The organism is Advenella sp. S44 (assembly GCF_002810445.1).
Lineage (GTDB): Bacteria > Pseudomonadota > Gammaproteobacteria > Burkholderiales > Burkholderiaceae_B > Advenella.
In genome coordinates, this window is the sequence record NZ_NEXS01000003.1 from 1,380,628 (window position 1) to 1,438,298 (window position 57,671).

Consider the following 57,671-nt stretch of genomic DNA (forward strand, 5'->3'; position numbering starts at 1 on the left):
GAAGTGGAAAAGTCTTTTTTGAAATGTTGCCAGGCGTTCATAACCACACCGAAAAGGAATCAGTGCAAATTATGCGGCCTGATGAGGCCGACGGCAATCCCTTCGATGGCAAAATCATTTTCATCGGAAACCACAATGGGGGCGAAATCGTCGTTTTCCGGCAGCAATTCGACAACACGGCCCCTGCGGTTAAAGCGTTTGACCGTGACTTCGTCATCGATACGGGCAACGACAACCTGGCCGTTACGCGCATCGGGCGTGCGTTTCACCGCCAGTAAGTCGCCATCCATGATGCCGATGTTCTGCATACTTTGTCCCTTGACCGTGAGCAGATAGTCGGGTTGTTGCGCAAACAGGGAAGGATCTACGGACAGTTCGCGATGAATATGTTCTGTGGCAAGAATTGGACTGCCGGCTGCCACTTTACCGACCACCGGCAGTATGAGCTGCCGCAGGCTGTCTGCCAGAGATACGCCTGCGCTGGCAGGTGAACTACCGGCCCCCGGCGCTGGAGATTCTGCGTCTTCAACCAACCGGATGCCACGCGAAGCGCCCGCGGTAAGCGTGATGGCACCTTTGCGGGCCAGCGCGCGCAAATGATCTTCCGCTGCGTTCGGTGACTTGAATCCCAACGCCGCCGCAATTTCTGCGCGGGTCGGTGGAAAACCGGTACGGTCTACGGCGGCCTTGATCAGATTCAGAATTTCCTGCTGACGCGCGGTAAGTTTCAGGCTCATGATTCTCCGAATGGCAAGTGACACATCATAAAAAACGGACTGTATGTATATACAGTCCGTATTCTGACGTATTCACCGGCGGTTGGCAAGCGTTTTCAGTAACAAATCGCCTGAGGGCCGCGGATTCTATCGTTGTGGCTTACAGTACGTTTGCGATTGCCTTGACCACGCTATCGATATTGCGGTTATTGAGCGCGGCCACGCATATGCGGCCACTGTTCACAGCATAGATGCCGTGCTCAACGCGCAGGCGTTCCACCTGCTCTTTGGTCAGACCTGAATACGAGAACATACCGCGCTGGGACATAATAAAACTGAAATCCTGCTTGACGCCAGCGGCATTCAACTTGTCTGTGAGCTGCTTACGCATATCACGGATACGTTCACGCATTTGCGCCAATTCGGTTTCCCACAGGTCGAACAGTTCGGGCGTATTGAGAATCTGCGCTACTACCATGCCGCCGTGCGTGGGCGGATTCGAATAGTTGGTGCGGATAACGCGTTTGATCTGGCTGAGCACCCGCGTGGCCTCGTCCGGGCTGGTGGTGACAACAGTCAGGGCGCCAACACGTTCGCCATACAGTGAAAAAGATTTGGAGAACGACGAACTGATGAACATGGACATGCCAAGATCTGCGAACAGGCGCACTACTGCGGCGTCTTCCTGCAAGCCATCGCCAAAGCCCTGGTAGGCGATGTCCAGGAACGGAACCAGATTGCGTTCTTTGACCAGTGCCGCGATCTTTTGCCATTGTTCCGTGGTGGGATCGACACCGGTAGGGTTGTGGCAGCAGGCATGCAGCACAATGATGGAGCCGGCCGGCATGGCCTTGACCGCTGCGGCAAAGCCGTCAAAATCCAGGCCATGGCTGGCAGCATCGTAATAGCTATAGGTTTGTACGTTGAACCCGGCGCGCTCGAACAGCGCGCGGTGATTTTCCCAGCTTGGATCGCTGATATAAACCGTTGCATCCGGTTGCAGCGTCTTGAGAAAATCGGCGCCGATTTTCAGCGCGCCTGTGCCGCCCAATGCCTGGAAGGTGAGGGCGCGTCCTTCGGTCAGCACGGCTGAGTCTTTGCCAAATAGCAGCTCCTGCGCTCCTTTATTGTAATTGCCGATGCCTTCAATGGGCAGGTAGCCTCGGGCCGCATGCGCCTGAACGCGCTGTTTCTCGGCTTCCTGAACTGCCTTGAGCAGAGGAATTTTGCCATTATCATCGTAATACACCCCTACACCCAGGTTTACCTTGGTATCGCGGGTATCAGCGTTGTATTGTTCGTTCAGACCCAGGATCGGATCACGGGGGGCGAGCTCGACGGCATTGAAAAGAGTGGTCATCGTTTATTAAGGAAGGTAAGGTTGCAGGAAAGGTCAATTAAAGTGGATAATGAATGATTGTACGCCTAAATCAGTGCCAATTTAACCCTGGATGCACAATCTATGAGCAAAGCCGGATTTCTCGAATTTGCCGACAGCCCCTTTCAGTTATATCAGCCGTATCCGCCGGCCGGCGATCAGCCAGCCGCCATCGAAGCCCTGACGCAGGGGGTCGATGATGGCCTCATGTACCAGACACTGCTCGGCGTTACCGGCTCAGGCAAAACCTTCACCATGGCCAATGTCATAGCCCGTCTCGGGCGACCAGCGCTGGTGCTGGCCCCGAACAAGACCCTGGCGGCCCAGCTGTATTCGGAGTTCAGGGAGTTTTTCCCGCGCAATGCGGTTGAGTATTTTGTGTCTTACTACGACTACTATCAGCCCGAAGCGTATGTGCCCACGCGCGATCTGTTCATTGAAAAGGATTCATCCATCAACGAACACATCGAACAGATGCGTCTGTCGGCAACCAAGAGTCTGCTGGAGCGGCGCGACACGATTATCGTGGGCACGGTGTCCTGCATTTACGGTATTGGTAACCCGGGCGATTATCATGCCATGGTGCTGGTTTTGCGCACGGGCGATCGCACACCACGCCAGGAAATCCTGGCGCGTCTGGTCTCCATGCAATACGAACGCAATGATATTGACTTTACCCGGGGCACCTTCCGCGTACGCGGCGAGGTCATCGACATCTTCCCGGCCGAAAGCGCCGAGCTGGCGGTACGGCTGAGTCTGTTTGATGACGAGCTCGAAAGCATCGACCTGTTTGATCCCCTGACCGGCAAAATTCGCCAGCGCGTTCCCAGGTTTACGGTTTACCCAAGTTCGCATTATGTGACCCCGCGCGACACCGTATTGCGTGCGATTGAGACTATCAAGGAAGAGCTGCGCGATCGCACCAAATTCTTTGTGGACAATAACCAGTTGGTCGAGGCGCAGCGGATCGAACAGCGCACAAGGTTCGACATCGAGATGCTGCAGGAGCTGGGTTTTTGCAAGGGGATTGAAAACTACTCCCGCCATTTGTCCGGCGCCGCGCCCGGCGATCCACCGCCCACGCTGATCGATTATCTGCCACAGGACGCGCTCATGTTCTTTGACGAGAGTCACTGGATGATGGGGCAGTTACGCGCCATGTATCGCGGGGATCGTTCGCGCAAGGAGACTCTGGTGCAGTTTGGTTTTCGCCTGCCTTCGGCAATGGATAACCGGCCGCTGAAGATGGAAGAGTTCGAGCAACGCGTGCGGCAGAGCGTCTTTGTATCGGCCACGCCCTCTGATTATGAGAACGAGCATTCCGACAACGTGGTGCGGCAAGTGGTGCGTCCGACAGGCCTGGTCGATCCCATGGTCGAGGTGCGCCCTGCGCTCACGCAGGTGGACGATCTGCTGGGTGAGGCCAAATTGCGTATTGCGGTGGGCGAGCGGGTGCTTGTGACTACGCTGACCAAGCGCATGGCAGAGGATCTGACTGATTATCTGACCGAAAGCGGCATGAAGGTGCGTTACCTGCATTCGGACATCGATACGGTAGAACGGGTCGAGATCATTCGTGATCTGCGCCTGGGGCATTTCGATATTCTGGTCGGTATCAACCTGTTACGAGAGGGATTGGATATTCCCGAGGTGTCGCTGGTGGCCATTCTGGACGCAGATAAAGAAGGCTTTTTGCGTTCCGAGCGCAGCCTGATCCAGACCATTGGCCGTGCGGCAAGGAACCTTAACGGCAGAGCCATCCTGTACGCCGATCGCATTACCGATTCCATGCGGCGCGCCATGGAAGAAACGGAAAAACGCAGAAACTTGCAGATTGCATTCAATACCGAACACGGCATTGTCCCGCAAGGCGTGCACAAGTCGGTGCGCGAAATGATTGATGGGGTAATTCAGGATGCGCCGGAAGCGCAGACTGCAGAAGATATCCGCCTTGAGTCATTGCTGGTTGATGAAAAGGCGCTGGCCAAAGAGATCCGTCGGCTGGAAAAACAGATGCAGGATCACGCTCGCAATTTGGAGTTCGAGCAGGCTGCAGCTGCCAGGGATCAGCTAACCCGTCTTAAGGAAATGGTCCTGCTGCGCTAGTACGGGCAAATGAAAGCATGTCGGTGCCCATATTTCACACAAGTATTGAATAATTTATTCAGGTGAGTCTGACGGCTTAAGCTGTCTATAAATCAGGTTATGATACAGTCCGTTTTTCAACAAGTTCGATATGACAAAAAATGCGTGTGAACTCTTTCAGTAAACAATTCATTGCGCTCATTGCCATTGTGACGGTGCTGAGTGTCATTATTGTCGGATATATCGAGCAGCAGGTCGTGGAAACCGTTGAGCAGCCGGTTCCCGCCAAGCAGGCTGCAGAAGAAAAACACAACGAAGCGCTGATCAATTCGCTGACCAATATGACGCAGAGCGTTCGCTTTCCATTGAACGAGAATGCAATCATGTACACCGGATATATTTTGGGTGCCGGGTATTCGTCTTATCAGTTTCGGGCGTTCAAAGACCAGAAACTGAAAGTCAATTTGAAAGGGGATGCGTCCATCGATCTGGCGCTATTTGGCCAGGAAGCTTATTCGCTGCAGCGAGATGTTGAATATATTATTCCCTCGGAAGGACTGTACGAGTTAAGGGTTCTGTTCAAGACTGATATGGAAACGCGCCAGGAACAGGCCGCGATCGCCCATAAGGCAACACCCGTTCCTTATACCATTACGATTAATCTGCATTGATCCGTTCAAACGGCCGCTGTAGTAACCGCGCTCGTACCAGCGCAGTGGCGCTTTGGGGAAAGGGTAGTACGATGGCAGTGGACGGCGCAAGCTGATATCGCGATTGTCGCCATCTAAATGCAAAAACAGGGGCTCTTGCCCCTTTTCTTATGTCTGTTTGCTGCGAATACTACTTGGCAGTCTCTTTCTCGCCACCCAATGCCTCGACCAGTGCACCCAGCAATCCCGCCAGCTCGGCCGTCATCAGGGTCATGTCCGCATCGAAGCGTTCTTCGTCATCCATGGCGGACAAGTCCTGGTTCTCTTTAAGGATATCCAGTGGCGCGATACGTTTGATGATTAAGTTGTCGCTCAATACAAATGAAATGCGGTCCGACCAGGTAAGCGCCAGCTTCGTGCATTGCTTGCCCGATTGGATATGCTTTTGTACGTCTTCCTTTTCGGGACTCTGGCGAACGTAACGAATGGTCGCCTTGTTCTCGGATGACGACTGCAGCTCGGTATCCTGATCGATTGAAAACATCGCCGGCGCCTCGTCGGCCAGCAACCATTCAGTCATGGCTGCAGAAGGCGATTGTTCGGTATACAGGCTTTTAAGCGGCAACGGGTCTATGACTTTGGCCAGTGCGCCGATCACTTCGTCTGCCTTGGTGGCAGAAGCGGCATCAATCACCAGCCAATGGTTCACCGGATCAATCCACACCCGCGTATCGCGAAATATACTGAATGCCTTGGGCAGCAGCGTATCGGTAACCTGCTCCTTGATTTCACGCATTTGCTTGCGGCCAGGCTTGTATCCTTGCTGCTCTTCAATTTCCTGTGCGCGGGCACGAGTAAATTGGTTAATAACAGTGGCGGGCAGCAGTTTTTTTTCAGTGCGCAGAGACAGCAGGTACTGGCCGCCAAGGGCGTGAGCAAGGAAACCGTTTTCCCGGGCAGGCACCCAGCCCATGCTATTCATATCCGATTTGTTGCCAGGAACGAAAGCGGCTTTTGCCAGCTTGTCTTCAAGCTCGTCCTGCGTGGGTTTCCAGTCGGCAGACAGCCGGTAAACGCTCAGATTCTTAAACCACATACTTTTACGCCAAAAGCATTAATTGTACCGGCTATCGTTAAGGCAAGTGGTCCGGTAGGCTGCTGGTTACCGTAAAACTTTGCGTCTTCGAGCCATGTCGCAAGCCGGCAGCCGGTCGTGGTCGGGCAGCGGGCACCTGGCCAGGCTGGTCGCGCCCGGCCGATCGTTTGGGCCACGGGGCGGGCAAAAGGAATCTATACATCCGCCTGGGTCTTTATGCCAGTCATTCAATATGTGAACGCGTTGGTAAAAACCAAAAAAAACCTGCCCGGAGGCAGGTCAATACGGGTTTCAGCGCTGCAAAAAACTTTCGGGGTGCAGCACTGACAATGCTGACGAAACATCAAAAGGGGATTGAAGCTTGTCGATTCGTCACCATTAGTATTGGAATATAGAGCCTGGGCTCTGACAATGTCCTGAATCGTGTTGGTAAAGAACACACAACAGGATAAAAAAAGCAGAAAATGTGAATTTACTGGCTAAATATACAGTATAATTTAATGCGATAATACTTGTTTATCACAATGTATAGGATAACTATGAATAGGCCACTATGAATACGATATCCGGACAAATCGCTGTAACGCCGTGTTTTGCATTGTAGCGGCTCGCTGTTGCCTGGTGCCAGCGCCTGCGACCATCAGGTGGAACGCAAACCCTGAGCGTTGTGTGCCTGGCGCAGTTTATTGATGTGACCGGTAGCGGGGCGATTTTACGTCAGGCCAGGCCTGCGTAAAATTGCAGTTACGGTATTCACGTCTTTCTTCGAAAGCAGTTTGTCTATATATTGCGATATCAGGTTTCTCTATTCAGTCACAAGGACCCTCCATGGACGACAAGCAATCCAAAGCAGCCCGCGCCGACCGCGCCAAGGCACTCACCGCAGCACTCTCTCAAATTGAAAAGCAGTTCGGCAAAGGCTCCGTTATGCGCTACGGCGATAACGAAATCTCCCACGATATCCAGGTCGTATCCACCGGCTCACTTGGGCTGGACATCGCGCTGGGCGTGGGCGGACTGCCTCGCGGTCGCGTCGTTGAGATCTACGGTCCGGAATCGTCCGGTAAAACAACGTTAACGCTGCAGGTCATTGCCGAAATGCAGAAAATCGGTGGCACCTGCGCGTTTATTGATGCCGAGCACGCGCTGGACGTGCAATATGCCTCCAAGCTGGGGGTTAGTCTGGAAGACCTGCTTATTTCCCAGCCGGATACCGGCGAACAGGCGTTGGAAATTACCGATGCGCTGGTGCGCTCCGGATCCGTCGACCTGATTGTTATTGACTCGGTTGCTGCTCTGGTGCCGCGCGCGGAAATCGAAGGGGACATGGGCGACAGCCTGCCGGGCTTGCAGGCCCGGCTCATGAGCCAGGCCCTGCGTAAACTTACGGCTTCCATCAAGCGTACTAACTGCATGGTCATTTTCATCAACCAGATTCGCATGAAAATCGGCGTCATGTTCGGTAGTCCCGAAACCACGACTGGCGGCAACGCCCTCAAGTTCTATGCTTCTGTCCGTCTGGATATCCGACGTATCGGTTCCATCAAAAAAGGCGATGAAGTGGTCGGTAACGAAACCCGTGTCAAGGTGGTCAAGAACAAAGTATCGCCACCGTTCAAGCAGGCGGAGTTCGACATCATGTATGGTGCAGGTATCTCCCGCGAGGGCGAGATCATCGATCTGGGTGTGCAGGCAGGTGTCGTAGATAAGGCGGGTGCCTGGTATAGCTACAGCGGAACCCGCATTGGTCAGGGTAAGGACAATGTCCGTGAATACCTGAAAGAACACAGGGAAATGGCTGTGGAAATTGAAAACCGGGTACGTGAGAATATGGGCATTATTGCGCGCGCCCAGGAATTTAAGGCCGATCCTGAGGATGCTGCTCAGGCTACGGAAGCCGATGAGTGATTTTTCCCAAGAGCAGGGCAGGCGTGGCCCAGGCCGCAGTCTGCTTGCTCGTGGCATTTCGTATCTATCCAGGCGCGAGCATTCGGAATACGAACTTAGAAAAAAGCTTGCCCCCTACGCGGAAAGTTCCGATGAGCTTGACGCAGTCATGTTTCGCCTGAAAAAGGAAAACTGGCAGTCGGACAGTCGTTTTCTGCAGGCCACCGCAAACGTCACCGCGCAAAAATGGGGGACGGCTCGTATCGCCGCCAAATTGCGGCAACATCAGCTTTGCGATGAACAAGTCAATGCCACGCTTCAAAGTCTGCAAGGCTCAGAACAGGAGCGTGCCAAAGCCGTGTGGGAAAAAAAATTCAAGGGGCAGGGATATACCACGCCCCAGGAATATGCCAAACAAGCCCGTTTTTTGTTAGGCCGGGGGTTTTCGCCCGATATCGTCAGGAAGGTCATTCGGTCTGCATCAGACGGTTTTGCGTCAGATGATTCTGCATCAGACGGTTTTGCATCCGACAATTCCCCATATGACGGTTAAATGACGGTTAACTCAGGCAATTGACCCGCCGAGATTAACGTGGGCAATTTGTGGGGAATTCTTCGGGCTATTTATTCGGATCCTTCACTCGGGCAAGTGACCCGGGCGAGCGACTCAGCCAAGTGACTCGGTCAACTGGCCTAACCAAGCAACTTGCGTAAGTTATTCAAGAAGCCCCGAATATAGCGGCCTGTTAGTGCCTGCATTCATCCGGGGTTGCTTGCTCTCTTTCAATTTTGCTTCGCGCCAATCGGGTCTGGCCCTTTTTTTTATAGTTTGGGCCGTCGATATCCACCGGGAACGCCGTTGGGGGAGAGCACAAACTGCCATAGCTGGTTGTCCCGCGCCCGAAAGGAACCTGCGCAAATCAATAAGTAGTACCGCCACATGCGATAGAAACGTTCAGAGTATTGTGGCGCATGTTTTTCCCAGTGTCGTTCAAAATTGGCGTGCCAGGCCATCAGGGTTTTATCGTAATCAGCGCCGAAGTTATGCAGGTCTTCAATCAGGAACAGGCCTTCTGTATGATCGGCGACCTGACCAATGACCGGGATTTCACCATTCCGGAAAATATACTTGTGTATCCATGGATCTGGATCGTGGTCACGAATCCGTCCGCCAATGGAATGCATCAAAAATAGTCCGTCATCCTTCAGATTCTTGCGCGCCGCTTCAAAATAGGTGCGGTAATTTTTGCGGCCTACGTGTTCAAACATGCCCAGGCTGACAATGCGATCATATTGCCCGGTCAGGTCACGGTAGTCCTGGAGCTCAAACTTGACCGGCAGTCCTTCGCACATTTTCTGTCCATATTCGGCCTGTTCCTTGGAAATAGTTATTCCAGTACATTGAACACCGTATCGCTCTGCGGCAAAGCGCATAAAGCTTCCCCAGCCGCAACCAATATCCAGAACGGTCATTCCTGGTTTAAGTTCCAGTTTCTGGCACACCAGATCCAGCTTGGCTTCCTGTGCCTCGTCCAGGGTACTGGCGGCATCCCAGTAGCCGCAAGTATAGGTCATCCTGGAATCGAGCATGTCTCGGAAAAACTCGTTGCCTAAATCATAGTGCTTTTGACCGACTTCCCAGGCCTTGGACCTTGTCTGGTTGTTCACAAATCGAGCGCGCATGACATGCCAGAATGTAGAAGCGGTTTTGACTTTGTCGTCGATACGGTGTGTTAGCAAGCGCGTGATCATTTCGTCGATCTGGTCGCACTCCCACTGGCCGTCCATGTAACTTTCACCAAGGCCCAGGCTTGCCTGGGCCAGAATGCGGTCTGCTGCTCGGTTATCCGTGAGACGCAGGTCCCACGGTGCATCTCCGTTGATCGTTACCCCTGCCATTGCAGCAAGTTTGCTCAGATGATCCACGGATGCTGAATGTTGACTACCCACGGCCATTTCCCTCTGCTCCTGTCTTTTCGAGAATCACACAGAAATAATTACGACACGCTACAACATAGAAAAAATTGATGTTCTTGCGATTAGCAATATTTTTTCCCTAAAGGAAATATATATCCAGGGCTGCCCGGTTTGCAACCCACAAATCCATTAGCGTATGCATTTAACAACTATAGGCAATCTACCGGCTCATGCCATGCGAATTCCAGCCAAATGTCGGAACGACGTTTCCCTGGCTAGTTCGACAAATGCCTGAATATAGGGTGTCTGACGATCTTCCGTGCGAATGGCTGCATATAGCGTGCGCCAGATTCCCGGGGCTTCGCCCAGATGTACAATCCTCAGCCAGTCCTGTGCCTGATATTCGGTGAGCGCCCAGTTCGGTAGTGCGGCTACACCGCGATTGCTATTGACCAGTTGGATGATCATGGGGGTGAGTTCCGATTTGCGTATAGAAGCCGGTTCCACGCCGGCCGGATCCAGAAACGCCGTGAAGATGTCCAGTCGCTCTTCTTCCACAGGATAAGTAATCAGCACCTGGTTACTCAGGTCGGCCGGCTTGATAAAGCGCTTGCGGGCCAGCAGGTTGTCGGCCGCGACTGCCAGCACCAGTTCATATTTGAACAGCGGGACGTATTCCACCGACTCATCGGGTATGGGGTCTGAGGTAATGACCAGGTCAAGGTCTCCGCGCATCAGCGCAGGAATGGGTGCAAAGGAGAATGCAGCGGACAAGTCAAGCGAGATGTCCTGCCACTGCAACCGAAACGCATCCAGCGTGGGCATCAGCCACTGAAAACACGAATGGCACTCGATAGCCAGGTATAAGCGGCCCGTGCTGCCTGAGGCCAGTTTTTGCATTTCCCTTTCCGCGCTGCGTATACGCGGTAGGACCTCGTCGGCCAGAGTCAGCAGGCGTAAAGCTGCAGTCGTAAAGCGGGCAGGGCGGGTACGGCGATTAAGCAGATTCAGATCCAGCCTGCTTTCCAGTTCGCGAATTTGATGCGAGAGGGCCGATTGTGTTACGGACAGGCGTTCGGCGGCATCTTGCAGGTTACCGGCTTCACGAATGGCGGTCAGCGTTTCAAGATGTTTAATTTCAATCATGGTAATTTTGGCCTGCGTGAGAATTTTTCATTTATTAGGATCATATCAAGAAAGTGCCATGTCGGCGCGGGCGTCGTGGTAATGTCTGGTTATAAACATATTGGCCATTGAAATAACGATAAAAATCAATGGTATAGAAAACAGTATGAATTCTTCTAATATTACCTTTATAAAATTGAGCTGCCTTCATGCTGTTGTGGCGGCACAATGCCTGTACTGAATAAATCAGCTTTCGTACAGCCTTGCACGCCGATCGGCGCAATTGCAGCGGCTATTGACTATTACTGGCAGAGATGACATATGGCATTGACACATAACCTGGGTTTCCCGCGAATCGGCGTGAAACGGGAATTGAAAAAAGCGCTGGAGGCCTATTGGGCTGGCCAGTCGAATGAAGAAGAGCTGGTAGAAACCGGCAAGCAATTGCGCGAGCGTCACTGGGCCATCCAGCATGCCGCCGGCAATGCGTTTGTGACCGTTGGCGATTTTGCCTGGTACGACCACATTCTTGAATGGTCCACCACGCTGGGTGTGGTGCCGTCGCGGTTCAATCATCCGCGTAACGCTCCGGTTGATCTGGATACGCTTTTCAGAATGGCTCGCGGCCGTGCCCCTAGCGGCGATCCTGCTGCGGCTTGTGAGATGACCAAATGGTTCGATACCAATTATCACTACATTGTTCCAGAACTGGCTGCGGACCAGGCGTTCTACCTGGCGCGTACGTGCCTGTTTGATCAGGTTAGCCAGGCGCAGGCTTGTGGCTATCAGGTCAAGCCCGTTATTCCCGGGATCCTGACTTATTTGTGGCTGAGCAAAGGAGAGTCTTTTGCCAACGCAGAAGACGAGCGCAAACTGGCGTTGATTCCGCAACTGCTTGCGGCTTACAAAGACGTGCTTGCCCGTTTTGCGCAACTGGGCGTGCAGTGGGTACAGGTTGACGAATCTGCGCTGGTGCTCGATTTGCCAGCCGCATGGCAGGATGCCTACAGAGAGGTTTATGCGCAGTTGGCTCAAGCGCCGGTCAACATTCTGCTGGCGACTTATTTTGGCGATGTCGCGGACAATACGGAACTGGTATCTTCGCTTCCCGTTGCCGGTGTTCATTTCGACCTCGTTCGTGCTCCGAAGCAACTGGAAAAGGTTCTGCCGTCCTGGCCTGCAGACCGTGTGCTGTCGGCGGGCATCATCAGTGGTCGCGAGATCTGGCGTACTGACCTGGATCATGCGGCAGCCGTACTTGGGCCGGTAGCAGAGCAATTGGGCGAGGGGCTGTGGCTGGCGCCGGCTTCGTCGCTGTTGCATGTACCAGTAGACTTGAGCGAAGAGATTCAGCTGGATGATGAAATCAAAAGCTGGCTGTCTTTTGCCGTGCAAAAACTGGAAGAGCTCAATCTGCTGGCAGCCGTATTGAATGGCGCAGTCACCGATGAACAAAGCGCCGCCCTTGTTCGCCAGCGTGCCGCGCTGGCCGATCGCAAAGTATCACGTCGCATTCACAATCCGGCTGTCACCGAACGCGTCAATGGCGCGTCTTCAGTTTCCCGCGACCGCACGCCATTTGCCGAGCGTATTAGCAAACAGCGTGCCGCGCTGGGTCTGCCGGACTTTCCCACAACGACTATTGGTTCTTTCCCGCAAACGCCGGAAATTCGCAAGCTGCGCCGTGATTGGAAGGCCGGTGCAATCACCGATACGAATTATGAAGAAGCCATTCGCCAGGAAATTCGCGACGTGGTCAAGTTCCAGGAAGAGGCAGGTCTTGATGTGCTGGTTCATGGCGAGCCCGAGCGCAACGACATGGTGGAATACTTTGGCGAGCTGCTGGCCGGTTTTGCATTCACGCAGAACGGCTGGGTGCAAAGTTACGGTTCGCGCTGCGTCAAACCACCCATTATCTACGGCGATGTGGCGCGCTTGATTCCCATGACGGTTGAATGGACGGCCTTTGCCCAATCGCTGACCGACAAACCCATGAAAGGGATGCTGACCGGGCCGGTTACAGTCTTGCAATGGTCCTTCGTACGTGACGATCAGTCGCGCCAGGCAACGTGCCTGCAATTGGCGCTGGCGCTGCGTGACGAAGTGGTGGATTTGGAAAAAGCCGGTATTCGCGTCATCCAGATCGACGAGCCTGCATTCCGTGAGGGCCTGCCGCTGCGCAAGGCGGACTGGCAAGCCTATCTTGACTGGGCAGTCGACTGTTTCAAACTCAGCACATCTGGCGTGCAGGATACAACCCAGATCCACACGCATATGTGTTATTCGGAGTTCAACGACATTATCGAATCTATTGCGGCAATGGATGCCGATGTGATTACCATTGAAACCTCCCGCTCGAATATGGAGTTGCTCGAAGCGTTTGAACGCTTCAACTATCCGAACGATATCGGTCCCGGCGTTTACGATATCCATTCGCCCAACGTACCGGATCGCGAGTGGATGATCCAGCTGATGAACAAGGCGGCCAGTCGTCTGAATCGCAAGCAGCTTTGGGTCAATCCCGATTGCGGCCTGAAAACCCGGCAGTGGCCGGAAACACGCAGCGCACTGATCGAAATGGTCAACGCGGCACAGACACTGCGCTCGGCGGCTTAACCGCATACGACGCCCAGGTTGGGTGCGTTCTGTTTACCAACCTTTCTCACGGGGAATTGGCCTTTGCCACCCCGTGATTTTTTTGCCTGGTCGGCGCCAATTGCCAAAAGCACGGTTCCCTGCGTGCGTGTCGGGTGATTTTGCTTTGCAGCAAAATTTCGTAAAACCGGCCTTTTTGCGGGCGAGCCCGCAAGGGAGTACGCTATACTTTATCGGTTTACTGACCAATTACTCCTCTATCGTTCCAACATGTCTCTGGGTTCTTCGGCGCGAAAGCCAATCCACACCCGCAGTATCACCATGGATGCCTATCTCCGGGAGGATTCACTCTGGGAGCTTGAAGCGCACCTGGTGGACGTAAAAGCCTATGACTTTCCGACCCGGACCGGTGTAACTCACCGAGCCGGCGACCCGGTGCACGATATGACGATCGTTCTGCTGGTTACACCCGAGGGACTCATTTCCGATGTTCGGGCCAAATATCAGGCAGCGCCTTACGATGCGGCTTGCATGGCGATTGAAGAAGGCTATCGCGGTCTGATCGGGCTGCATTTGCTGCGCCAGTTCCGGGCGGCGGTGCGCGAACGCTTTGGTCGTGTCGATGGCTGTACGCATATGTCGGAACTGGTTGTATTGCTGCCAACGGTTTTTGTGCAGAGTTTATCCGCGCAGCGCCGACAGCAGGCGGAGAGGACAGGTAAGAAGCCGTTTCAGCTTGAGGGTTGTCACGCGCTGGCCCTGACCTCCCCCGTTGTGCGCGAGCATTATCCGGAATGGTATGTCAATGCCGATGCAGGCGGTAAACGCAGGATCAGGCAGTCATGATCGTTGTACAGGCTTCAACTAGTCGCATTTCGTGTGCTCGCGCAACGCCGGGCATTTGTTTTTTTTATCCTACGCTAATAGGTAATACATGAAGATCCATGAGTATCAAGGCAAAGAGCTGCTGAAAAAATTCGGCGTGACGGTGCCTCGCGGCATCCCCGCGTTTTCTGTAGACGAGGCGGTTGCAGCCGCAGAAAAACTCGGCGGCCCGGTTTGGGTTGTCAAGGCGCAGATTCATGCTGGAGGCCGTGGCAAGGGCGGCGGCGTCAAGCTGGCAAAATCCATTGATGAAGTGCGCCAGCTGGCTTCTGAAATTCTGGGTATGCAGCTGATTACCCATCAGACAGGAGCAGCAGGTCAGAAAGTCAACCGCTTGCTGATCGAAGAAGGCGCGGATATCAAGAAGGAATATTACGTTGGCATCGTGACCGATCGCGATAGCCAGCGCGTGTGCGTCATGGCTTCCAGCGAAGGCGGTATGGACGTCGAGGAAGTGGCGGAAAAAACACCGGAAAAAATCCTGAAAGTATTTGTCGATCCAGCCAAGGGCTTTACCGATGATGAAGCCAAGGAACTGGCGCGTGGAATTGGCGTACCGGATACATCAGTCGAGAAAGCGGCCGTTGAGTTTCAGAAACTGTACAAGGCTTACTGGGATACCGACTCCTCTTTGGCTGAAATCAACCCGCTGATCCTGACCGGTTCTGGTGATATCGTTGCGCTTGATGCCAAATTCAACTTTGACTCCAATGCATTGTTCCGTCATCCGGATATCGTCGAGTATCGCGATCTGGACGAAGAGGACCCGGCAGAAATCGAAGCCAGCAAGTTTGACCTGGCCTACATTCAGCTCGATGGCAACATCGGCTGCCTCGTAAACGGCGCGGGTCTTGCCATGGCGACCATGGACACCATCAAACTGTTTGGCGGCGAGCCGGCCAACTTCCTGGACGTCGGCGGTGGCGCGACGGCAGAGAAGGTGACTGAAGCGTTCAAGATCATGCTCAAGAACAAGGAAGTCAAGGCGATTCTTGTGAATATTTTTGGCGGCATCATGCGCTGCGATGTGATCGCCGAAGGCGTCATTGCTGCGTGCAAAGCCGTTAACCTCTCAGTCCCGCTGGTTGTACGCATGAAGGGCACCAATGAAGAGACGGGCAAAAAAATGCTCGCCGAGTCCGGACTGCCAATCATCAGCGCCGATACCATGGCTGAAGCCGCGACCAAAGTCGTAGCCGCCGTTAAGTAAGCAAGGAATCATTCATGTCAATTCTGATCAATAAAGACTCTAAAGTCATCACTCAGGGCATCACCGGTAAAACCGGCCAGTTCCACACACGTATGTGCCGCGATTACGCCAATGGTAAAGAGGCCTTCGTGGCTGGCGTCAATCCAAAGCGCGCCGGCGAGGACTTCGAAGGCGTGCCTATTTACGCTTCGGTCAAGGACGCGAAGGCGCAAACCGGCGCCAATGTCTCTGTGATTTACGTTCCACCTGCAGGCGCTGCCGACGCGATCTGGGAAGCCGTAGAGGCGGATCTGGACCTGGTCATCTGCATTACCGAAGGTATTCCGGTTCGCGATATGCTGGCGGTTCGCAATCGCATGCGTGAAGAAAACAAAAAGACAATGCTGCTGGGCCCGAACTGCCCTGGCCTGATTACGCCCGATGAATTGAAAATCGGCATCATGCCCGCGCATATCTGCAAAAAAGGTCGCATTGGCGTTGTCAGTCGCTCGGGTACTCTCACATATGAAGCCGTTGCTCAACTGACCGAACTGGGTCTGGGACAGTCAAGTGCTGTCGGTATTGGCGGCGATCCGATCAACGGCCTGAAGCACATTGATATTCTCAAAATGTTCAATGACGATCCGGAAACCGATGCGGTTGTCATGATCGGCGAGATTGGCGGACCTGACGAAGTCAATGCTGCCGAGTGGGCCAAAGACAACATGAAAAAACCGGTTGTCGGCTTTATCGCCGGGGTGACTGCCCCTCCCGGAAAGCGCATGGGCCATGCGGGTGCACTGATCTCAGGCGGTGCCGATACGGCAGATGCCAAACTGGAAATCATGGAAGCCTGCGGTATCCGTACCACGCGTAATCCTTCAGAAATGGGCAAATTGCTCAAGTCTGTACTGTAAGCTGCCGTTGCTCATGATCGTCCCATACCGGACGATCAATACTGAAACGCCCCTGAATATCACAACTGTCTTGTTGTTCTTCAGGGGCGATTTCTTTTCCGGTGTGGCACCAAGTCAGGGTGGTGTAAGCAAAGATTCATAGAATGATGGCACGAATAAAAGTATGCCTGCTTGTCCAATCCAGCAGGTGATAACACAGACAGCATTTTTTCATTTTAAAGTCTCTTTGGAAGGTTCACTATGGATGTAGGTTCTTCGGCGTTCTGGCTCGCCCTGTTGGAAATCGTATGGGTAAATATTCTGCTGTCGGGTGATAATGCCGTGGTCATTGCGCTCGCAGCCCGCACGTTACCCGAAAACCAGCAGAAAAAAGCAATTGTGATCGGCTCCGGTGCTGCCATTGTGATGCGTATTATTCTGACGCTGGTCGCGGCCAAGCTGCTGATGTTGCCTTACCTGAAAATAGTCGGTGCTGTGCTATTGGTCTATATCGGAGTGTCACTGGTCAATTCCGGTGATGACGATGGCGGGCAAGAGAAGACTCACGCTACGCTAATGAGCGCGATTCGCACCATTCTGGTTGCCGACCTGGTAATGAGCCTGGATAACGTGGTGGCGGTTGCTGCTGCAGCGCATGGGGACACAACGCTGCTGATAATCGGCCTGGCGCTTAGTATCCCGCTTGTGATTTTTGGCAGTACCTTGCTGCTTTCCGTTATTGAAAAGTTTCCGGTCATTGTCTGGCTGGGTGCGGCTTTGCTCGGTTATATTGCGGGTGAAATGTTCGTGGGTGATCCGGTTATCGAGCCGAGCACCCAGAATTGGGCATCGCTGGCACATATGACGCATCACCAATTCGGTATCACCGTGGGTATTGCCGGCGCCGTTCTCGTTATTATATTAGGCAAGTTTTTTGTGAGTCGCTCAAAAAACTGACTTGGAACTGAATACTCTGTTTTATAATTGCTCGCAGTCTGGAGCAGGAAAGGGCGCGTAAGTGCCCTTTTTTTATGCCGCTCGCCAGAGGTGCCGTACCGTAACAGGTCGGCCGGTCGCAGCGGTTGTTTCCATTTTTCCTGCGCCTCCAGGGCGCAGGGCGAGGACGCGGGTGCTGGCATATCAGGGGTAACCGGCAGTCACCAGACCACTTGCTAATCATACAAATCTAACAGAGGTGATCTTTCATTATGCTTGAGTTTTTTCAGACGCTGAGCTGGACCGCGATATTCCAGATTATTCTCATCGACATACTTTTGGGTGGCGACAATGCTGTCATCATCGCCTTGGCTTGCCGCAATCTGGAAAAAGCGCAGCGAATGAAGGGCATTCTTTGGGGGACTTTCGGCGCCATTATCATGCGAGTGATCCTGATCGCTTTCGCACTGAAGCTGCTGGAAATTCCTTATCTGAAAATTGTCGGCGGCGTATTGCTGGTGTGGATTGGTATCAAGCTGTTGATTCCGGAAGGGGATGAGCATGGCAATGTCAATGGCGGGACCTCCGTCTGGACTGCGGTCAAGACCATTCTTATTGCCGACTTTGTCATGAGTTTAGACAATGTGATTGCCATTGCTGCAGCCGCGCAAAAATCCGCGCCCGGGCACGAAGTGGCGTACGTTGCCTTCGGCCTGATTGTGAGTGTGCCCATTATTATCTGGGGTAGCACGCTCGTTCTGAAGCTGATCGACAAGTATCCTCTGGTCGTTACCTTGGGCGCAGCATTGTTGGGCTGGCTGGCTGGTGGCATGCTGGTTTCCGACGTATTTACCGAGAGAACATTCTTCAATGGCGAAGCAGCGCCGCAAACTGTTAAGATTGCAGTTGAAGTCATTGGCATCATCGTGGTTGTCGGTTTGGGTAAATGGCTGGCTTCCCGCAAGGGCAAGGCGCAGGTCACTGAAACGAGCTGAACCCCAGCTTACAAAATCCGATACCACCCGGCAGGCCGTCCGGACCCCGGTGTATCGGAAGGCGGCCCCGCCAGGCTTCGTGCCCCGGCGGGGCTTGTTGTTTTGCATGTTCGCAGACACCGACTAGTTTTAGTATCTTTGCGAACACTGGGGCTTGTTGCCCTGCAAATCCGCGGTGACCGGGTCTTGTTGTTTTGCATGTGGGCAGACACCGCGTCTGTCACTCGTATGAAGGTTGAACTATGGAAGAAAAACCCAAACGCAGCATTTTGCAAGGGCTGTTTATCCTGGCTGTAATCGGTATCGTCATAACGGTAGCCATTAATTATTTGCGCTGATTTGCCGGCCATGTCCGGCCGACTGATATTGTGGGTTGACGGTCAGCGCGGGAGCTGCTTATCGACGCCTTGGGGGCCAGCCTAAGTTGGGGGCCAGCCTAAGTATAGTGTCCCGCACTGGCTCTGGAGCCTGACGCGCGCTTATCTAATGTCGTGTTGGACCCGGCTGGTAATCATCTGTTTGTAAGACCGGTCACGGCCCGAATGCATGAATGGGTTCGATTCTGAACCCAGGTATCACAGGATTGGGTGCCGCTAGCATAGGGAAAACCCCCAGCACCATAGGAACTAGCGCCAGCAAGTACAGGTTCAAGATCCTGCCAGTACCGGATTGAACACCCGGTAACACAGGGTTAAACGCCTGGCAGCAGCCTTATACCCGATTTTATCTTTAACCTGATTTCCTTTTTTCACTCTATTTTTGCAGGAACCTCGCGTGACCGAACTTAAAAAACTCACCATTGCAACCCGCGCCAGCCGTCTGGCCTTGTGGCAGGCGCGCCATGTTCGCGCGCTGCTGCAGACTCATTATCCAGACCTGCAGGTCGAGCTACTGGAGTTGACAACAAAAGGCGACCAGATTCTGGATCGCACATTGTCAAAGATTGGCGGCAAGGGCTTATTCATCAAGGAATTGGAATCCGCACTGGTAGACGGCAGAGCAGACCTGGCCGTGCACTCACTCAAAGACGTGCCGGTTGATCTGCAATCGCCGTTTTCACTGGCTGCCATCCTGGAGCGGGCAGATCCTACTGACGCCTTTGTCTCGCGAACCTATCATCAATTGAGCGACCTTCCTGACGGCGCCGTTGTTGGCACATCCAGTTTGCGTCGCGAATCGCAGATCCGGGCAGCCTATCCGCATTTGGTTGTCAAACCCTTGCGCGGTAATCTGGATACCCGCCTGTCAAAACTGGATAAAGGCGACTACGATGCGATTGTGCTGGCGTCTGCTGGGCTGGAACGCCTCGGCTTGGGGGAGCGTATTGCATCGCGGCTGGATGTCTCCGAAAGCCTGCCGGCCGCCGGCCAGGGGGCACTGGGTATTGAAATTCTCGAGTCGCGCACTGAGTTGCTGGACATTCTGGCAACCCTTGCCAATCCGGCAACGACCGCCTGTGTGACGGCCGAAAGGGCGGTATCACGGGCGCTGGGCGGCTCTTGCCAGGTGCCTATTGCCGCCTACGCGACGCTCACCGATAATGCGGTGACATTGCATGGGTTGGTAGCAACGCCGGATGGCAAGCGTGTTTTGCGCAGTACCCGGACGGCAGGCGCCGAAGCCGCAGAAAAATTGGGCACAGACGTCGCACAAGCGCTCAAGGAGCAAGGGGCCGATGCGATCCTGGCTGCCTTGAATGAGGCATCGCAGAGCGACGCCGACAAGATGTGAGTGCTGGCTGTGGAGCATCCGCGCGCAACGGTCATCCTGACGCGACCGCAAGGGAAAAACCAGGCTTTGCAATTGTGTTTGCAACAGGCGGGGCTGGACGTAATCATTCTGCCGGCCCTGATACTGCAGCCAGAGCCTGTTGCTGACCCGGTTCCCGATCCCGCTGCATTCGATCTGATTTTTTTCGTCAGCGGCTTTGCGGTAGATTGTTTTTTTGATCTGCTGCGCGAACGCGACATGTCCTGGCCGAAATATCGCTACGCCGGCTGTGTCGGTCCCGGCACGCGGCAGGCCTTGGAGCGCCGGGGCGTTGCGCCTGAGCAAATCCTGTCTCCGGCGGGGCACCTACCATACGACTCCAGCGGTTTTCTGGCCAGCCTTCAAACCAGCGGCATGCTGACCGTCTTCAAATCCGTGTTGCTTGTCTGTGGCACGACTGGCAATCCGTGGCTCGCTCAACAGTTACGGGATTTGTCCGTTACCGTGACCCGCTTTGCCCTGTATGCCCGGCATGCCACCCAATGGGATGAGCGGCAACGGCAGCAGATGCGCAGTTTGTTGGCTGATCCATCACAAAAAAAATATGTGGTATTGACCAGCCCGCAAGGCATCGATGCCTTCGTCGGTAATCTGGCTACAGCGAAAATCCACCCGGATTCGATAGCTGCCTCTACCACTTTTATCGTCACGCATGTCGGCCAGCTCGCTCACCTCAAACATATCTGGCAGCACAAGCTGTCTTTGTCGAACGCCGATGCACTGCGTGTTCAACAGGCACTGCCACGGGATGATGCAATTTTCCATGCCGTTACAATCTCGGATTAAAAGCCTGCGGTAATCCACTACAATGTATAAAACTTTCACGAACGTATCGCCAAGCGGTGTATTGGTTTTCTGGATAGTAAGGAATTGAAAAAACATGGAAAAAAAACAGGACGACGCGCGAAATACGGAAACTGAAAAAAAACCGGACGCCGCAGTTCGAGGCAAACCTCCCATGGATGTCGCGCCGGATACGGTGTCGGACGTCGAATTGACAAGCGAAAAAGCGACAGGGCGTGAAACTGAAGCTCACAAGGCGGCTGCAGACAAGCCTGCTGGTGGTTCTCCAGGCGGCCCCGTTCCGCCCACGCAGGCTGGCAAAGGCGAGAGCAGCGCAGGCAAAGACGGTGGCAGCGCAGGCAAAGGTACCAAAGGGCCATTGATCGGAGCCGTGGTTGTGGTTGCGGCCATCGCTGCTGGCGGCTATTACTACGCTCAGCATAACCGGGCCGAGCCGGACAGCAGCAGCTCATCCATTAGCGAACCGGTCACATCTGGCGCCTCGGACCAGTCTGCTGCCGATACGTCGCAAACGGGTCCGTCAACGGGGACCGATTCGGCAACGGCGCCATCTGACAGTGCCTCCGACACAACCCCTACCGATACGAACTCGAATCAGGCCGACACTTCGGCGACAACAAGTGATGAAACCGCAGCGGGCAATAGCGAATCGACCGATAGCGCGACCGATGAAAACGCATCACCCGGCGATACCGGCACTCCGGCTCAGGACGAGGCCAGTGGCAGCACCACAAGTACGCCTTTGGGGCCCACCGCCACCAACAGCGAGCCAGCATCAGAGGCTGCGCAATCTGAAGACGACAGCACAGGGCAGGCGGCAGATGCGGACAACGGTACGCAAACCGGAACGCCGCCGGACAATACTGGCGATGCCGCCAGCGACCAGGACACTGCGAGCCAGAGCCCGGATGCCGCCGAAACCCAGCCAGCTACAGCAACAAACAGTGAATCAGGCGCTACGGCAGCGCCAGCTTCAGGTAGCTTTACCGGCTCATTGCCGGCAGATATTCGCGACCAGCTGGATCGCCAGTCGGCACAAATCATAGCGCTGCGCGACCAGCTCGAATCCTCACAGAAACAGCTTGAGCAATTGCAGACCAGTCGCTTGCAGGCCTCGCGCAATGAGACAAACCTGTTTGTGCTAAATGATGTCAGCCGTCTGGTTACGATGGCGCAGAATGAACTGGCCATTGCCGGCAATCTGGATAACGCTGTCGCGTCGCTGGAAACGGCGATAAAAGCGATCGACCAGGCTGATGCGCCTGTGCTGGCCGGCCTGCGTGCTGCGCTTTCTGCCGATATCGTGACGCTTAAGTCAGCGCCTGCGGCGAGTGTCGATACACATTTTAAGCAGGTAACGCAGCTGTCCGCGAAATTGGACGCGCTGCCCCTGATTTCGCCCGATCAAGCCGGCGCCAAGCCGATGGCAGGGCAGGCGGGCAGCGCCCCGGGCATCGCAGATAGCACAGAGGGCGCCGCGCCTGACGCGGCTGCCGGCCCTTGGTATGAACGGGCCTGGAACGAGGTGAAAACCTGGCCGGGTTCGGCCTGGCAGGGCTTGCGTTCGGATCTGGGCGGTATCGTGCGAGTGGAAAAGCTGGCCGATCCCAACCAGGTACTGCTTACCGTGGACCAGGCTGCCCAGTTGCGTGCGAATCTGAAGCAGCACTTGCATTTTGCCCAGCAGGCATTGCTCAACGGCCAGCAAGGCATTTGGACATCTTCGCTGGAAACCGTAGTCCAGGGTATCAGACAGAGTTTCAATCAGGATTCCGTTCAGACGCAACAGGTGCTGGCCCAGCTTCAGCAGTTGCTCAAAGCCGGTGTCAGACCTGAGTTGCCACCCATTACGCAAAGCGTGAAGGCAGTGCAGGAAACCCGCAAGCAGCTTAAATCCATGAATCCCGGACAGGAGTAATGCATGCGAACCAGTTTGAAATTACTTGTCCTGTTTGCCGTTGCTGTTGCTGCCGCACTGCTGTTGCGTGACTCCAGCGGCTATTTCATGGTCGTGACCGGTGACGAGCGTCGCACTATTTCGCTTGCGGCCGGCCTGGTCTTTATTGTTATTGCATTCTTTCTTTTTTATTTGGTATTTCGTTTTATCGGTTTCCTGATGGACGCGCCTACCCGCGTCCGAAACTGGAACCAGCGCCGGCATACCCGCAAGGACTATGATCTGCTTGAACGCGGTTGGGTGGAGTTGCTTGAAGGCCGAAGCAGCCCGGCGGAAAAAGACCTGACGCGCCTGCTTAATCGCAGTCGTGATAGTGGCAGGCAGGCGCTGGCCAGCCTGGCCGCTGCCAAGGCTGCGCATAACCAGTCGCGCTATGCCGAACGGGATGCCTTGTTGCTGACTGCCCAGTCCAAAGCCCGCGGCAACCCCAGGATGCAGGATGCCGCTACCACCATCCGCGCCGAGATGCTGCTGGAGCAGGGCGAAGCAAAACAGGCGCTGGCGTTGCTCGAGCCGCTGGCAAAAGCCGGTGGGGCTAATCAGGATCATATCCAGAAGCTGCTTCTTCGTGGGTATAAGCAGATCGGCAACCAGGATAAATTGCTGCAGGTTGCCCGTGCATTGAATAAAAAAGGGACGATCGATTCGTTCGAAGGTCAGCGGCTGATTGAACACGCCGGCGCTGCCGTCATGCAGGCGACGACACGCGACAGCTGGACCAACACCTGGAAGTCTTTCAGTAGCGCTGAAAAGACCATGCCGCTAATTGCGCTGGCTGCCGCCGAGAAAGCGCAGTCTGCGGGCCATCCCGATACGGCCGGACAGATCCTGGAAGCCTCGTTGCGCGAGAACATTGATGCGCGCCTGCTCAATGCCTATGTTCAGTGTCCGGCTGAGCAGGTCAATGCCCGTTTGACCAAAGCACAGAAATGGCTGGAGAAAGACGAAAATAATCCCGACCTGCTCAATGCCCTGGGCTTTCTGTGCCTGGCTGCGCAGCTGTGGGGACAGGCTGAACGCTACCTCACACGCAGCCTGAAATTGCGAGAAGATCCGCGCACCCATACTTTGCTTGGCGCATTGTATGATCGTCTGGGCAAGCCGGCCGATGCGGTCAAACACTGGCGCTTTGCGTCGGCTTCGATTTCCATGTTGCCCACGGTTGCCGGAGAAAAGTATCTACCAGCAGCCGATACGCGCCTGGATCCTGATGGGCCTCCAGATCGCAAGCGCGCAGACGAGCCCGCCGAGGCGGCTCAGAGCGAAGGCGCGAGCGGAAAAACCATTTATGCCAAACGGCCGGAAGCCGATGATGAGTACTTTGACAGCGCTCCCATTCCAGGAATCCGGGTGGATGAAGTGAATGAAAAATCGTAACCACAGTAACCAGAAGAGTTGACTATGAGCTTGAAAAATGTACCGGCCGGTTCCAAGACGCCGGAAGAATTCAATGTTGTAATTGAAATTCCGATGAATGCCGATCCGGTTAAATACGAAGTTGATAAAGACACAGGCGCAATCTTTGTCGATCGATTCATGATGACCGCCATGCATTATCCCTGCAATTATGGCTATATTCCCGATACGCTGTCTGACGATGGTGATCCGGTGGATGTGCTGGTCATTACGCCTTTTCCGATAGCCGTCGGCTCTGTGATCAAGTGCCGCGCGCTTGGCGTGCTGCAGATGGACGACGAGGCCGGTGGAGACGCTAAGCTGCTGGCGCGTCCGGTAGACAAGCTCTATCCTCCGTATAGCACCATTAATTCCCACACTGATTTGCCGGAACAGGAATTGCAGCGCATTCAGCATTTCTTTGAGCACTACAAAGACCTGGAAAAGGGCAAATGGGTCAAGGTAAAAGGCTGGGAAGGGATCGATGCCGCACATGCTGAAATCACCAGCAGTATCGAACGATTCCAGAAGGGATAGCCCACTGCCTGGCTTTGTGGCTATTTTTGAATAAGGGCTCGGCAGTACCTGACCGGGCCCTTTTTTTGACGTCAGACACGGGGCCGTCGGCGCCGTTGTCGTGCAATATCAGCGTTATCAATATAAACAAGACTATTCAAAGAGACTGTTATGACATATGTATTTCCTGCTCCCGAGGTTGTTTCCCTGCCTGTCGCCGATAGCGACGCGCGTTTTCCTGTGCGTCGCGTGTACTGTGTAGGTCGCAATTACGCCGAGCATGCAAAGGAAATGGGTTTTACCGGCAGGGAAGATCCGTTTTTTTTCTGCAAGCCGGCCAATGCGTTGTTGCCGATAGCCGATGGCGAGACCGGCCAAATGCCGTATCCATCCAAGACCGCCAATCTGCATTATGAAATGGAGTTGGTGGTAGCAATCGGCAAGGCCGGTAAGGACGTTACCGTTGAGGAAGCCGCACAGATGGTTTACGGCTACGCGCTAGGACTGGATATGACGCGCCGCGACCTGCAGGGCGAGGCAAAAAAGCAAGGAAGACCATGGGAAGTGGGTAAAGCGTTTGATCTGTCCGGCCCGATCGGGCCAGTGCATCCGGCGGCAACAGTCAGCAATATTGACACGGCTGCGATTTCGCTGGATGTCAACGGGCAGACTCGCCAGAGCAGCACGATCGCGTCGCTGATCTGGTCCATCCCGGAATCAATTGCCTACTTGTCCGGACTTTTTGAGCTGCAGCCCGGCGACCTGATCTTTTCGGGCACGCCTGAAGGCGTAGGCGCAGTTAATGTGGGCGACGAGCTGGTCGGCAAAGTCGATGGACTCGGGCAACTCAAAGTGAAGATTGTCTGATATCCGTAATGTCGTTGGTTCCTTAGGCAGGACAGCATGCATGCCGGACGTACTCCGGATGCGCTGTCCTGACAGGCCGCAGACGCCCCCCTTGAAATGCCGTTTTCAGGTGCCGCTGCAACAATTATTCCTTCTGATCCGGTCCAAAACGTTAAATAATAAGACACCGGTAAATCTTCGTATTCAGTCTTTTGCAAGGTAAATCAAACAGATACCTGTCATGCACCAGTATCTGAAAAATTGCAAATGTTACAAATACAAGCACTTTATAGTCGTTCTGTAATGACCTTTAGCCCGAAAGTGCGAATAATGGTTTGTACTGATTTCGCAATTCAAATAAAGAGGTTAAGTCATGAAACTCAATACGACACGATCCATGGTTTTGACAGCGATGTTCGCCGGACTGTTAGGCTTGGCAGGATGTGACCAGGGGGGTGATGAGGCATCGCCGGAAACACCGGGAGCACCGTCCGAGACACCGGGAGCCGCTTCTGAAACACCGGAAACCCCGGCTCCTGCTCCTGAGACCTCACCATCGGAGTCTGATGCTGCGCCTGAAGCTCCATCATCAGAAGCCCCGGCACCGGAAGCCCCTTCATCAGACGCACCTTCGTCTGAAGCACCTGCATCTGGCAGCCAACCACAATAAATAAGGAGTCAATCATGAAACTTCATACCACACGAACGCTTGTGTTGACAGCAGCCATGGCCGCCATGCTCGGCCTGGCAGGTTGCGACAATGGTGATGCGCCTGATCCGGAAACACCGGGAACAACGTCGGACGCGCCGGCGGCCACTCCTGCGCCAGACGCTGATCCAGCGGCACCCGCAGATTCTGGAACAACACCTGCGCCTTCTACCGAAGCGCCGGATTCTGGCGGCAGCCAGCCACAATAACCGTAAGGTATCGCATGAATTTGAACAAGACACGTTCAGCGGTGCTGGCTGCCTTACTGGCCGGCGTGGTTGGTCTGGCCGGCTGCGACAAGGGCGCCGAGGAATCGGCTCCCGAGACACCTGCAGCGACGTCGGAAGCTCCGGCCGCCGAGCCGACAGCGCCTGCACAGTCGGAACCGGCGCCAGCTGATTCCGATACGGCCGAACCTGCTCAGACGACCGAACCGGCTGAGACGGCTGAGCCTGCCGAGGCACCGTCTTCTGCCAGTGAAACCCCGGCGCCGGCTACAGAGTCTTCGGCTGCCGTCACGGACGACAGCAGTCTGCCACAAACTTGCCAGGACTATTTCAAGAAAGCAGAGGAAATGGTGATGAAGGCGGGTGCATCGGCTGACCAGATGAACCAAATGATTGACGAGCAGCGCAAGCAAATGGCTGCAATCGGTGATCAAGCTCAACTGGAGTCTAGCTGCAAGCAGGCGCTGGATATGCTGGAGCAGCAAGAACAAAATACAACGCAATAATGACTGTGTGCAACCTCTCTCGGTTGCTGCAGTAAAGCGACGATGGAGTTTTTGCAAAGTCACTCCATCCTGACTACTCTCTCTGGGCGATTCAACAAGATCCTTGTTGGTCGCTTTTTTTTGTCGGTCCAAATAAGGCAAAGCGGTCGCGACATCATGCCGCGGCCGCCGCTGCGCTGATAACGCCTGGGCGTTATGCGTTTTTCAAGCAGTCGCTCATGAATGTCTTGCGGTCCTGGCCGGACAGTGATTTGGCTTTGGCGCTTCTTGAACAATCGACCATGCGCTGTTGCGACGCAGACAGGGCTTTGCCGTCTTTACTTTTGCTTGTACTCAAGCATGCTTTCATGAAGGACTTGCGAGCATCACCCTGCAAGTTATTGCTTTTGGCATTGGCATTGCAGACGGCCATGCGACTTTGCTGACTGTTTTCCTTTTTTGCTGGCGTTACGGTCTGGGCCTGGGCAATTGCGCCCCATAAACTTGCAGAGAACGCTGCGGCAAAAATCGATTTACTCACGATGTTCATTTTCATTCCTTTCCAACGCGATAAAAAATCATGGGATTTAAAACGGCATGATCGGATATTCATGCTGCGCATAGCATACGCGCAAGCCACCTTTGTTGGCGAGAAAAAAATCGCAAAGTCGACAGGGATTTTTGACGGTCAGAACACGCAATGGTGCGAATGTGCGTACAGATTCGCACGGTGTCGGCGGCAAAAAAATACCTTCCGCCAAGGAAGGTATTTTTGGTGAGCTCGATGCTTATTTTTTCATCATGTCAAAGAATTGATCATTGTTCTTTGTGGATTTTATCTTGTCCAGAATAAATTCCATTGACTCGACCTCGTCCATATCGTGGATGAACTTGCGCAGAACCCAAACGCGTTGCAGTTTCTCGGGTTTCATCAGCAGTTCTTCGCGACGGGTACCCGATTTATTCAGGTTGATCGCCGGGTAGATCCGTTTTTCAGCCAGACGGCGCTCAAGATGAACCTCGCAGTTACCGGTACCCTTGAATTCTTCGTAGATGACTTCATCCATGCGGCTGCCGGTCTCAATCAGGGCAGTGCCGATAATGGTGAGCGAGCCGCCTTCTTCAATGTTACGGGCCGCGCCAAAAAACCGTTTGGGGCGCTGTAAGGCATTGGCGTCAACACCACCGGTCAGCACTTTGCCAGAAGAGGGTACGACCGTATTGTAGGCTCGCGCCAGGCGGGTAATGGAATCGAGCACAATGACCACGTCTTTTTTCAGTTCGACCAGGCGCTTGGCTTTTTCGATCACCATTTCGGCAACCTGTACGTGACGGGTAGCCGGCTCATCAAAGGTGGAGGCGACCACTTCACCGCGTACGGTGCGTGTCATCTCTGTGACCTCTTCTGGGCGTTCGTCAACCAGCAAGACAATCAGCGTGGCATCGGGGTAGTTGGTCGTAATGGAATGGGCAATATGCTGCATCATGACCGTTTTACCCGATTTCGGGCTGGCCACGATCAGGGCGCGCTGGCCTTTGCCGATAGGAGAAAAAATATCCAAGATACGGCCAGTGTTGTTTTCTTCGCTTTTGATTTCGCGTTCAAGAATCAGTGGGTCGTCCGGGTGCAGGGGCGTCAGGTTCTCGAACATGATGCGGTGTTTCATCAATTCAGGCGAGACGCCATTGACGTTTTCTACTTTGACCAGGGCAAAATACCGCTCGCCGTCCTTGGGTACACGCACTTCACCTTCGATCGAATCACCGGTGTGAAGATTGAAGCGGCGGATTTGCGAAGGGGAAATGTAGATGTCGTCGGTGCTGGCAAGGTAGGAAGTTTCCGGGGAGCGAAGAAAGCCAAAGCCATCGGGTAGCACTTCCAGCACGCCGTCCCCAAAGATTTGTTCCCCCATTTTTGCGCGGCGCTTCATGATGGCAAACATCAATTCCTGCTTGCGGAAGCGGTTGGCGTTTTCGATTTCCAGGCCAGCAGCCATTTCGAGCAGCTGCGACACATGCAGTGCCTTTAATTCATTAAGGTGCATTATTTATGAGTAAGGATAGATAAGATTGAAATAAGAGTCATGGCGGCGGGCTGACGAATGAGCCCGCGCGAGAAAAATAACTTAAATGGATTCGTCGATGAACCCGGTAAGCTGGGTTTTGTTGACTGCGCCGACTTTGGTTGCAACTGCTTCGCCATTTTTGAAAACCATCAGCGTCGGAATTCCCCGAATGCCGAATTTGGCGGCAACTTCAGGGTGATCCTGGACGTCAACCTTGACGACCTGAATACGACCTTCATAGTCGCGGGCAGCCTCTTCCAGCAAAGGCGCGATGGCCTTGCAGGGGCCACACCAGGGGGCCCAGTAGTCTACCAGCACCGGCAGCTCCGACTTGAGCACTTCGGCTTCAAATGTTTTTTCGGTTGCGTGTTTGATTAGATCGCTCATAATGTTTCAGGTGACAGTCGTCAAGAATAATCAGAAATGGAATATAACGTATTTGGAAGACCTCATTTTGAGGTCGATCAAAGCGGATAGGTTTGATATGAGCTGCAACGGAATGGATTTTTCAGTTTGAATTCCGAAGCCGGCGTATGGGGCCGGGCCAGTCAAGGAAAGGGTACTCCTGAAAGGCAAACAGCAGCCAAATGCGTCTGTAGTTAAATGTAAGAATACCATTTATCGATAAAGATTGTCGATAAGCGTGATTAATAGGCGACAAAAAACGCTTTGAACACGTAAAATGTCTGTTTTTTTGAACAGTATTGAGAAAAACACGTGGCCGCTAAGCAAAGCTATGACGAAGCATCCATCCGGGTCCTGAAGGGACTGGAGCCCGTGCGCGAACGCCCGGGCATGTACACCCGTACGGAAAATCCCCTACATATCATCCAGGAGGTGATCGACAACGCCGCCGATGAATCCCTGGCCGGTTTCGGCCGGCAAATTATCGTTACCGTAAATACTGACAGTAGTGTGACGGTAGAAGATGACGGTCGAGGCATTCCTGTGGGTATGCATCCCGACGAAAAAGCCCCTGTCGTAGAGATCGTCTTTACCCGCCTGCATGCCGGGGGCAAGTTCGACAAAAAAGCGGGTGGCGCCTACGCGTTCTCAGGCGGTCTGCATGGCGTCGGGGTGTCTGTGACCAATGCCTTGTCGACCCGGATGGAGGTGACGGTCTGGCGCGACAGCAGCGAATACCAACTGGTATTTGCTGATGGCGGGATGGTAGAGACGCCGTTGACGCGGCGGGGCGATGCGGTGCCACGCAAGAAAACCGGCACACGGGTACGGATCTGGCCGGATTCCAAATATTTTGACACGGCCCAGATCCCGATGAGCGAGCTACTGCGTTTGCTGCGAAGCAAAGCCGTGCTGATGCCCGGGGTTACCGTCCTTCTGAATAACGAAAAAACCGGCGAGCAAAAAAAATGGCTTTATGAACGCGGGCTGACCGGTTATCTGACCGAGTCGCTGGCAGGTGATGAACTGCTGGTGCCAGTATTTGCCGACAGTCAGTATGCCGATAAGTCGCATGAATATTTTGCCGACGGTGAGGGCGCCGAATGGGCGGTAGCCTGGACCGCCGAAGGGCAGGTGGTGCGCGAATCGTATGTCAACCTGATCCCGACCTCTGCCGGTGGGACACACGAATCGGGCTTGCGTGAAGGTCTTTATACGGCGCTCAAAAGCTTTATTGAAATGCACAATCTGCTGCCCAAAGGCATCAAGCTGCTGCCCGAAGATGTGTTTTCCCGCGCCAGCTTTGTGCTCTCGGCCAAAGTCCTGGATCCGCAGTTTCAGGGGCAGATCAAAGAGCGTCTGAACAATCGCGATGCCGTGCGGCTGGTTGGCGGTTTTGCTAAAACCTCTTTTGAGCTGCGTCTGAACAGCAATGTGGAAGCCGGCAAGAAACTGGCAGAGCTGGCAATCCGGCAGGCACAGGTTCGCACCCGTTCTGCGCAGAAAGTCGAAAAGCGCAAGAGTTCGGGCGTGGCGGTCTTGCCGGGCAAGCTGACCGATTGCGAATCGTCTGATAGTACCCGCACCGAAGTGTTTCTGGTCGAGGGCGACTCTGCAGGTGGTTCCGCAAAAATGGGTCGCAACAAAGAGTTCCAGGCCATCCTGCCGTTGCGCGGCAAGGTGCTCAATGCCTGGGAAGTGGACAAAGACCGCCTGTTTGCCAACAACGAAATTCACGATATTGCAGTTGCGATTGGCGTGGACCCGCACGGCTCCAACGACAATCCCGATTTGTCGGGGCTGCGCTATCGGCGTATCTGTATTCTTTCCGATGCCGACGTCGACGGCTCGCACATCCAGGTATTGCTGCTGACCTTGTTTTATCGCCATTTTCCCAGGTTGGTCGAAAATGGATTTGTATTTATTGCCAAACCGCCCTTATTCCGGGTAGACGTCCCGGCGCAGGGTAAACGCCCCGCACGTAAGCTGTATTGCCTGGATGAATCAGAGCTGGAAGCGGTCCAGGAAAAACTGGTGAAAAAGGATGGCGTTAAACCTGCCAGTCTGAGTATCAGCCGCTTCAAAGGCCTGGGCGAAATGAGTGCCGAACAGCTGTGGGAAACAACAATGAACCCGGACACCCGGCGTCTGTTGCCCGTGGGATATGGCGAATTGACATCTGAAGAAACCAAAAAGATGTTCAATATGCTGATGGGTAAAGGCGAGTCTGCGCAGCGACGCAGTTGGCTCGAAGACAAAGGTAATTTAGCGGAAGTGGATGTGTAATGAGTGATCAAGACCAGACGGACCTGTTTGAAGCAGAACCTGCCGACGACGAAACCATCACCTTGGGCCTGTATGCCGAGCAAGCGTATCTGGACTACGCAGTCTCGGTCGTGCGCGGCCGCGCGCTGCCCGATGTCGGCGATGGGCAAAAACCCGTGCAGCGACGCATTTTGTATGCGATGAGCGAAATGGGCCTGCGGGCTGGCGCCAAGCCAGTCAAGTCGGCCCGGGTTGTCGGTGATGTACTGGGCAAATTCCATCCGCATGGCGACCAGGCCGCTTACGATGCGCTGGTGAGGATGGCGCAAGACTTCACATTGCGTTATCCGCTTATCGAGGGGCAGGGCAATTTCGGTTCGCGCGATGGCGATGGCGCCGCCGCAATGCGGTATACGGAAGCGCGCCTGACGCCTATTGCCGATGTACTGCTTGGTGAAATTGACGAGGGCACGGTCGACTTCGTACCCAATTATGATGGCAGCCAGCAGGAGCCACAAATGCTGCCTGCGCGTCTGCCTGTCATGTTGCTCAATGGCGCCTCGGGTATCGCTGTGGGAATGGCAACTGAAATTCCTTCGCACAATCTGCAGGAAGTGGCGACCGCAGCTGTGAGTTTGTTGCGCCATCCGCGCATGAGCGATGAGGAACTGTATACGCTGATTCCTGGTCCCGACTTTGCCGGCGGCGCGCAAATCATCACGCCGGCCAGCGATATCGCGGCCATCTATTCCTCTGGTCGAGGCTCGCTCAAGGCAAGGGCGCGCTGGGAGTTTGAAGAGATGGCGCGTGGCCAGTGGCAACTGGTTGTCACGGAGCTGCCACCCAATACCTCGGGCCAGAAAGTGCTGGAGGAAATCGAGGAAATCACCAATCCCAAAGTGCGGGCCGGCAAAAAGGCGCTGACCCCCGATCAGCAGACAAATAAATCTGCCATGCTGGCCATGCTTGATGCCGTGCGTGATGAATCGGGGCGGGAGGCTTCGGTTCGGCTGGTGTTCGAGCCCAAGTCCTCGCGCATCGATCGCAACGAATTTGTCAATTTGCTGCTGGCGCAGACCAGTATGGAAGGCACGGTATCGGTCAACCTGGTTTGCATTGGCATCGATGGTCGTCCGCGGCAACGCAATTTGCGTACCGTACTTGAAGAATGGTTGCAGTTCCGTACTCAGACTGTCACACGCCGTACGCGGCATCGTCTGGACAAGGTCATCGATCGCATCCATGTGCTGGAAGGCCGCATGCTGGTGTATCTGAATGTGGATGAAGTGATCCAGACCATCCGCGAGTCTGATGAGCCCCGCGCTGCCCTGATGGAGCGTTTCTCGCTGAGCGAGAGACAGGCCGAAGACATTCTCGAAATGCGCCTGCGCCAGTTGGCCAGGCTCGAAGGGTTCAAGATTGAACAGGAGCTCAATGACAAGCGTGATGAAGAGAAGAAACTGCAGGAGCTGCTGGACAACCCGTCGGCACTCAAACGTATGATCGGCAAGGAAATTGAAGCTGACGCAAAAAAATATGGCGACCCGCGGCGTACTGTCATTCAGGAGGCAGAACGGGCCGTGCTGGAAACGCGCGTCGTACAGGAACCGGTTACGGTGATTGTGTCGGAAAAAGGCTGGCTGCGCTCACGCCAGGGGCATGGGCATGACCATACCCAGTTTGGCTTTAAAACCGGTGATCGCATGTACGCGGCCTACGAATGTCAGAGCACCGATACACTGATTGCAGTGGGCAGCAACGGACGCGTCTATTCCGTGGCGGTCGCAACGCTTCCTTCTGCACGCGGCGATGGTCAGCCCATTACCACGATGGTCGATCTGGCACGTGGAACCCAGATCACGCATTTCATTGCGGGTGCCGCGGATAGCCGCTGGCTGCTGATGCAAAGCAATGGCCTGGGATTTATCACAAAGCTGTCTGATATGATAAGCCGCCAGAAAGCGGGTAAACAGTTCGTCACGCTCGAGGCTGAACAGCATTTGCTGCGTCCGATTCCGGTTTTTGCCAACAGTACGCATCTTGCCATGTACACCGCCAAAGGAAAAATCCTGATCGTGGGTCTGGGCGACGTCAAGTCGCTTGCCGGCGGTGGCCGCGGTACCCAATTGATGACGCTTGATGCCAGCGATAGCCTGGCGCAAATCATTCCGGTGGGCGAGGGCGGCATTGTGGTGTCCGGAATCTATCGCAACAAGCAAACCGAAGATACCTTGTCGCTGCAGGCGTTGACCGAATACATAGGCAAGCGCGCGCGCAAGGGGCGCCTGTTCGTAGTGCGCATGAAAAACATTACACTGCTGCCTGTCATGGCGGCAAACAAGGAGTAAAGTCGTGGGATATAAAGTGACGGTGCATCCCAGCAACCACCAATTCGAAACACAAGATGGTCAGACCATTCTGGACGCTGCGCTTGCGGCCGGCTATGTCCTGCCCTATAGCTGTCGCAGCGGCTCGTGTTCTACCTGTAAGGGCAAAGTGATGAGCGGCACGTTCGAGGCCGGCCCGGCTCCCGCACAGATCCTGTCGGCAGAGGAAATCAGCGACGGCTATACTTTGTTCTGTCAGGCGCATGCGACCAGCGACATGGATATTGAAGTGCGTGAAGTGCGAATGGCCAGCGACATCCAAATTCGCAAAATGCCGGCGCGCGTGATGGCGCTGGAGAAAAAAACCGACGACGTCATGGTAATTCGTTTGCAATTGCCCGCAACCGAGCCTTTTCGATACTACGCGGGGCAGTATATTGAGTTCATCCTGAAGGATGGCAGGCGTCGCAGTTTTTCCATGGCGACTGCACCCAATGGCACGGAACCTGTAGAATTGCACATCCGCCATCTGCCCGGCGGTGTATTTACCGACCATGTGTTTGGCGCTGGCGCTACGCAAATGAAGGTGCGTGAAATTTTGCGAGTGGAAGGACCATTGGGATCATTCTTCCTGCGTGACGATAGCGACAAGCCCGTCATCTTCCTGGCCAGCGGTACCGGTTTTGCGCCCATCAAGGCGATGATGGAACACATCATTGAAAAAGGCATTACGCGTCCTGTGACGTTCTACTGGGGCGGGCGACGCCCGCAAGATCTCTATATGAATGAGCTGGCGCAGCAGTGGGAGCGTGACCTGCCTTTCTTTACCTATGTGCCGGTCATTTCAGACGCGACGCCGGAAGATGACTGGACGGGCAGAATCGGCTTTGTGCACAAGGCCGTGATGCAGGACTATCCTGATCTGTCCGCGCATCAGGTCTACGCCTGCGGCGCGCCCATCGTGGTCAATAGTGCCCACACCGAATACACCGGTCTTTGCGGATTGCCCGAAGACGAGTTTTTTGCCGATTCGTTTACATCGGAAGCGGACGCCATTCATAACTGACGCAGCATGTGGCAACGATTGATTGAAAGAAGCGCTTCAAGTTGAAGCGCTTCTTTTTAATCCAAATCGTAGATTGAGTACTCAGGCCGAAGGGCATCCGCGGTGATTTCAAATTTTGAGCGTTTTGATGCATTTTTTGCAAATCGAGGGATAGTAAACCGCTCAGCTCATTCTTATGAAAATCTCGCAATAGCGAAAGTCTCGTCGGTGATCGAAACTTGCCGACTCGTGTTCAATGATTGGGAACGGGCGTATTGGGGTCATTAGTGTGTAGCTGCGCGCATTCCTTTACTATTTACGCCGGGGACACACGCAAACTTCAAAAGACCCCTTATAATAACGGGTTACCAAATTTTTCTTCCATTTCTTACAATGAAAGTCGCTGACATCCGCCAGAAATTCCTGCACTTTTTTGAATCGAAGGGCCACGCCATTGTGCCGTCTTCTTCATTGGTGCCGGGAAACGACCCTACCTTGCTGTTCACCAACTCCGGTATGGTGCAGTTCAAGGATGTTTTCACCGGCAAGGAAGAGCGCGCCTATTCGCGGGCGACCACCTCGCAGCGCTGTCTGCGCGCTGGTGGTAAGCACAACGACCTGGAAAACGTCGGCTATACTGCCAGGCACCACACGTTTTTTGAAATGCTGGGCAACTTCAGCTTTGGCGATTATTTCAAGCGTGATGCGATCCGCTATGGCTGGGAATTGCTCACAACCGTCTATGGCCTGCCTGCTGAAAAGCTGTGGGTGACTGTTTATCAGGAGGACGATGAGGCTTATGATATCTGGCTCAAGGAAATAGGCGTTCCCGCCGAGCGTATCATCCGTATCGGCGACAATAAGGGCGCACGCTATGCGTCCGACAATTTCTGGCAAATGGCAGATACCGGCCCTTGTGGCCCGTGTTCGGAGATTTTTTATGATCACGGACCCGATGTCTGGGGCGGCCCGCCCGGATCACCCGAGGAAGACGGCGATCGCTATATTGAAATCTGGAATCTGGTGTTCATGCAGTTCGAGCGCGATCAGCAGGGCAACATGACCCCGCTGCCACGCCCCTGTGTCGATACCGGCATGGGGCTGGAGCGTATTGCCGCCGTACTGCAGCACGTGCACTCCAATTATGATATTGATCTTTTCCAAAGCCTGATCAAGGCCGCTGCGCGCGAAACGGGCACCGAAGATCTGTCCAACAACTCGCTCAAGGTTATTGCTGATCATATTCGCGCCTGCAGTTTCATGATTGTAGACGGGGTCATTCCCGGGAATGTGGGTCGCGGCTACGTCTTGCGCCGGATCATCCGTCGCGCTCTGCGCCATGGCTATCAGTTGGGCAAATCAACGCCATTTTTCCACCAGTTGGTCAATGACCTGGTCGAGCAAATGGGTGAGGCGTATCCCGAGCTGGCCAAGGCGGCCGAACGCGTGTCTTCGGTGATCCGCCAGGAAGAAGTACGCTTCCAGGAAACCCTGGTCAATGGTATGCGCATCCTTAATGATGAGCTGTCTGCCCTTGGCAAAGATGGCGTACTCGATGGGCAGACGGCATTCCGGCTGTATGATACCTTCGGCTTTCCATTTGATCTGACCGCTGACGTTTGTCGTGAACGCGGTTTTGGTGTCGACCAGGCCGGTTACGATGAAGCGATGGCTCGCCAGAAAGCGCAAGCCAAGGCCAGCGGCAAGTTCAAGGTGGCAACCAACTTGCAATACGAAGGCGCGCAAACCCGTTTCGAAGGTTACGACCATTTGCAAACCACTGCTACCGTACAGGCCTTGTATGTTGATGGGACCGCTGTCGATGCACTCCAGGAGGGGCAGGACGCCATCATTGTGCTGGACAATACGCCTTTTTATGCCGAATCCGGCGGACAGGTCGGTGACAGCGGTGTGCTCAATGGCTTCGGTTCGGTCTTTGATGTTGTCGATACACAGAAGATCCAGGCAAATGTCTTTGGTCATCATGGCACGGTCAGCCTGGGTAGCATCAAGGTCGGCGACCAGGTGCAGGCGCAGGTCGACGCCGACAGGCGTCAGGACACCATGCGCAATCACTCGGCCACGCACCTGTTGCACAAGGCGCTTAAGCAGGTGTTGGGCGAACATGTACAGCAGCGCGGCTCGCTGGTTGATCCGGACAAAACCCGCTTTGACTTTTCCCATGGCGCGCCGGTAAGCGCCGCGCAGATTCAGCAAGTCGAAGCCATTGTCAATAATGAAGTGCTGGCCAATAATGAGGTGGCCTCGCGCATCATGTCGTTCGACGACGCAGTAGCCGGTGGCGCCATGGCGTTGTTCGGTGAAAAGTATGGCGACAGCGTCAGGGTGCTGGATATCGGTTTTTCGCGCGAACTGTGTGGCGGCACCCACGTGGTGCGCACAGGCGATATCGGCCTGTTCAAGATCGTCTCCGAAAGTGGCGTGGGCGAGGGCGTGCGCCGTGTCGAGGCCATTACGGGGCACAATGCATTGGGCTGGGTGCAGGATCTTAATACATCGGTTCAGCAGGCCGCTGCCGTACTGAAAAGCAACCCAGCAGATTTGGTAGAAAGAACCCGCCTGCAACAGGAACAATTGCGTGCGGCAGAAAAGGAAATGGATCGCCTCAAGGCCAAGCTGGCCGCGGCATCCAGCGCAGACCTCTCAGCCCAGGCTGTGCAGGTCAAGGGAGTTCATCTATTGGCCGCTGTCATTCCAAACGCGGATCCCAAGTCGCTGCGCGGTTTGATCGACAATCTGAAGAACACGCTCAAGAGCGCGATTGTCCTTCTTGCAACCGAAAGCGGCGGTAAAATCAGTGTGGCGGCAGGCGTGACGAACGATCTGACCGGTAAGCTCAAGGCCGGCGATCTGGTCGCTCATGTGTCTGCGCAAATCGGCGGCAAAGGCGGCGGACGTCCCGACATGGCCATGGGCGGCGGCACAGATACGGCGGCGTTGCCCGGCGTTGTGGCCGGTGTTCAGGAGTGGGTTCAGGCGCGGTTGTAACCGCAGCGGTTAAGCGCCCCAGTGTCGTTTCCGGTTTGCCTGGCCCAACGGTACGGTTACGGTCAATGTGAATCAATGGGTGTGAAGGGTAGGCTCACGCCAACGGCAAGCTGTGCGGCGGCGGGACTGCCGAACAAAAAAAGGATTGCTATGTCAGAAGATGTTGCGTTTGTACAAGTGGTTGATGCGTCGGGTCTGACCTGTCCGCTACCCATATTGCGGGCAAAAAAGGCGCTGGCAACCATACAAAGCGGCGAGGTACTGAAAATTATCACGACCGACCGTAATGCGATTCGGGATTTCCAGGCGTTTTCCAAACAGACGCACAATCCGCTATTGTCGCAGGAAGAAACCGAAACGGGTGCTGTGCATTACCTGCAACGGCGCTAAACCTGTTGTTTTAATTCGGTTTTTCAGGCTGGTTGGTGGAATTTTCTTGGCAGCGGGTGGCAATTGGTGCTATCATCTTCTGTTTTAAGAATTCCTGAACTCATTCACAAAGGTCTACCTATGGTGGTTATTCGTCTTGCCCGCGGTGGCTCAAAAAAACGTCCGTTCTATAATCTGGTTGCTGCCGATTCGCGCAACCGTCGCGACGGTCGTTTCATTGAGCGCGTCGGCTTTTACAATCCTGTTGCCAAAGAAGGCACAGAAGCCCTGCGCATCGCATCTGACCGCGTTACATACTGGGTTGAAAATGGCGCTCAGCTGTCTCCCGCCGTTGCACGTCTGGTTAAAGAGCACTCAGCAAAAGTAACCAACGCTTAAATTCAAAGCGTTCAAAGCGGCTTTATTCAAAAGCGGATTTTGCTTGAAGCTTAAGGTTTGCTTTTGAATCAAGCGTCGGCGTTACTTGATGCCTGTGCCAAACGGGTAAAAGTACTGGCTCTGGCCCTGGCTTCATGCCGGGGCTTTGCCATTTGTGCTGCATGTATTGGTGCTTATGCGGTCGCGCTTGATGTTGTCGCGTGTGTGCCGATTCGCTTACGCTGATCCTGTTACGCCTTCCGGTTTATATTACCTCGTTTGCACCTTCTCTACAGGCATGGTTCGTGGCATTATGCGGATACCGTGCAAGGCATCGAGTCCCCATGCCCAGATGGGTCCAGTTCCGAGCAAGGGCAGGACGGGCGGGGTGGATGCGGCCTGTCGCGATCGCGCTGGCGGGCATTTCTTTTTTGTCTTACATTTGAATTTTATTGTCTGGAGCTGGAATGAGCGCGGTACCTGAAGATCTGGTCGAGCTTGGTCGCATTGTGTCTGCCTATGGCGTCAAAGGGATGGTGAAAATACAGCCCTATTCGGACGATCGCAGCGCCTTGCTGGATATCGAGCAGTGGTGGCTGGCGCGCGTCTCGCCCCGCGACGGCAAATTGTTGTCTGCCTATCAGCCGGTCAGTGCAAAACGGGTGCGCGAGCAGGGTGCCGACCTGGTGGCTGCGCTCGATGGTGTGGATAATCGCGATCAGGCCGAAGCCATGAAGGGGACATCGGTATTTGCATCGCGCAGCCAGTTTCCTTCGGCGCCCGACGATGAATACTACTGGGTTGACCTGATCGGCTGCCAGGTTTTTCTTCAAGACAGTGACCAGCTCGCGGGCATTGTCCTGGAGGTGATGGATAACGGCGCGCATGGTGTCTTGCGTATAGCGCGGCATCAGGCTGATGCCCATGGCCAGCCAGTACCCATTGCCGACGCCAGGGGTCGTGTCCAGGAATGGTTGGTGCCTTTCGTCAGCGAGCACGTTCCACAAGTGGATATCGCGGCGCGCCGCATTGTTACCTGCTTTCCATTGGACTTCTGATGCGGTTCGACGTTATCACGCTGTTTCCAGAATTGTTCACTGCGGTGAGCGATTCTGGTGTTACGGGGCGGGCGCATCGGCAGGGCATCTGGTCTCTCAATACGTGGAATCCCCGAAACTACACGACAGATGTACACCACACAGTAGATGATCGACCCTATGGCGGGGGGCCGGGCATGGTGATGCTCAGCCAGCCGCTGGAGAGCGCCTTAATGGCCGCACGCGCGCATCAGCAGGCCCAGGGACTGTCGCCATTGCCCGTTATCCTGATGAGTCCGGTGGGCCGACGCTTTGATCAAAGCGCTGCCCAGGTGCTAGCTGCCCGACCGGGTGCGGTGTTACTTTGCGGCCGCTACGAGGGTATTGACCAGCGATTTATTGATCAATATGTCGATGAAGAAATCTCCCTTGGTGATTTCGTGCTTTCGGGCGGGGAAATCCCTGCCATGGCGGTCATGGACGCAGTGGTCAGATTGCTGCCGAGCGTGCTGCATACAGCAGATTCGGCAATTCAGGATTCGTTCCAGCCGTCATTGTCCGGCTTGCTGGACAGTCCACATTACACGCGTCCCGAATTGTTCAATGGGGTACCGGTGCCATCCGTTCTCTCTTCGGGTCACCACAAGAATATTGCGCGCTTCAGGCGTGAAGCCTCGCTTGCGCTGACGGCCCGTCGCCGCCCGGATCTGATCGCTGCTGCCCGGCAAAACGGCTGGTTGACCCGCGAAGATGAGGCATTTTTGCAAACGCTGGCGCCGACCCAGTAGCGGACAGGCCGCCAGTGAGTCCTTCAGCCTGTAGACCGCTAACGGGCAGTTCTGAAACGGACACTCATGAAGCGGGCAGGGTTTTTGCGGCTGGCTATTGTTGCCTGTATTACTATTGCTTAGTCAACTATTTTTTTGCAGATTCATTGGCAGCAGGCCAGGCAACAGGCGTTGCTGAAAGCCTGATGCAGTCCATGCATGTCTGCCAATCCCTTTTTTGTGCGTCGACAGTGTTGCGGCGCCAGACTCTTGCGAGGTTGTTGTGATTCCATTTTCCGTATTAGATCTGTCTCCCGTCAACGAAGGAGAAACGACCCGGGAAGCGTTGCATCATTCGCTGGCCCTTGCCCAGACTGCCGAGAAATACGGTTATCGCCGTTTCTGGATGGCCGAGCACCACAATATGCCCGGAATTGCCAGTGCGGCGACCTCGGTTGCGCTGGGGTTTATTGCCGGCGGCACCCAATCGATCCGGGTCGGTTCCGGTGGCGTCATGCTGCCCAATCATTCACCGCTGGTCATTGCCGAGCAATTCGGTACGCTGGCTTCGCTGTATCCCGATAGGATTGATCTGGGCCTCGGGCGCGCCCCGGGTACGGACATGACGACAGCACGGGCGCTGCGCCGCGATATCCATGCTGCCGCAGAACGATTCCCGGAAGATGTCCAGGAATTGCAGGCGTATTTTGAGGATGAGCGGCCGGGTCAGGCGGTTCGGGCTGTGCCCGGCACTGGTTTGCGTGTTCCCTTGTGGCTGCTCGGATCCAGTTTGTATAGCGCACAGCTGGCGGCTCATCTGGGTCTGCCTTTTGCGTTTGCCTCGCATTTTGCACCGACTGACCTGATGCCGGCCCTGTCGGTCTATCGCACCATGTTCCGGCCTTCTGCCTACTTGGAAAAACCCTATGCGATGGCCTGTATTAACGTTATCGCAGCCGATACCGACGAAGAGGCGCGCTTTCAATATACCTCGATGCAGTTGGCATCGGTTCAGTTATTCCGCGGCAAGCCAGGCAAAATGCCACGGCCGGTAGATAATCTGGATGACCTGGTCACGCCCATGGAAAAGGCCGGTGTCGAACAGAAACTGGCGTATTCGATGGTGGGTGCTCCGGCAACAGTGCAAAATGGCATTGAGCGCTTCATTGAGGCAACGGGCGTCAATGAGCTGATGATTACCTCGCGAATCTACGATGTGCAGGCCAGGCTCAGGTCGCTGGAGCTTACCGCGCCATTATTCAATCCGAACGCCCGGGCCGAGTCGGCTTAGCCCTGCGGACTGTTATTTTCTTTTTTTATGTGCGTTGCAGCAACGATTTTACCGACACGCACCAAATTGGTGCGTTTGTTGGGTGAAAGTTGTGCTCTGCACTAAATATTTGGCTACGGGCTATTTTCACTTGAATTTAAAGCGTGTATGATTTAAGTATCTACGTGCGTTTCAATTCACGGGTCTTAGCATCTTGATTTTTAAGAAAAAATCTCTATATAACTCGTATTGAAACGTAAATAACTCTTGCCTTTCTTAGGGTTTTCCATCACACTATATGGCTATGGTCACTAAAGTTCTTTTTGTATGCATGGGCAATATTTGTCGCTCTCCCGCTGCGGAGGGGGTCTTTCGTCGCCTTGTCGAAGAGGCGGGCTTGCAGGACTCCATTACGACGGATTCGGCCGGAACTCAGGACTACCATATTGGTGATCCTCCGGATGGTCGTGCCCAGCTCGTGTCAAGAAAGCGCGGCTACGATATTTCCCAGTGCCGCGCTCGCCAGGTCACTCCCAATGATTTCAAGGAGTTTGACCTGATTCTTGCAATGGATTGGGATAATCTTTCGTATCTGCAGCAAATTTGTCCAAAACCGCAGCAGCATAAACTCATGCTGCTGATGCGATTTGCCAACGATTACGAAGAGGCGACTGTGCCAGACCCGTATTATGGGGGTCTGGACAGTTTCACGCGCATGCTCGATTATCTCGAAGACGCCTGCCAAGGCGTATTCGAAATAATCAGTAAACGCGTCAAGCAGTACCAGGCAGCATAACGCTGTCCTCCCGGGCTGGCCACGCGTGTGGGCGGCCGGGTTCTGCGTCGGCTCTTTCGGCCGAGGCAGCTGTCATACTCAACCAGGATAGAGTACAGCGACCGTAACGCACCAGTCGCATGCGTCTTGATCCTGCCAGAAAACAGTTTCACTCTGTTTGTCTATTTGCCCGGTTGAGTCAGACAGCCGGCTTTTCCCCTCCTGCCCATGCCGTTCGCGCAACATCTTTTATTGCATCGCATTAATCCCTAGTAATTTACTAGGGATTTTGCTATACTTGACTAAATTACTCGGTTTATTGGCAAAGGATTCGCTATGCGTCTTACTACAAAAGGTCGTTTCGCTGTTACCGCCATGATTGATCTCGCCCTGCGCCAGAATGGCGGGCCCATTACACTTGCGGCAATCAGCCAGCGACAGAATATTTCCCTGTCCTATCTTGAGCAGCTGTTCGGCAAACTGCGTCGTCACGAGCTGGTCGACAGCGTGCGTGGGCCTGGTGGTGGCTATACGCTGGCCAAGTTCGCCCGCGATATCACCATTGCAGACATTATTTTCGCCGTGGACGAGCCAATCGATGCCACCAGCTGTGGCAGCAAGACGGACTGTTCTACCGGCAAAAACGGGTCGCTCAGTGGCAAGTGCATGACGCACGACCTATGGACCCGACTAAACCGCACGGTTGTCGATTATCTGGATTCGGTTTCCCTGCAGGATCTGGTCGATCAGCAGCGCATGCGCCAGCTTGAACACCAGACCGATTCCCCGGTTGTACAAATGAAAAAAACGCCTGATGCCCTGGCATCCGTTATCGCTTAATTAGTGGAGTATAGAATGCTTAAATTACCCGTTTATCTGGACTATTCAGCGACCACCCCGGTTGATCCTGCGGTAGTTGAGAAAATGGTGCCATGGCTTTACGAAGAGTTTGGTAACCCCGCATCCCGCAGTCACTCGTTTGGCTGGACAGCAGAAGAAGCTGTTGAGAACGCAAGAAAACAAGTGGCTGACCTGGTCAATGCAGATCCGCGTGAAATCGTATGGACCTCTGGTGCTACCGAATCCAACAACCTGGCCATCAAGGGCGCAGCCAATTTCTACAAGGAACGCGGCAAGCACCTGATCACCGTAAAAACCGAGCATAAAGCCGTGCTCGATACGATGCGGGAACTGGAACGCCAAGGGTTTGAAGTTACTTACCTGAATGTGCAAGATAACGGTCTGATCGACATGGACGTGCTCAAAGCCGCCATACGCCCCGATACCGTCCTGATCTCAGTCATGTTCGTCAATAACGAAATCGGTGTTATTCAGGATATTCCTGCCATTGGCGAGCTATGCCGTGAAAAGGGCATTATCTTCCACGTCGACGCCGCTCAGGCAACCGGCAAGGTGGATATCGACCTGGCCACGCTGAAAGTGGATCTGATGTCCTTTTCGGCGCACAAGACAAACGGTCCCAAAGGAATCGGCGCGCTGTACATTCGCCGCAAACCGCGTATCCGCATCGAAGCGCAAATTCACGGTGGCGGCCATGAGCGGGGCTTCCGTTCCGGCACGTTGGCGACCCATCAGATCGTAGGCATGGGCGAAGCGTTTCGTCTGGCCAAAGAAAAAGCGCACGCCGAGAACGAACGTATCCGTGCGCTACGTGATCGCTTGTGGAACGGATTGTCCACGATCGAAGAAGTGTATCTGAATGGCGATATGGAAAAACGCGTACCACATAACCTGAACGTCAGCTTCAATTATGTAGAGGGCGAGTCGCTCATCATGGCAATCAAGGAACTGGCTGTCTCTAGCGGGTCTGCCTGTACGTCTGCCAGCCTTGAACCTTCCTATGTGCTGCGTGCGCTGGGCCGCAATGACGAACTGGCACACAGTTCCATCCGGTTCACGATAGGTCGCTTCACAACGGAAGAAGAAATCGATTACGCAGTCTCACTCATCAAGTCCCGAGTCGACAAACTTCGCGATATGTCTCCCCTTTGGGAGATGGCCAAGGAAGGCATCGATCTGAACAGTGTTCAGTGGGCAGCGCATTAACAGTTTCAGGAGAAAATATCATGGCATACAGCAACAAAGTTCTTGATCATTATGAAAATCCGCGTAACGTGGGCTCGTTTGAAAAAGGCGACGAGTCTATCGGTACCGGTATGGTTGGCGCCCCTGCCTGTGGCGACGTAATGAAGCTGCAGATCAAGGTCGGCCAGAACGGTGTGATCGAAGATGCACGTTTTAAAACCTATGGCTGCGGTTCGGCCATTGCTTCGAGCTCGCTGATCACCGAATGGGTCAAAGGCAAGACGCTGGATCAGGCCCTGGATATTCGCAATAAGCAGATTGCAGAAGAACTTGCACTGCCACCAGTCAAGATTCACTGCTCCATTCTGGCTGAAGACGCCATCAAGGCAGCGGTCCAGGATTACAAAGACAAACATACAGGTTAAGCACTATGGCAATTACCTTATCTCCGAAAGCGGCGCAGCACATTGAACGCTACCTCCAGAAGCGTGGTAAGGGGATTGGTCTGCGCCTGGGCGTGCGTACTACCGGTTGTTCTGGTATGGCGTACAAACTGGAATATGTCGACGATCCGGATACGGCTGACGAAGTGTTCGAAAGCCACGGCGTGAAGGTCTTTGTCGATGCGAAAAGCCTGCCCTATATCGATGGCACCGAGCTTGATTACGCCCGTGAGGGATTGAATGAAGGATTCAAATTCACCAATCCCAATGAAAAAGCAGCCTGCGGCTGCGGCGAATCATTTACGGTGTAAACGTGACAGAGCAGGAAGCATCGCATTTCGCGTTATTTGGATTACCCGAGCAGTTCGCCGTTTCATTGCCGGCCCTGGAACAGACATGGAAGACCGTGTCTGCCAGGGTGCATCCTGACCGTTACTCCACTGCATCGGCGGCTGAAAAGCGTGTCGCCATGCAGTGGTCTTCACGTATCAACGAAGCGTACCAGGTGCTCAAGCGCCCACTGGCACGCGCGCGCTATCTGTGCGAACTGGCCGGAGCGGATGTTGGTGCCGAAAACAATACGGCCATGGCCCCGCAGTTTCTGATGGCGCAAATGGAATGGCACGAAGAGCTCGATGCATTGCGTGACAATCCCGATGCGCAACGCGTGCGCCAGTTCCTGCACACGCTGGAGCAGGCCGAAGCGCGATTGTACGAAGAGCTGGAAACCTTGATTGACGTCGAAAAGGATATTCCGGCTGCGACGGCAAAGGTGCGCGAAGGTATGTTCATTTCAAAAATCCATCAGGACGCCAAGGCATTGCTGCGTCAACCTAAATAGAATTCTCAAAGCATGGCACTCCTACAGATTTCCGAACCCGGAGACTCTCCGGTCCCTCATCAACGTCGTTTCGCGGTAGGTATCGACCTGGGTACCACGCATTCGCTGGTCGCTGCGGTACGCAATAGCATTCCCGAAGTGCTGGCCGACGAAAACGGCAAAGACTTGCTGCCGTCTGTCGTCCGCTATCTGGACGGTCAGGGTGTCGAGATCGGCTACCCGGCTGTTCGCAAGCAAAACACCGACCCGTTAAATACCGTGGTTTCTGCCAAGCGCCTCATGGGCCGATCCTATGACGAAGCGATCAACTTGAAGCTGCCGTATGAGTTTACGCCAGGCGAAGGCACTGTCCGCATTCGGACGCGTCAGGGCGACAAGACGCCGGTCGACGTGTCCGCACAAATTCTGGCAAAGCTGCGCCAGCGCGCCGAAGATGCGCTGGGCGACGACCTGGTTGGGGCCGTTATCACGGTGCCGGCTTATTTTGATGACACCCAGCGTCAGGCGACGCGCGACGCGGCCCGTGTGGCGGGCCTGAACGTACTGCGCCTGCTCAATGAGCCAACCGCTGCGGCTATCGCCTACGGACTGGATAATGCCTCGGAAGGGGTGTTTGCGGTTTACGACCTGGGTGGCGGAACCTTCGATATCTCAATTTTGCGTCTTAGCAAAGGGGTGTTTGAAGTCGTTGCCACCGGTGGCGATACCCAGCTTGGCGGTGATGATTTTGATGAAGCCATTGTGGCCGATATCATGAAGCATCACAGCCAGGAGCAACTGTCCATGGCGGATCGTCGGCTGTTATTGAGTCGCGCCCGCCAAACGCGCGAGAAGCTGTCTGGCGCCACCAAGGCCGCGTTTGAAGTAGCGTTGTCCAACGGCCTGAATATCGATCAGATGTTCCCGCAGAACCATTTTGAAAATATCAGCCGCCACTTGGTCACGCGTACGCTCACGCTGGTGGACGATGTATTGCACAGCGCCGGCCTGACACCGCAGCAGATCAATGGCGTGGTCATGGTCGGTGGCGCCACGCGCATGCCGGTGGTTCGCAATCGGGTCCGCGAACATTTTAACCAGCAGCCCCTGACAGACCTGGATCCGGACAAGGTCGTGGCGCTCGGGGCCGCCCGCCAGGCCCATTTGCTGGCCGGCAACCGGGCGCCCGGCGAAGACTGGTTGCTCCTGGATGTGACGCCTCTTTCGCTGGGCCTGGAAACCATGGGTGGCTTGGTGGAACAAATCATTCCGCGCAATAGCACCATTCCGGTGGCGCGGGCGCAGGAGTTCACTACCTACAAAGACGGGCAAACCGCCATGAGCATTCATGTGTTGCAGGGTGAACGTGACTTGGTTACCGACTGTCGCTCACTGGCGCGCTTTGAACTGCGCGATATTCCGCCCATGGTGGCCGGCGCGGCCCGCATCCGGGTCACCTTCCAGGTGGATGCCGATGGGTTGCTGAACGTATCCGCTGCCGAACAGAGCACGGGCAAAGAGGCGCAGATTACCGTCAAGCCGTCCTATGGCCTGAGCGATGAGCAAATTACAGCCATGCTGCAGGAAAGTATGCAGAACGCCGGCGAAGACTCTGCACAACGCATGTTGCGCGAACAACAGGTCGATGCACGACAGCTGCTCGATTCAGTCAAGGCGGCGATGGAAAAAGATCGTGACTTACTGAGCGAGGAAGAAATTCGCGACATTACCGAACAAATTGAATCGCTTTCTGGCTTGTCGGATACCGATGACATTGTCGACTGGCGCGACGCTACCGACAGACTGGCCAAGGCGACGGAAGATTTTGCCGCCCGTCGTATGGACAGAAGCATTCGCGATGCGCTCTCAGGCAAATCGCTTAACGATATCGTATAAAGATCTAATAACGGACCCGAGTTTATGCCCAAAATTACCGTATTGCCGCATCCTGACGTCTGTCCGGAAGGCGCTGTTATCAACGATGCGCCAGAAGGCACATCCGTTTGCAGGATTTTGCTGGACAACCATATTGAAATTGAACACGCTTGTGAATTGTCCTGTGCCTGCACGACTTGCCATGTTGTGATTAAGGAAGGCTTCGATTCCATGGAAGAGGCCAGTGACGACGAGGAAGACCTGCTGGACAAGGCGTGGGGACTGACTTCATTATCACGGCTGTCTTGCCAGGCCATTGTGGCCGACAAGGATCTGGTCGTGGAAATTCCCAAGTACACGATCAACCATGCCAAGGAAAACCACTGACCACTAGCCGGCTAGTGGTCGCGACAACTGACCAGAAACGCCCCTGAATACATCTGTGATTTATCAGGGGCTTTTTTTTGGACTCGCTTTTCAATGCCCTTGGCATGGGTCGTTGTCATGTGGTCATGCTCCAGGCCATTGACGGCCATTCAAAGCTGTTCGAAGTGCATAAATTATTGATGCCGGTAATTTCATGATTTAACTAGCGGCTCCAGTTGTGTAGCTGACTATTGCTGATTACGCCAAAAGCCACTTGCTAAAAAATGTTGGGAGAGATGACGCCAAGCAGGCCCGTGACCATTGTAGGAGGAACTGCCTGTGGATGCGGGCGGACTGGCGGTGTAGCGTTGACCAGTGTCCGGCAAATGACCAGTAGCAGCAATATAAACATTGCCCACGTTTTAAAAGCCATGGGGAGCCTCTGTGACGGGTTTAGTCATTATCCTGTTGGATAGGTTCGGACTCATATAAGCGTCTTTTTCACTCAAGGTAGCTGTAAAGAAAGTGCCTGTCTGGTGAGGACAGCGTCATGCCATATGCAGCGTTTGATTAAAAATCCGGAAATGGGCTGCTACCTACATTGGCAACACCAAGTTGGTGCCGCAGGTGCAAGCCGAAATGAATACTCAGCAAAGGCACAAGTATGACGCATGTGATCTTAAATCGAATTGATACGGATCAAGAAAAAGATGACAGCCGGTAAAAATCCATAGACAATCAGCGTCGTCGCAGGGCGAAAAAGGCAGCCAATAGGTGCCAGCGTTGCAAAACGCTGGATAGCACACATGTAGAAATTTTGAGGGCAGCCAGTAATGCGTCTGGTCAACCCGTATCGGCCTTCTGAAGAGAAAACTGGCTTGCAATTGAACGCGTCTGTGCGGATGTTGGATCTTATCCCGGAACCGAGAAATCCGGCTCCGTACCCAGGTTACGTAATCCGATTGCGGATAATGAGGCCATCCAGTGCCAGCACTCCTTGCCCTTCGGGTAAGGCAAGAATCGGATTGATATCGATTGACTCAATTTGATCACGCTTCTCATAAGCCAGTCGGGAGAGGGCTACCAGTGTGTCGGCCAGTGCCGAAATATCTGCCGGGCCCTGACCTCGGGTGCCAAACAGCAACGCCGTGGCCCGAATTTCGTGAATCATTAAAAGGGCTTCCTCACGATCGAACGGGGCAAGACGAAAACTGACATCTTTCAGTATTTCTACAAAAATTCCTCCTAGCCCGAACATAACGACGGGGCCGAAAATGGGGTCGCGATGCACGCCCATAATGCATTCGATGCCCCCGCTTCGCATGGGCGCTACCAGCACACCATCAATCGCCACTTGCGGCATATTGGATCGAACGGACTGCAATATGTCATCGTAGGCGTCGGAGACCGCCTGCTCACCGTCGATTCCGAGTTTGACACCACCCACATCGCTTTTGTGCAAAATGTCGGCCGACACGATTTTCATCGCGACCGAACCACGCCATTGACTGGCAACCTCCTGTGCTTCAAATGCTGATTTTGCAACGGCAAACGGAGTGACTGGAATGCCCGCCTTTTTCAACATCGACAGTGAGTCAGCCTCGTTCAACGCACCCGTGCCTTCAGGCAGGCTCACATGAGGTTGTTCGTTGTTTTGTACGGGGATTATTGCCGGCCGGTGGTGCATGATTCTGGAAAGGGTACGGATTGCTACGCTCGGATCAACAAATACCATTGCACCGTTTTTCTGCAGTGTGTTTTTTCGTTCAGGAGCCAGCAGCGCGCTGATCGCAAGCGGGATGTGCGGGTGCTCCGTGTGAAGGACATCCACCAGCTCCTGTAAATAAGGCCACAGTGTTTCTGATGATCCGGCTGCCGCCAGAAAAATGGCAAGGGCGCCATAGTTGCCGGTGCCAAGCATATCGCGGCTGGTATCCAAAAGGATAGACAGGTCGGTCAGGGCGTGGCCCGTTACATCGACAGGATTATTCGCACCCGCAAACGGGATGCGGGCCAGTAGCCGGGTTTTTACTGCTTCAGGCGGCGCAGGCAGGTTCAGTCTATTTTCATCTGCTTCATCGGCCATCAGCGCGCCGACACCGCCGGATATGGAAATAATGGCCAGGTTTTGATTTTTGGCCGGACGATCAGGCCATTTGCTTAGCGCTTGACCGACATTGAAAAATTCGTCAATCGTGTAGGCTCGGATCACGCCGTATTGTTTGAACAGCGCGTCATAAACGACATCGTCACCAGCCAGGGCAGCGGTATGCGAGGCTGCTGCCCGCGCTCCGGAGTTTGTTCTGCCGATTTTTGTCACGACCACGGGTTTGCCGGCGCGATTTGCCGCCCATAGGGCACGTTTTAGCTTGTCGCCATCTTTGCAGCCTTCGATATAGGCCATGATAACTTTGGTATCGGGATCGTCGACCAGCCATTGGATGCAGTCAGCGACATCAAGATCGCTTTCGTTTCCGGTGCTAATCCAGAATGACAGGCCGAGATGGCGCTCGCGTGCCAGGCAATAGGCATACGCGCCGAAAGCACCGCTTTGCGTGACCATGCCGACGTGGCCCGCAGGCAGCCGACCGTTGAACGGAGCAGGGGAGAACGTTGCATAGGTGTTTTTACGGATATTAATAAAACCAAGACAATTGGGCCCTAGCAACCGTATGTGCCTCTTCCGTGCGAAGGCCTGAAGTTGTTGTTGCAATTGAAGGCCGACATCTCCCACCTCGGCAAATCCGGAAGTAAAGATCACTGCGTTGCTGATCTGCCCCGGCCGGGATTTTTCTAGTGCAGCAAGGACATGGCTGGCAGGAATAGCAATAATAACAAGGTCAATCGCGTCTTCGATATCGCCCAGGCTGGCGTGGCAGGGTATGCCGTAAACCGTATCCTGCCGGGGGTTAACCGGATAAATTTTTCCGGCATATCCGGCCTCAAGAAGAAGCGCAATGGGCACGGCCCCCGATTTGCCTGCGGTATTGGATGCGCCCAGAATCGCAATGCTCCTGGGCGAAAACAGCGTGTTCAGTGTTTGGCACATAGTCATATTAAGTATATCGATTAGGGGTTTCACAGCGCCATATCAATGACATTGCGGCCGGTGCTTTTGCGTTCCAGCATTTGTTTTGTGACTTGTGGCAGGTTGTCCAGCGATATCACTTGGCAGATATCATCTAGATGATCTGGCCGATATACCGTAGCCAGCTTGTCCCAGATTTTCCTGCGTAGCGCTATCGGGCCGCCCGCGTTGATACCCAGCAGCTTGACTCCCCTCAGAATGAAAGGAAATACGCTGGTATCCAGACGGGCACCACCCGCATTACCAAAAGCGGTGATAACGCCTTCTGGTTTTGTCGTCCGAAGCAGCCAGGCCAGTACCGGGCCGCCCACCGAGTCAATCGCGCCAGCCCATTGACCGGAGGCAAGCGGTCCTTTCGGTTCAAGATCGGAAACCTCCATCACTCGGGTGGCGCCAAGCTTTTTGAGATAATCATGTGCAGCGTGCTTGCCCGTGATGGCAACCGTCTGATAGCCGCAATGATTCAATATGTCAATTGCAATGCTGGCAACGCCGCCTGTCGCACCGGTGATAGTGACTTCCCCTTGCTCGGGGTTGAGTCCGCATTGTTCCATCCAGTGCAGTGCGAGCGCGGCGGTGTATCCGGCAGCACCCAGGGTCGCGGCCTCGCGCAGGGTTAGTCTGGCGGGTAAGGGCAAGACCCAGTCTGATGACACGCGTGCATACTGAGCATGCCCGCCGTCATGCTCGACACCCAGGCCAAAGCCGTGGACCACCACGGGATCGCCTTCTTTCAGTTGCCCATTCTCAGACGAGACAATGTGCCCGCTCAAATCAATGCCGGTGATGCGCGGATGATCCCGGATAATTTTTCCCTGGCCGTTTGCGGCGAGCGCGTCTTTATAGTTCACCCCAGCGTAAGCCACTTTGATGAGGGTGTCGCCAGGCGACAGATCGTCAATGTGCAATTGCCGGATATGGCTTTCGGGCGGGTTGCCCGCGTCTGGAATTTCCACGCGAAAAGCTGAAAATGTCGTCATGCTGATTTCCTTATCGAGTGATGGCCTATCGTAAAATACGCTTTGCCAGAAAGGCCCTGTGCAGCTCATTCGCCCCATCGTAAATGCGAAACGGACGTGCCTCGCGCCAGATGCAAGAGACAACCGTGTCATCCGATACGCCAAGGGCCCCCATCATTTGCACGCATCTGTCGGCAACCCGCCCGACGGCTTCCGATACGAATATCTTTGTCATTGCAGATTCATTTTTTACCGATACTGCCCGATCCATTAGCGTGGCGCACTCCCTGACCATCAGTCGGCTAGCATGCAAGTCAATGTGAGAGTCGGCAATCATGGCCTGGATTTGCTGCAGGTCCGATAAACGGCTACCGAAGGCATCTCTTGTCTGCACATAGTCTTGCGCGATTTCCAGGGCGCGCCTGGCCCGGCCGATGAATCGCATGCAATGCGAAAGACGAGCCGGCTCCAGGCGAAGTTGAATGTGCTTCATCCCCATGCCGATTTCGCCCAGCACGGCATCATCAGGGATATGGCAGTTTTCAAGCAGGATTTCTGCATGCCCGCCGATCTGGTAGCCGGTGACGGTCGCGATATCCCGCGTGACACGATAGCCCGGTGTGTTGGTGGGAACGATAAACAGCGTCACGCCTTCGTCAGTTCTGGCAGGAAAAATGGCGAAATCGGCCGCGATGCCGCCGCTGATAAATTTCTTATGGCCATTGACGCGCCAGCCGTTTTTATCTCGCGTTGCCTGGGTTTGCAACATATTCGGATCGGAACCGGCACCGGGCGCCGGCTCGGTCATGGCAAAACATGCACGCTTTTCACCGCGGGTCAGCGGTCCGAGATAGGCCTGCTTTTGTGCTTCGGTGCCAAGATGCAGCAGGGTAAGCATATTCGGCTGATCCGGTGGCGCGCAATTGAGCGCAAGCGGGCCGAGCATGCCGCGGCCTGCCTCTTCAAAAATGACGGCGCATTCGCTCCAGTTCAGTCCGAGCCCGCCCCATTCCCGGGGTAACTGCGGGCCGTAGATGCCTGCTGCCCTGGCTTGTGCGCGCAGTTGCCCGCAAGCGACATCCAGTGCGGCAACGTCTTTTTCCAGCGCCGGCTGCTCAAGGGGGATAGCCACCGTGTCGATAAAATGCCTGACTTTATCCCTGAGCGCTTCTGTTTTTTCATCCAACATAAGTCAACATGTCCTGGTTTAATTTTCTTGATGCAGGTCGGCATCACGAACAATGGCTTGCCATTTTTCGGATTCGTCGTGGATGTACTGCGTAAACTGTTCTGGTGTTCCGCCGACGGTGTGGATACCCTGTTCGAGCAGAAAGCCTTTTACCGCTTTATCTTTGAGCACATCATTAAGCTCTGTATTCAACTTGCGTATCACCGCTGGCGGCGTGCCGGCCGGTGCAAGCACACCCCACCATGAAGCGGCCACCACCGGGATCCCCAGTTCGGTGAGCGTGGGTACGTTCGGCAGGGCAGGACTGCGCTTATCGGCGGCAATGGCCAACGGCACCAGGCGCCCAGCTTTGACCTGCCCGTAAGCGGGAGCCAGGTTGTCAAAACTCAATGGGACTTGATTGCCGGAGGCGGCCACCACCGCCTCGGCGCTGCCTTTGTATGGAACGTGCTGTAAATGCAAGCCCGTTTTTTGGTTGAAAATTTCAGCTGCCATATGAGGTATGCTTCCAACGCCCGCAGTGGCATAGGATAACGCTTGGCCTTGTCGACTTTGGGTCAGAATGTCCTGAACCTTTTTAACGCTGCTGTTGGGGCTGGTAAAAATGTATACGGGCACATCGGTTGTCAGCACGACCGGCGCCAGATCCGTTTTTACGTTATAAGGGAGCGTTTCATAAAAGGCGGGATTGGTGGCCAGGTTGGCAGTGCCCATCAACAGGGTATAGCCATCGGGCTTGGCACGCACCACATAGTGAGTGCCAATTTGTGTCGCACCGCCTGCCTTGTTCTCGACAACAACCGGCTGCTTTAATCGCTGAGCAAGTGTTTTGGCAATAATACGTGCTGCCGTATCCGTACCACCACCGGCGGCGTAAGGAACGACAAGTGTGATAGGCCTGTTCGGGTACTCATCTGCTAGCGTCGTTACAGGAAGCCCGGCGGCTGCAGCCAGGGCGATGAAGGCGATTAGTTTTTTCATATCATTGCTCCGGCAGCCTGTTAATTGACACTGACATTCGTCTGTTTGATCATATCGGCCCACCAGCGTGTTTCTTCGCTGATCTGCTTCGCAAAGGCTTGCGGTGTATTTCCTTCGGGTTCTGCGCCCAGTTCGGTCAGGCGCTTGCGAATGTCGGGACGTTTCAACACTTGTACTGCTGCATCATGCAGTTGCCGGACAATGGGTTCGGGGGTTCCTTTGGGCACCATCAAGCCTTTCCAGGCCATGATGACATAGCCATTGAGACCTTGTTCTTCAAATGTCGGAACATCGGGCAGGGCTTCGGCTCTTTTTGAGCTGGGAACACCCAGTGCGCGAAGTTTTCCGCTGAGCACATGAGGCAACAATGGCGGCATATTGTCTATCATCACATTGATGTGGTTTGCCAGCAGATCGCTGATGGCCGGGCCGGATCCTTTGTAGGGCACATGCTGCATCTTCAGGCCCGCCATTTTGTTCAGAAGTTCGCCTGCCAGGTGTGCCGGACTTCCAGTGCCGGGGGAACCGACGGACAGGGTTTGCGGGTGTTCCTTTGCGTAATTAACGAATTCCTTGAGATTTTTGGCGGGGATTGCAGGATTGACGACCATCAGGTTGTGTTCTCGGGTCAATGCTGTTACAGGCGCGAGATCCTTGCTGGGGCTGTAGTTCATGTTTTTGTACAGGCTGGGATTGATGACCGTCGGGCCTGCTGCTGCCAATAGGATGGTGTACCCATCCGGTTTTGCCGTGGCGACAAAGTGGCCACCTATATTGCCGCCTGCTCCGGGTTTGTTCTCGACCACGATTACCTGGCCCAGAATAGGGCGCATGGCCTCGGCAAGCAGTCGCCCCAGGATATCGGTTGATCCGCCCGGCGCAAATGGAATAATCAGCCTGATCGGCTGGTCGGGATAAGCCGCACCGGCCAAGCCGGGAGCGACGCCGATTATGGCAGTTGCAATAATCGTGAGTATGGATCTTTTGAACATGATTGTCTCCGTTGTTATTGGGCCTTCTGACGAGGCATTGTTGTATTGCGAATGAAATGTAAGAGGGGGCTTAACGATTAATAGAGGCCTTAACGACCGGGCTCGAAGCCAGCGTTTTTCAATGTCAGGCGCGCAATGTTGAGCTGGTGAATCTGGCTGGTGCCTTCATATAGGCGGAACAGGCGTACATCGCGGTAGAAGCGTTCAATGCCAAAGTCCGCAATATAGCCGTAGCCGCCAAACATCTGTACGCAACGGTCCGCGACCCGCCCGCACATCTCCGAGCAAAAATATTTGCAAATGGATGCGTTCATCGTGACGTCCTTGCCTTCATCGCGCTCTCGTGCCGTCTGCAGCACGAGAGCTTTGGCCGTCTCAATATCGGTTTTGCAATCGGCGATCATCGCCTGGATCAATTGAAAGTTCATCAGAGGCTGACCGAATTGAGAGCGATTGCCCACAAATTCCATGGCTTCGTCCAACATGCGGATTGCCGGACCAATACATAGCGCCGCCAGGTGAATACGCTGCTTGTTCAATACTTTCATGGCAGTTTTGAAGCCCATGCCCTCTATGCCGCCAATCAGGTTGGACGCGGGCACGCGGCAGTTGTCAAAATGCACTTCGGACACGGGTGAGCCGGCTTGTCCCATTTTCTCGTAGGGTTGCCCGGTAGTCAGGCCTGGTGTGGTGCGTTCTACCAGAAATGCGGAAATTCCGCTGGCTTTGATATTATCTGGATCGGTGCGTGCCATCACCGTGAAAAGATCAGCTATCGGCGCATTGGTAATAAAGCATTTTGTACCGTTCAACACATAATGATCGCCTTCGCGTCTTGCGGTGGTCTGTAATGCTGTGGCATCTGAACCGGCTTCGGGTTCCGTCAAGGCAAATGAACCGGTCATCCGTCCGCTGGATAGTTCCGGCAGATAACGCTGCTTCTGTTCGGGTGTACCATCGGCCACCAGCCCTTCGGATCCGATACCGGTGTTGGTGCCCACACGTGCTCGAAATGCGACTGAGCACTGGGATAACTCCATGGCGGCAAGAACCAGTTCTTCCGTCGTCATGCCGAGTCCACCGTATTGCTCGGGGATCGAGTAGCCAAACATATTCTGCTCTGCCATATCTCTGACAACATCGTCAGGAACTTCGTCCGATTGTGCGACCTGTTTCTCTTGCGGTACCAGGCGTTCATGTACAAAACGTCGCAGTGAATCTAAAAAGGTGGTGAACGACTCGGGCTCCCGCAGCATACTGATTCTCCTTCTCTGTTTTATTGTGGTGTGATTGGATATGGCGATAATGTTGAAAAAGCATAGCAATTTATATTTAATAACGATATTATTGTTTTGATATATTGAATTAAAAGCTAATCAACTTCGATTTTGATCCGTAATTTTTTGAGGCTTTCAGCATGCAAGACACTGATAGATACAGCGATCCCCGTTTTGCGACCACGGTGGCACACGGTATGTCGGTCTTGCAGTGTTTCCGGATGGCAGAGCCCGCGCTGAGCAACAAAGAGCTGGCTGAACGAACCGGCCTGTCCAAAGCGACCATTTCGCGGCTGACCTATACACTTACGCTCAAGGGGCTGCTGCTGTACGACGTGCAGTTGCGACGATACCGACTGGGCGCCGGTATCCTGTCGCTGGCACATCCCATGCTTAGCGGTATTCGCTTACGTCAAATGGCAAGGCCCTATATGCGAGCCCTGGCAGATCGCTGTGAAGGATCTGTGTCGCTTGGCCTGAATGACAAACTGCATATGGTGTACCTCGAAACCAGTCGAGGTCACGAGGTAATCGGCTATCGCCCCGATATCGGCGCGCGCCTGCCATTACTGGCTTCAGCAATGGGACGGGCCTGGCTGGCCAATGCGTCTTCGGAGATACGTGAACGTGTGCTGGCTCAGATTCATAGGGAAGATGCGTCGCAGTGGCAGATGCATGGCGCTGCCTGGGAGCGGGCTCTGCATGATTGGAACACCAAGGGCTACTGCCTCTCTTTTGGCGACTGGCAGGCAGATGTCCACGCGGTTGCGGTTGCTTTGCGCGATCCGGTAGACGGCGACTACCTGGTCTTCAATTGCGGGGTGCCGGTAGCAAGGCTGAAAAATAGAACCATTGAGGCGGTC

The 57,671-nt window shown here is 54.4% G+C and carries 51 protein-coding genes (2 of these 51 only partly in view); 36 read left to right on the forward strand and 15 right to left on the reverse strand.

What is annotated here, in order from left to right:
• The 3 genes from CAP48_RS10435 to CAP48_RS10445 all read right to left on the reverse strand — a co-directional run.
• Positions 1-41: the 5' portion of a benzoate/H(+) symporter BenE family transporter gene (locus tag CAP48_RS10435; RefSeq protein ID WP_100696205.1), read on the reverse strand. The gene continues 1,171 nt to the left of window position 1, outside the view; 41 of the gene's 1,212 nt are visible here — the first part of the coding sequence; its start codon is at positions 39-41; its stop codon lies off the left edge, out of view.
• 18 nt (positions 42-59) lie between these two features.
• Complete coding sequence (gene lexA / locus CAP48_RS10440; RefSeq protein WP_100696207.1) at positions 60-737, reverse strand: transcriptional repressor LexA; 678 nt, start codon at positions 735-737, stop codon at positions 60-62.
• Between the two features lie 139 nt (positions 738-876).
• Positions 877-2,076 carry an amino acid aminotransferase gene (locus CAP48_RS10445; protein WP_100696209.1) on the reverse strand — a complete coding sequence of 400 codons (1,200 nt, stop codon included), beginning with the start codon at positions 2,074-2,076 and terminating at the stop codon, positions 877-879.
• A 102-nt stretch (positions 2,077-2,178) separates the two neighbouring features.
• Between CAP48_RS10445 and uvrB the strand changes: the two genes are divergently transcribed.
• Together uvrB and CAP48_RS10455 are read left to right on the forward strand one after the other, a co-directional pair.
• On the forward strand, positions 2,179-4,200 hold the full coding sequence (gene uvrB / locus CAP48_RS10450) for an excinuclease ABC subunit UvrB (RefSeq protein ID WP_100696211.1): 2,022 nt from the start codon (positions 2,179-2,181) through the stop codon (positions 4,198-4,200).
• Between the two features lie 140 nt (positions 4,201-4,340).
• Entirely contained in the window at positions 4,341-4,850 is a 510-nt protein-coding gene (locus tag CAP48_RS10455) for a hypothetical protein (RefSeq protein WP_100696213.1), read from the forward strand.
• A gap of 169 nt (positions 4,851-5,019) precedes the next feature.
• Here the strand turns inward: CAP48_RS10455 and CAP48_RS10460 are convergent, their stop codons facing one another.
• A complete protein-coding gene (locus tag CAP48_RS10460) occupies positions 5,020-5,925 on the reverse strand; it encodes a recombination-associated protein RdgC (RefSeq protein WP_100696215.1) in 906 nt (301 codons plus the stop codon).
• A gap of 828 nt (positions 5,926-6,753) precedes the next feature.
• On the opposite strand from CAP48_RS10460, the gene recA reads away from it, so the two are divergent.
• Together recA and recX are read left to right on the forward strand one after the other, a co-directional pair.
• Complete coding sequence (recA, locus tag CAP48_RS10470; protein WP_100696219.1) at positions 6,754-7,833, forward strand: recombinase RecA; 1,080 nt, start codon at positions 6,754-6,756, stop codon at positions 7,831-7,833.
• Complete coding sequence (gene recX / locus CAP48_RS10475) at positions 7,826-8,365, forward strand: recombination regulator RecX (RefSeq protein ID WP_161495233.1); 540 nt, start codon at positions 7,826-7,828, stop codon at positions 8,363-8,365. The genes recA and recX overlap by 8 nt, the downstream gene beginning before the upstream one ends.
• A gap of 269 nt (positions 8,366-8,634) precedes the next feature.
• Here recX and cfa read toward each other — a convergent pair whose 3' ends face one another.
• Together cfa and CAP48_RS10485 are read right to left on the reverse strand one after the other, a co-directional pair.
• Complete coding sequence (cfa, locus tag CAP48_RS10480) at positions 8,635-9,768, reverse strand: cyclopropane fatty acyl phospholipid synthase (protein WP_100696223.1); 1,134 nt, start codon at positions 9,766-9,768, stop codon at positions 8,635-8,637.
• Between the two features lie 189 nt (positions 9,769-9,957).
• Positions 9,958-10,875: a LysR family transcriptional regulator gene (locus tag CAP48_RS10485; RefSeq protein ID WP_100696225.1), complete on the reverse strand. Its 918-nt coding sequence runs from the start codon at positions 10,873-10,875 to the stop codon at positions 9,958-9,960.
• 300 nt (positions 10,876-11,175) lie between these two features.
• On the opposite strand from CAP48_RS10485, the gene metE reads away from it, so the two are divergent.
• The 14 genes from metE to CAP48_RS10560 all read left to right on the forward strand — a co-directional run bounded on the left by metE (position 11,176) and on the right by CAP48_RS10560 (position 27,080).
• On the forward strand, positions 11,176-13,470 hold the full coding sequence (gene metE, locus CAP48_RS10490) for a 5-methyltetrahydropteroyltriglutamate--homocysteine S-methyltransferase (protein WP_100696227.1): 2,295 nt from the start codon (positions 11,176-11,178) through the stop codon (positions 13,468-13,470).
• Between the two features lie 249 nt (positions 13,471-13,719).
• Positions 13,720-14,295 (forward strand): DUF2889 domain-containing protein, encoded by a 576-nt coding sequence (locus CAP48_RS10495; protein ID WP_100696229.1) that lies wholly within the window; start codon positions 13,720-13,722, stop codon positions 14,293-14,295.
• An 88-nt stretch (positions 14,296-14,383) separates the two neighbouring features.
• Positions 14,384-15,544, forward strand: a complete 1,161-nt coding sequence (sucC, locus tag CAP48_RS10500) for an ADP-forming succinate--CoA ligase subunit beta (protein WP_100696231.1) — start codon at positions 14,384-14,386, stop codon at positions 15,542-15,544.
• A 14-nt stretch (positions 15,545-15,558) separates the two neighbouring features.
• Positions 15,559-16,440 (forward strand): succinate--CoA ligase subunit alpha, encoded by an 882-nt coding sequence (gene sucD / locus CAP48_RS10505; protein ID WP_100696233.1) that lies wholly within the window; start codon positions 15,559-15,561, stop codon positions 16,438-16,440.
• Between the two features lie 240 nt (positions 16,441-16,680).
• Entirely contained in the window at positions 16,681-17,376 is a 696-nt protein-coding gene (locus CAP48_RS10510) for a TerC family protein (protein WP_100696235.1), read from the forward strand.
• A 251-nt stretch (positions 17,377-17,627) separates the two neighbouring features.
• Complete coding sequence (locus CAP48_RS10515; RefSeq protein WP_100696237.1) at positions 17,628-18,350, forward strand: TerC family protein; 723 nt, start codon at positions 17,628-17,630, stop codon at positions 18,348-18,350.
• 774 nt (positions 18,351-19,124) lie between these two features.
• Positions 19,125-20,081: a hydroxymethylbilane synthase gene (gene hemC / locus CAP48_RS10520; protein WP_100696239.1), complete on the forward strand. Its 957-nt coding sequence runs from the start codon at positions 19,125-19,127 to the stop codon at positions 20,079-20,081.
• 9 nt (positions 20,082-20,090) lie between these two features.
• Positions 20,091-20,906 carry a uroporphyrinogen-III synthase gene (locus CAP48_RS10525; RefSeq protein ID WP_161495234.1) on the forward strand — a complete coding sequence of 272 codons (816 nt, stop codon included), beginning with the start codon at positions 20,091-20,093 and terminating at the stop codon, positions 20,904-20,906.
• A 94-nt stretch (positions 20,907-21,000) separates the two neighbouring features.
• Entirely contained in the window at positions 21,001-22,842 is a 1,842-nt protein-coding gene (locus CAP48_RS10530; protein WP_100696243.1) for a uroporphyrinogen-III C-methyltransferase, read from the forward strand.
• Between the two features lie 3 nt (positions 22,843-22,845).
• Positions 22,846-24,258, forward strand: a complete 1,413-nt coding sequence (locus tag CAP48_RS10535) for a heme biosynthesis HemY N-terminal domain-containing protein (RefSeq protein ID WP_100696245.1) — start codon at positions 22,846-22,848, stop codon at positions 24,256-24,258.
• A gap of 24 nt (positions 24,259-24,282) precedes the next feature.
• Positions 24,283-24,813: an inorganic diphosphatase gene (ppa, locus tag CAP48_RS10540; RefSeq protein ID WP_100696247.1), complete on the forward strand. Its 531-nt coding sequence runs from the start codon at positions 24,283-24,285 to the stop codon at positions 24,811-24,813.
• Between the two features lie 150 nt (positions 24,814-24,963).
• A complete protein-coding gene (locus CAP48_RS10545; protein ID WP_100696249.1) occupies positions 24,964-25,659 on the forward strand; it encodes a fumarylacetoacetate hydrolase family protein in 696 nt (231 codons plus the stop codon).
• A 663-nt stretch (positions 25,660-26,322) separates the two neighbouring features.
• A complete protein-coding gene (locus CAP48_RS10555; RefSeq protein ID WP_100696251.1) occupies positions 26,323-26,556 on the forward strand; it encodes a hypothetical protein in 234 nt (77 codons plus the stop codon).
• A 14-nt stretch (positions 26,557-26,570) separates the two neighbouring features.
• Positions 26,571-27,080: a DUF5339 family protein gene (locus tag CAP48_RS10560; RefSeq protein ID WP_100696253.1), complete on the forward strand. Its 510-nt coding sequence runs from the start codon at positions 26,571-26,573 to the stop codon at positions 27,078-27,080.
• 193 nt (positions 27,081-27,273) lie between these two features.
• On the opposite strand, the gene CAP48_RS10565 is transcribed toward CAP48_RS10560, so the two are convergent.
• From CAP48_RS10565 to trxA, 3 genes are all read right to left on the reverse strand, one after another.
• Complete coding sequence (locus CAP48_RS10565) at positions 27,274-27,615, reverse strand: PsiF family protein (protein ID WP_161495235.1); 342 nt, start codon at positions 27,613-27,615, stop codon at positions 27,274-27,276.
• A gap of 232 nt (positions 27,616-27,847) precedes the next feature.
• On the reverse strand, positions 27,848-29,104 hold the full coding sequence (gene rho, locus CAP48_RS10570) for a transcription termination factor Rho (protein ID WP_100696255.1): 1,257 nt from the start codon (positions 29,102-29,104) through the stop codon (positions 27,848-27,850).
• An 81-nt stretch (positions 29,105-29,185) separates the two neighbouring features.
• Complete coding sequence (gene trxA, locus CAP48_RS10575; protein ID WP_100696257.1) at positions 29,186-29,512, reverse strand: thioredoxin; 327 nt, start codon at positions 29,510-29,512, stop codon at positions 29,186-29,188.
• A 408-nt stretch (positions 29,513-29,920) separates the two neighbouring features.
• On the opposite strand from trxA, the gene CAP48_RS10580 reads away from it, so the two are divergent.
• The 17 genes from CAP48_RS10580 to fdx all read left to right on the forward strand — a co-directional run bounded on the left by CAP48_RS10580 (position 29,921) and on the right by fdx (position 48,343).
• Positions 29,921-31,816, forward strand: coding sequence for a DNA topoisomerase IV subunit B (locus tag CAP48_RS10580; protein ID WP_242444460.1), 1,896 nt, complete (start codon positions 29,921-29,923; stop codon positions 31,814-31,816).
• Entirely contained in the window at positions 31,816-34,143 is a 2,328-nt protein-coding gene (gene parC, locus CAP48_RS10585) for a DNA topoisomerase IV subunit A (RefSeq protein ID WP_100696261.1), read from the forward strand. Before CAP48_RS10580 ends, parC begins: the two co-directional genes overlap by 1 nt.
• A gap of 4 nt (positions 34,144-34,147) precedes the next feature.
• The gene (locus CAP48_RS10590; protein ID WP_100696263.1) at positions 34,148-35,188 is read left to right on the forward strand and encodes a CDP-6-deoxy-delta-3,4-glucoseen reductase; all 1,041 of its coding nucleotides are present in this window, start codon (positions 34,148-34,150) and stop codon (positions 35,186-35,188) included.
• 372 nt (positions 35,189-35,560) lie between these two features.
• Entirely contained in the window at positions 35,561-38,176 is a 2,616-nt protein-coding gene (gene alaS / locus CAP48_RS10595; RefSeq protein WP_100696265.1) for an alanine--tRNA ligase, read from the forward strand.
• A 150-nt stretch (positions 38,177-38,326) separates the two neighbouring features.
• The gene (locus CAP48_RS10600) at positions 38,327-38,566 is read left to right on the forward strand and encodes a sulfurtransferase TusA family protein (protein WP_100696267.1); all 240 of its coding nucleotides are present in this window, start codon (positions 38,327-38,329) and stop codon (positions 38,564-38,566) included.
• A 120-nt stretch (positions 38,567-38,686) separates the two neighbouring features.
• On the forward strand, positions 38,687-38,944 hold the full coding sequence (gene rpsP / locus CAP48_RS10605) for a 30S ribosomal protein S16 (protein WP_100696269.1): 258 nt from the start codon (positions 38,687-38,689) through the stop codon (positions 38,942-38,944).
• Positions 38,945-39,390: 446 nt separating this feature from the next.
• On the forward strand, positions 39,391-39,981 hold the full coding sequence (gene rimM / locus CAP48_RS10610; RefSeq protein WP_100696271.1) for a ribosome maturation factor RimM: 591 nt from the start codon (positions 39,391-39,393) through the stop codon (positions 39,979-39,981).
• Entirely contained in the window at positions 39,981-40,748 is a 768-nt protein-coding gene (trmD, locus tag CAP48_RS10615) for a tRNA (guanosine(37)-N1)-methyltransferase TrmD (protein ID WP_100696273.1), read from the forward strand. The genes rimM and trmD overlap by 1 nt, the downstream gene beginning before the upstream one ends.
• A 262-nt stretch (positions 40,749-41,010) precedes the next feature.
• Positions 41,011-42,018: an LLM class flavin-dependent oxidoreductase gene (locus tag CAP48_RS10620; protein ID WP_100696275.1), complete on the forward strand. Its 1,008-nt coding sequence runs from the start codon at positions 41,011-41,013 to the stop codon at positions 42,016-42,018.
• 283 nt (positions 42,019-42,301) lie between these two features.
• Positions 42,302-42,793: a low molecular weight protein-tyrosine-phosphatase gene (locus tag CAP48_RS10625; RefSeq protein WP_014750521.1), complete on the forward strand. Its 492-nt coding sequence runs from the start codon at positions 42,302-42,304 to the stop codon at positions 42,791-42,793.
• Positions 42,794-43,108: 315 nt separating this feature from the next.
• A complete protein-coding gene (locus tag CAP48_RS10630; protein ID WP_100696277.1) occupies positions 43,109-43,612 on the forward strand; it encodes a Fe-S cluster assembly transcription factor in 504 nt (167 codons plus the stop codon).
• Between the two features lie 15 nt (positions 43,613-43,627).
• Positions 43,628-44,839, forward strand: coding sequence for an IscS subfamily cysteine desulfurase (locus CAP48_RS10635; protein ID WP_100696279.1), 1,212 nt, complete (start codon positions 43,628-43,630; stop codon positions 44,837-44,839).
• Between the two features lie 20 nt (positions 44,840-44,859).
• Entirely contained in the window at positions 44,860-45,243 is a 384-nt protein-coding gene (gene iscU / locus CAP48_RS10640; RefSeq protein ID WP_100696281.1) for a Fe-S cluster assembly scaffold IscU, read from the forward strand.
• A 5-nt stretch (positions 45,244-45,248) separates the two neighbouring features.
• Positions 45,249-45,572, forward strand: a complete 324-nt coding sequence (gene iscA / locus CAP48_RS10645; RefSeq protein ID WP_100696283.1) for an iron-sulfur cluster assembly protein IscA — start codon at positions 45,249-45,251, stop codon at positions 45,570-45,572.
• A gap of 2 nt (positions 45,573-45,574) precedes the next feature.
• On the forward strand, positions 45,575-46,102 hold the full coding sequence (gene hscB, locus CAP48_RS10650) for a Fe-S protein assembly co-chaperone HscB (RefSeq protein WP_242444384.1): 528 nt from the start codon (positions 45,575-45,577) through the stop codon (positions 46,100-46,102).
• Positions 46,103-46,114: 12 nt separating this feature from the next.
• Complete coding sequence (gene hscA / locus CAP48_RS10655; RefSeq protein WP_100696287.1) at positions 46,115-47,977, forward strand: Fe-S protein assembly chaperone HscA; 1,863 nt, start codon at positions 46,115-46,117, stop codon at positions 47,975-47,977.
• Between the two features lie 24 nt (positions 47,978-48,001).
• Positions 48,002-48,343, forward strand: a complete 342-nt coding sequence (gene fdx, locus CAP48_RS10660) for an ISC system 2Fe-2S type ferredoxin (RefSeq protein WP_100696289.1) — start codon at positions 48,002-48,004, stop codon at positions 48,341-48,343.
• Positions 48,344-49,271: 928 nt separating this feature from the next.
• Here the strand turns inward: fdx and CAP48_RS10665 are convergent.
• The 6 genes from CAP48_RS10665 to CAP48_RS10690 form a co-directional block, all read right to left on the reverse strand.
• Positions 49,272-51,377 carry an acetate--CoA ligase family protein gene (locus tag CAP48_RS10665; RefSeq protein WP_242444388.1) on the reverse strand — a complete coding sequence of 702 codons (2,106 nt, stop codon included), beginning with the start codon at positions 51,375-51,377 and terminating at the stop codon, positions 49,272-49,274.
• A gap of 23 nt (positions 51,378-51,400) precedes the next feature.
• Positions 51,401-52,390 carry a YhdH/YhfP family quinone oxidoreductase gene (locus tag CAP48_RS10670; protein ID WP_100696291.1) on the reverse strand — a complete coding sequence of 330 codons (990 nt, stop codon included), beginning with the start codon at positions 52,388-52,390 and terminating at the stop codon, positions 51,401-51,403.
• Positions 52,391-52,415: 25 nt separating this feature from the next.
• A complete protein-coding gene (locus CAP48_RS10675) occupies positions 52,416-53,558 on the reverse strand; it encodes an acyl-CoA dehydrogenase family protein (protein WP_100696293.1) in 1,143 nt (380 codons plus the stop codon).
• 18 nt (positions 53,559-53,576) lie between these two features.
• Positions 53,577-54,539, reverse strand: a complete 963-nt coding sequence (locus CAP48_RS10680; RefSeq protein ID WP_100696295.1) for a tripartite tricarboxylate transporter substrate binding protein — start codon at positions 54,537-54,539, stop codon at positions 53,577-53,579.
• 20 nt (positions 54,540-54,559) lie between these two features.
• A complete protein-coding gene (locus CAP48_RS10685; RefSeq protein WP_100696297.1) occupies positions 54,560-55,531 on the reverse strand; it encodes a tripartite tricarboxylate transporter substrate binding protein in 972 nt (323 codons plus the stop codon).
• Positions 55,532-55,620: 89 nt separating this feature from the next.
• Positions 55,621-56,787, reverse strand: coding sequence for an acyl-CoA dehydrogenase family protein (locus CAP48_RS10690; RefSeq protein WP_100696299.1), 1,167 nt, complete (start codon positions 56,785-56,787; stop codon positions 55,621-55,623).
• A 161-nt stretch (positions 56,788-56,948) separates the two neighbouring features.
• On the opposite strand from CAP48_RS10690, the gene CAP48_RS10695 reads away from it, so the two are divergent.
• On the forward strand, positions 56,949-57,671 hold the 5' portion of the coding sequence (locus tag CAP48_RS10695) for an IclR family transcriptional regulator (protein ID WP_100696301.1). The gene runs 72 nt beyond the window's last position; the window shows 723 of its 795 coding nt (coding positions 1-723); it begins with the start codon at positions 56,949-56,951; its stop codon lies off the right edge, out of view.

What these genes read in the sequence shown, in the direction of transcription:
- lexA (WP_100696207.1), bottom strand. Translation starts at nt 737, where the DNA reads ATGAGCCTGAAACTTACCGCGCGTCAGCAGGAAATTCTGAATCTGATC.
- CAP48_RS10445 (WP_100696209.1), bottom strand. Translation starts at nt 2,076, where the DNA reads ATGACCACTCTTTTCAATGCCGTCGAGCTCGCCCCCCGTGATCCGATC.
- uvrB (WP_100696211.1), top strand. Translation starts at nt 2,179, where the DNA reads ATGAGCAAAGCCGGATTTCTCGAATTTGCCGACAGCCCCTTTCAGTTA.
- CAP48_RS10455 (WP_100696213.1), top strand. Translation starts at nt 4,341, where the DNA reads ATGCGTGTGAACTCTTTCAGTAAACAATTCATTGCGCTCATTGCCATT.
- CAP48_RS10460 (WP_100696215.1), bottom strand. Translation starts at nt 5,925, where the DNA reads ATGTGGTTTAAGAATCTGAGCGTTTACCGGCTGTCTGCCGACTGGAAA.
- recA (WP_100696219.1), top strand. Translation starts at nt 6,754, where the DNA reads ATGGACGACAAGCAATCCAAAGCAGCCCGCGCCGACCGCGCCAAGGCA.
- recX (WP_161495233.1), top strand. Translation starts at nt 7,826, where the DNA reads ATGAGTGATTTTTCCCAAGAGCAGGGCAGGCGTGGCCCAGGCCGCAGT.
- cfa (WP_100696223.1), bottom strand. Translation starts at nt 9,768, where the DNA reads ATGGCCGTGGGTAGTCAACATTCAGCATCCGTGGATCATCTGAGCAAA.
- CAP48_RS10485 (WP_100696225.1), bottom strand. Translation starts at nt 10,875, where the DNA reads ATGATTGAAATTAAACATCTTGAAACGCTGACCGCCATTCGTGAAGCC.
- metE (WP_100696227.1), top strand. Translation starts at nt 11,176, where the DNA reads ATGGCATTGACACATAACCTGGGTTTCCCGCGAATCGGCGTGAAACGG.
- CAP48_RS10495 (WP_100696229.1), top strand. Translation starts at nt 13,720, where the DNA reads ATGTCTCTGGGTTCTTCGGCGCGAAAGCCAATCCACACCCGCAGTATC.
- sucC (WP_100696231.1), top strand. Translation starts at nt 14,384, where the DNA reads ATGAAGATCCATGAGTATCAAGGCAAAGAGCTGCTGAAAAAATTCGGC.
- sucD (WP_100696233.1), top strand. Translation starts at nt 15,559, where the DNA reads ATGTCAATTCTGATCAATAAAGACTCTAAAGTCATCACTCAGGGCATC.
- CAP48_RS10510 (WP_100696235.1), top strand. Translation starts at nt 16,681, where the DNA reads ATGGATGTAGGTTCTTCGGCGTTCTGGCTCGCCCTGTTGGAAATCGTA.
- CAP48_RS10515 (WP_100696237.1), top strand. Translation starts at nt 17,628, where the DNA reads ATGCTTGAGTTTTTTCAGACGCTGAGCTGGACCGCGATATTCCAGATT.
- CAP48_RS10530 (WP_100696243.1), top strand. Translation starts at nt 21,001, where the DNA reads ATGGAAAAAAAACAGGACGACGCGCGAAATACGGAAACTGAAAAAAAA.
- CAP48_RS10535 (WP_100696245.1), top strand. Translation starts at nt 22,846, where the DNA reads ATGCGAACCAGTTTGAAATTACTTGTCCTGTTTGCCGTTGCTGTTGCT.
- ppa (WP_100696247.1), top strand. Translation starts at nt 24,283, where the DNA reads ATGAGCTTGAAAAATGTACCGGCCGGTTCCAAGACGCCGGAAGAATTC.
- CAP48_RS10545 (WP_100696249.1), top strand. Translation starts at nt 24,964, where the DNA reads ATGACATATGTATTTCCTGCTCCCGAGGTTGTTTCCCTGCCTGTCGCC.
- CAP48_RS10555 (WP_100696251.1), top strand. Translation starts at nt 26,323, where the DNA reads ATGAAACTTCATACCACACGAACGCTTGTGTTGACAGCAGCCATGGCC.
- CAP48_RS10560 (WP_100696253.1), top strand. Translation starts at nt 26,571, where the DNA reads ATGAATTTGAACAAGACACGTTCAGCGGTGCTGGCTGCCTTACTGGCC.
- CAP48_RS10565 (WP_161495235.1), bottom strand. Translation starts at nt 27,615, where the DNA reads ATGAAAATGAACATCGTGAGTAAATCGATTTTTGCCGCAGCGTTCTCT.
- rho (WP_100696255.1), bottom strand. Translation starts at nt 29,104, where the DNA reads ATGCACCTTAATGAATTAAAGGCACTGCATGTGTCGCAGCTGCTCGAA.
- trxA (WP_100696257.1), bottom strand. Translation starts at nt 29,512, where the DNA reads ATGAGCGATCTAATCAAACACGCAACCGAAAAAACATTTGAAGCCGAA.
- CAP48_RS10580 (WP_242444460.1), top strand. Translation starts at nt 29,921, where the DNA reads ATGTACACCCGTACGGAAAATCCCCTACATATCATCCAGGAGGTGATC.
- parC (WP_100696261.1), top strand. Translation starts at nt 31,816, where the DNA reads ATGAGTGATCAAGACCAGACGGACCTGTTTGAAGCAGAACCTGCCGAC.
- alaS (WP_100696265.1), top strand. Translation starts at nt 35,561, where the DNA reads ATGAAAGTCGCTGACATCCGCCAGAAATTCCTGCACTTTTTTGAATCG.
- CAP48_RS10600 (WP_100696267.1), top strand. Translation starts at nt 38,327, where the DNA reads ATGTCAGAAGATGTTGCGTTTGTACAAGTGGTTGATGCGTCGGGTCTG.
- rpsP (WP_100696269.1), top strand. Translation starts at nt 38,687, where the DNA reads ATGGTGGTTATTCGTCTTGCCCGCGGTGGCTCAAAAAAACGTCCGTTC.
- rimM (WP_100696271.1), top strand. Translation starts at nt 39,391, where the DNA reads ATGAGCGCGGTACCTGAAGATCTGGTCGAGCTTGGTCGCATTGTGTCT.
- trmD (WP_100696273.1), top strand. Translation starts at nt 39,981, where the DNA reads ATGCGGTTCGACGTTATCACGCTGTTTCCAGAATTGTTCACTGCGGTG.
- CAP48_RS10625 (WP_014750521.1), top strand. Translation starts at nt 42,302, where the DNA reads ATGGTCACTAAAGTTCTTTTTGTATGCATGGGCAATATTTGTCGCTCT.
- CAP48_RS10630 (WP_100696277.1), top strand. Translation starts at nt 43,109, where the DNA reads ATGCGTCTTACTACAAAAGGTCGTTTCGCTGTTACCGCCATGATTGAT.
- CAP48_RS10635 (WP_100696279.1), top strand. Translation starts at nt 43,628, where the DNA reads ATGCTTAAATTACCCGTTTATCTGGACTATTCAGCGACCACCCCGGTT.
- iscU (WP_100696281.1), top strand. Translation starts at nt 44,860, where the DNA reads ATGGCATACAGCAACAAAGTTCTTGATCATTATGAAAATCCGCGTAAC.
- iscA (WP_100696283.1), top strand. Translation starts at nt 45,249, where the DNA reads ATGGCAATTACCTTATCTCCGAAAGCGGCGCAGCACATTGAACGCTAC.
- hscA (WP_100696287.1), top strand. Translation starts at nt 46,115, where the DNA reads ATGGCACTCCTACAGATTTCCGAACCCGGAGACTCTCCGGTCCCTCAT.
- fdx (WP_100696289.1), top strand. Translation starts at nt 48,002, where the DNA reads ATGCCCAAAATTACCGTATTGCCGCATCCTGACGTCTGTCCGGAAGGC.
- CAP48_RS10665 (WP_242444388.1), bottom strand. Translation starts at nt 51,377, where the DNA reads ATGACTATGTGCCAAACACTGAACACGCTGTTTTCGCCCAGGAGCATT.
- CAP48_RS10670 (WP_100696291.1), bottom strand. Translation starts at nt 52,390, where the DNA reads ATGACGACATTTTCAGCTTTTCGCGTGGAAATTCCAGACGCGGGCAAC.
- CAP48_RS10675 (WP_100696293.1), bottom strand. Translation starts at nt 53,558, where the DNA reads ATGTTGGATGAAAAAACAGAAGCGCTCAGGGATAAAGTCAGGCATTTT.
- CAP48_RS10680 (WP_100696295.1), bottom strand. Translation starts at nt 54,539, where the DNA reads ATGAAAAAACTAATCGCCTTCATCGCCCTGGCTGCAGCCGCCGGGCTT.
- CAP48_RS10685 (WP_100696297.1), bottom strand. Translation starts at nt 55,531, where the DNA reads ATGTTCAAAAGATCCATACTCACGATTATTGCAACTGCCATAATCGGC.
- CAP48_RS10690 (WP_100696299.1), bottom strand. Translation starts at nt 56,787, where the DNA reads ATGCTGCGGGAGCCCGAGTCGTTCACCACCTTTTTAGATTCACTGCGA.